The sequence below is a fragment of the Acinetobacter sp. WCHAc010052 genome, from assembly GCF_002165295.2.
GTDB lineage: Bacteria > Pseudomonadota > Gammaproteobacteria > Pseudomonadales > Moraxellaceae > Acinetobacter > Acinetobacter chinensis.
In genome coordinates, this window is the sequence record NZ_CP032143.1 from 519,042 (window position 1) to 576,712 (window position 57,671).

Genomic DNA, 57,671 nt, shown 5'->3' on the forward strand with positions numbered 1-57,671 from the left:
GTTGATATTAAACTGTAAGCCAAATTCAGGGATCACCTGATACTGAGCAAATGCATCATAGCGGATATGGTCTGGTAAATAATAGGTATTCACGTCATCGACAAAGCGTTTGCCGACATAAGTTGCACCACCACCGAATTTGAACTTGTCTGTTAAGGCATAGGTTGTCCACAGATTTGCACTATGATTGGCAATAAATTTCATTTGCTTGCCTTTCATATTTTCAGCTTTAGCGCCACTTTTATAGTCTAAAATTTCAGGGTCTAAATAGACATAGCCTGCGCTTAAGTTCCATGCAGGTGTAATCTGACCTGTTGAACTTAACTCTACGCCACGCACGCGGTTATCGCCATCATTTGAAAGTATGCCTTCAGCATCATAACTGCGGGCATCTGTTTTCTTTGTTTCAAAAATAGCGGCATTCAGCGCTAAATCGCCATCAAAGAGTTCCCATTTTGTTCCAATTTCAATGCTTTTTGATTTTTCAGGATCCAGATCATTCAGTGCTGCACCGCTTGCTGCTCCGTCTGCACCACCAGCCTGACCGAGGTTATCCCCGGTTGGATTCATCGAAGTTGCATAATTTGCATAAATACGACCATTTTCAGTCAGTTTATAAACAATGCCTGCCTGGTAGTTAAACATGTTTTCGGAAACTGAGTCAGAAGAACTTGCTGATTTATAATCGTCAAAACGTAGACCTAAATTAACATCCAGTTTTGGTAAAAGAGAAATGGTGTCAAAGACATAAATTCCTTTTGCTTCGATTTCCCCTTCGTTTGTCCATACGCCCCACGGTATGTGGAAGCCAGAGTAATTTTTCTGTGTCGGATTATAGAAATCAACTGTTTCAGATCCTGCACCAACAGCAGCGCCTGAACGTGTACCGATACGTTCCTTGCTGTAATCAATACCAGCAATCAGGTCATGGGCTATGGAACCTGTTTTAAACTGAGCCTGTAAATCAGCCTGAGCTGCATTGACATGGCTTGTACGGTACGACTGACGGTTTGCTCGGTTATATGTCAGACCAGGACCCTCTGTCTGGCATGCCGTTCCACTGCTTGCTACACAGCCAAAGCTTAGACGGGTAAAGAAATATTCCTGTATGGTCTGCAGATCCTGCGCTGCAATACGTAATTTCAGTGCATCGTTGAAATCATGTTCAAAATTCAGGCTGAAAATTTCGGAAGTGTAGTTGCGGTAATCAATGTCCGGGCGGCCAAAATTGGTTTCAAATGGCATGCTTTCAATCGGTGTTTTTCTGTCTGGATTTGATGCATTACTGAATGGAATGCCCATATCAGGTGTGTCATTGAATTCCAGTCGGCTATAACCGGCAGTCAGACGGGTAGGGCCATTCATACCAAACGTAATGGACGGTGCAACACCCCAGCGGTCAGTTTCAACATTATCACGACGGGCAACTTCACCCTGATCCAGCATGGCGTTCAGACGGACTGCAATATTGTCGTTAATGGCAACATTATTATCAGTGGTAAAGCGGTATTTCGCATGACCTTTGCCGGAGTTCTGATATTCTGAAGTTACTTCAGATTCTGTTTTGTTTTTTGGCTTTTTAGTAACTAAATTAATTGTTCCACCGGTTGAACCACGACCTGAATATACAGAACCGGGTCCTTTGCTCACTTCAACAGCTTCCAGGTTGAAACTTTCATGAGAACCACGTGCATAGTCACGCATACCATCAATCAGAATATCTGTACTGGCTTCATAACCACGGATGAAAGGGCGGTCGCCCATAGGTGTACCACCTTCGCCTGAGCCTAAAGTGATCCCTGGCGTTGTTCTGAGAATATCCTGTAAAGAAGTTGCCGCACGTTCATCTATTTCTTTTTTTGAAATGATATTGACTGTACGGGCGGTATCCAGCAGTGGTGCTGTCATTTTTGCATTCTGGGATTCTTTCACATAATAGCTTTCCTGTTGCTCGGCAACAAAGGTAATTTTATCTAGCTGTTCTACCTTTTGTACTTTTGTATCACCGTCTGCGAAGACCCAAGGTGATGATAGGCTTATGATTGAAGCAGCAGCCAGCTGAGTGCGCTTCTTATGATTTCTGATATATCCCATGTTTAAACGATTCCGCTAAATAAAAAAATAAAAAACAATAAGTTAGGTTTTTGCATGCTAATAATAATGAGAAACTTTATCATTTGCAATAGCGGGTTGGGAAATAATCAGATTTAATTGCAGTTTATTGATTTTACTTAGACTGTAAGTTCAGCGTTCAACATGAAATTTATAGTGTTATAATGCTATTTTGTATATTTTTAAATGTTGTCATATAATGTGGCACTTTCAAAAATGCCACTACTATTTCTAATATCGAGGAAGCCATGCAAGTAACTTCTGAAGCGGTTTCGGGCGTTGCCCGTCGTTTAAATGTATCTGTACCGACGAGCCGTGTGAACGAGCAGTTTGAAGCTCGTTTGAAACGTACTGCCAAAACTGTAAAGATTAACGGCTTCCGTCCAGGTAAAGTGCCTTTGGATGTTGTGCGTCGCGAATATGGCGCAGGCATTTATCAGGAAGTTGTAAACGACGTGATTCGTGACACAGTGTTTGAAGCGATCCAGCAGGAAAAAATCAATGCTGTAGGCATGCCTAACATTGAAAAAGTTGAAAACAAAGACGACGCACTTGTTTATGAAGCAACTGTTGAAGTTTATCCAGAAGTTGAAGTAAAAGCATTTGATGCGCTTGAAGTTGAACGTAAATCAACTGAAGTAAACGACAAAGACGTTGATCAGATGATTGAAAACCTTCAGAAACAGCGCGCTGAATGGGCTGAAACAAAAGGCATGGCTAAAAAAGACATGCAGGTAACTTTTGATTTTGAAGGTTCAATTGACGGCGAAAAATTTGAAGGCGGTTCTTCAGAAAACTTCAAGCTTGTTCTTGGTTCAGGTCGTATGATTCCTGGCTTTGAAGATGGCATTGTTGGCATGAAGAAAGGCGAAGAGAAAGTAATTGATGTTACTTTCCCAGAAGACTATCAGGCTGCTAACCTGGCAGGCAAAACTGCTCAGTTTAAAATCAATGTTAAACTGGTTGAAAAACAGAAGCTTCCTGAAATTGATGCTGAATTCCTGAAAATCTTTGGTTTGACTGAAGAAGAAGGCGTTGAAAAATTAAAAGCTGACGTTCGTAAAAACATGGAACGTGAAGTTAAAAACGGTTTACGTAACCAGGTGAAAGGCGCTGCTTTTGATGCACTTGTTGCAGCAAACGACATTGAAATCCCTGCTTCCATGATGGCTCAGGAAATTGACCGTCAGCGTCAGCAGATGATTCAGCAGTTCACACAGCAGTTTGGTGCTCAGGGCGCTAAAGCATTTGACAGCAGCATGCTGCCGGATGAGCTGTTCAAAGAACAGGCTGAAAAATCAGTGAAACTGGGCGTACTGGTAAGTAAAGTACTGGCTGATGCTAAACTTGAAGTGGACGCAGCTCGTGTTGAAGCTTATATCGAAGACATGGCTTCTTCTTATGAAGATCCATCTGAAGTGATCGAATACTTCAAAAATGATAAACAGCAGCGCTCACAGATCGAAGCAGTTGTTCTTGAAGATCAGGTTGTAGATTACATCCTTGCTTCTGCAAAAGTGACTGACAAAGCTGTAAGCTATGAAGAGCTTCTGAAAGAGCAACAGGCTCGTCAGCAAGGCTGATCACTGCTTGAGTGAAAAAAGGCGCGTAAAGCGCCTTTTTTTCTGCGTATCCATGAGCAGAGGATGTCCTGAATTCACAAAGTATATCCAAAAAAATTCTGTTATTTAATTGTGAATATTTTGCAATTTCAGCAATTATCCCTCATATTGTGGCTATGGGTTGTGTAACAAGAATTCAGGAATAAATAAACGTATGTATGTTCCATCTATTGAAAACGCTTTAGTGCCGGTTGTGGTCGAACAGTCATCCCGTGGTGAGCGTTCTTTTGATATTTTTTCACGTCTTTTACGTGAGCGAGTAATCTTTTTAACAGGTGAAGTTGAAGACAACATGGCAAATCTGATTGTTGCCCAGATGTTGTTTCTTGAAGCTGAAAATCCAGACAAGGATATTCACCTGTATATCAACTCTCCTGGTGGTTCAGTCACTGCCGGAATGGCGATTTATGACACCATGCAGTTCATTAAACCTGATGTGGTGACGTACTGTATGGGACAGGCAGCATCCATGGGTGCATTCCTGCTGAATGCAGGTGCCAAAGGCAAACGCTACTGTCTTGAAAATGCCCGCGTCATGATTCACCAGCCACTGGGTGGTTTCCGTGGTCAGGCATCTGACATTGAAATTCATGCCCGTGAAATTCTGTTCATTAAAGAACGTCTGAACAGACTGATGGCTGAACACAGTGGTCAGGACTTTGAAAAAGTGGCACGTGATACAGACCGTGATAATTTTATGACTGCACAGCAGGCTAAAGAATACGGTCTTGTGGACGAAGTGTTATCTAAACGTCCATAAGTAATAAAGATTTAATACTGGAGTGAATATGTCCGATAATCCTCAAGGACAAAAACATTGTTCATTTTGCGGTAAAACGCAGTCTGAAGTCGGGAAACTGATTGCAGGAGAGGACGCATACATCTGTAATGAATGTGTGGACGTATGCCTTGATCTTGTGCAGACCAGTCAGCAGGTTGAATCCGGTGACTGGGCGAGCCGACCTTTACCAAAACCACATGAAATCCGTGCTGCACTGGATCAGTATGTGATTGGTCAGGACGTTGCAAAGAAAACCCTTTCAGTTGCGGTATATAACCATTACAAACGTCTGAAAGTGACACAGTCAGGTCATAAAAATGACGATGCAGTGGAAATTGCGAAAAGTAATATTCTGCTGGTTGGACCGACAGGTTCAGGTAAAACCTTGCTTGCACAGACACTTGCCCGTTTGCTTGATGTTCCATTTGCCATGGCAGATGCAACAACACTGACAGAAGCAGGTTATGTGGGTGAAGATGTTGAAAACATTGTTCAGAAACTATTGCAGAAAGCTGACTACGATGTGGAAAAGGCACAGAAAGGGATCATCTATATCGATGAAATCGACAAGATTACCCGTAAGTCTGAAAACCCATCCATTACCCGTGATGTATCCGGTGAAGGTGTACAGCAGGCTTTACTGAAAATGATTGAAGGAACGGTTGCTTCCATTCCTCCTCAGGGTGGACGTAAACATCCACAACAGGAATTCATTCAGATAGATACATCCAATATCCTGTTTATCTGCGGTGGTGCTTTCTCAGGTCTTGAGAAAATTGTGCAGCAGCGTCAGGAAAAAGGTGGTATCGGTTTCACAGCAGATGTGAAGAAAAAAGATGAGACTCAGAAACTTTCTGATCTTTTCCGTAAGGTTGAAGCGACCGATATGGTTAAGTTTGGTCTGATTCCTGAATTCATCGGTCGTCTGCCTGTGATCGCAACACTGGACGAACTGGATGAAGATGCATTGATGCAGATTCTGACAGAGCCTAAAAATGCACTGACACGTCAGTATCAGTATCTGTTTGATATGGAAAATGTGGACCTTGTATTTGAAGAGTCTGCACTGCGTGCTGTTGCTAAAAAGGCGCTTGAACGCAATACGGGTGCCCGTGGTCTGCGTTCGATTCTGGAAAACAGTCTGCTTGAAGTCATGTATGATCTGCCTAGCCGGACAGATGTTGGTACGGTTGTGGTCAATGAAGCCGTGATTAATGGCGCTGAACAGCCAGAACTGCGTTCTGAACGTCAGCCAGCAGAACAGAAAGCTGCTGAGCCTAAAGTGGATCTGAAGGTTATAAACAGTAAATCTGCCTGATTTACAGTTGTTCGTCAGAAACGCGTGAAAATGTAGAATTTTCGCGCGTTTTTTATTTAAAAAAAGATAACTGGATGTTAATCTCTGCCTTAGGCGTGGATGCCTGAAACGCTGTTTGCGTGTTATACAAAAATCGAAAAATAATAAAAACGCAGTGAGGGATAATCATGCGTGGTTTATATGTTGTTATGTGCAGCAGTCTGGTTTTATTTGGCTGCCATGGTAAATCATCTGTTGAGCAGTCGCCTCAACTGACTTCTACACTGAAAAGTGTCGACACTGAGAAAAAACCCGGTTTTTTTGAGCAGTATCGTGTCGGTGGGTTTTCTGTCGGTGGATGGGTCAATCAGAAATTAGGTCAGAACTTCAAAGCAGTTAAGCCTCAGAATGATCAGGCTGCTGTTGTTTATCTTTATCGTCCCGATTCAAAATGGAACCGTCAGGAAATCGTGGCTTCGAGCCTGTTTATCAATGGTGACCGTATTCCAAGTCTGTTGAATAATCACTATTACTGGGTGGAATTACCAGCGGGTACGTATCGTTTATCAACCAGTCGCCCATTGGCAGTTCAGTATTTCCAGAAACCGAAATATCTGGATTTCAGTGTCGAGGCAGGGCAAAGCTATTTTATTAAATACGATGAAGAGAATCTGAGTACCCGTCGTGAAGTTTCAGGACCTCTGATTATTGTTCCTGAGCGTGTTGGGCTGAATGAAATTGCTTTTACACAGTTAAAGTCTGAAAGTTATAACTTTATTGCGGAAGATCAGCAGACAGGGAAAGTCCGCAGTAAAGCACAGAAGTTGAAAGCACCTAAATATGACCCATCTTCAGATGTGCAGTTGATAAAGCCATTTAAAATCTGGAATCCGGCAACCTGGTAATTTTTATTTCAGAATGAGTGGGTGGATGATTGCCATCATCTGCTCTCTGAATTTCTCCTGGCGGGCAGGATCATTCATGATTTCACCCGTCAGGCTGACCGTACCTTTGACAATATCATTCATCAGTCTGGAACTTTTGTTGTTAATGGACTGTCCCATTGGTGTACTGAGAAACTGAATATAAGCCTGTGCTTCTTCTTCTGTAAATGTACTGCGGTAACCTGATTTAATCAGATTCAAAAACTTCGGATCAGAGACTATTTCCTGGTTGGTGTTCTGCAGCAGCTGACTGATTTTTTCAGCTGCACGTTGCTGTTCTTTGTTCAGTGTCTGTAATCCGAGATTGGCTTTTAAAAGATCCTGTGCCTGGGCATCAAACAGCGGTTTCATATCATGACTGGACTGAATGATCAGCTGCGATGTGTTGCTGAGCTTAAGTAGTTTTTCAAGCGTTGTGTCCTGTACAGTCTGAGTAAAACCAGCCGTGCTGAAGGTCAGTATGCCGGCTGTTATAAGAATGGACTTGAGCTTTAATAGTGATGTCATAACTGCCCCAATGGATATAAAACACTTAAATTAATATAAATGTGAAACAGTTATCATAACAGTGTGTTGGTGTGCTGAAAAGTCCATCCATCAGCTGATATAAAAAAAGCACCCTAAGGGTGCTTTTTTTGAGTACGAAGGATTATTTCGCAGCAGCATCAACCACAGGAATTTTCCCGATTTTTGCTTGCCAGATTTTTGGTGCAGTTGCATGAACAGATGTACCGTTGACATCGACAGCAACAGATACAGGCATATCTTCAACAACAAATTTGTAGATTGCTTCCATACCTAAGTCAGCAAATGCGACAACTTCAGCCTGACGAACTGCTTTAGACACGAGGTAAGCAGCACCACCGACAGCCATCAGGTAAGTTGCTTTGTTGTCTTTGATCGCTTCGATAGCAGTTGGACCACGATCCGCTTTACCGATCATACCGAACAGACCTGTTGCTTCAAGCACCTGACGGGTGAATTTGTCCATACGTGTTGCGGTTGTCGGACCCGCAGGACCAACCACTTCATCGCCAACAGGATCAACAGGACCGACGTAGTAAATGAATTTACCTTTAAGATCGACAGGAAGTTCTTCACCATTGTCGAGCATTTCACACATACGTTTATGCGCAGCGTCACGACCTGTGTAGATCGTACCGTTTAACAGTAATGTGTCACCTGGTTGCCATGAGTTCATTTCTTCCTGTGTGATGTTGTCTAAGTCAACACGTTTGGAAGATGAAGAATCCCAGGTTACTTCAGGGTAATCAGAAAGTTTAGGTGCCTGAATATGCGCAACACTAGAACCATCCAGCTGGAAATGTGCATGACGGGTTGCAGCACAGTTTGGAATCATACCGACTGGTTTGCCTGCAGCGTGGCAAGGGTAGTCTTTGATTTTAATATCAAGCACGGTAGTCAGACCGCCAAGACCCTGTGCACCAATACCGAGTGCATTTACTTTTTCGAAGATTTCCATACGGAGTTCTTCGATTTTGTTTTCTGGTCCACGACGAAGTAACTCGTCCATGTTGATTTCTTCCATGAGTGATTCTTTTGCAAGCATCATGGCTTTTTCAGCTGTACCACCAATCCCGATACCGAGCATACCAGGAGGACACCAGCCTGCACCCATCGTTGGGACAGTTTTCAGTACCCAGTCCACGATTGAATCAGATGGATTCAGCATTGCCAGTTTGGATTTATTTTCTGAACCGCCACCTTTGGCAGCCACAGTGATGTCTACTTTATTACCCGGAACGAGTTTGTAGTGAATCACAGCAGGGGTGTTGTCTTTGGTATTTTTACGACCAAAAGCAGGATCTGCAAGTACAGATGCGCGAAGTACGTTTGAGTTTTCCAGGTAACCCTGGCGTACGCCTTCGTTGATTGCATCATCCAGGCTCATGGTTAAATCAAATTTAACATCTAAGCCCACATCAACAAATACGTTAACAATACCAGTATCCTGACAGATTGGACGATGACCTTCTGCACACATACGTGAGTTGATTAAGATCTGTGCAATTGCATCCTTGGCAGCTTTGTTCTCTTCGCGGTCATACGCACGGCTCATTGCCTGGATGAAATCCTGTGGATGGTAATACGAAATGAACTGAAGCGCGTCCTTGACCGATGTGATCAAGTCGTCTTGCTTGATAATAGTTGTCATATCAAAAATCTCTTGAGCGGGCTGATAGCTAGCGGGCTAAATTATACGTGATATTGCACTTTTTGTGGCGTGTTTGTATATTTTATCGGCTAAAGTTTAATGAAATATTTGCTGTCATATTTCACTGAGTAAGAGACATAAAATCTGTAATTATTTCATCTGTGAAAATAAAAACTGAATTTCATGAATGGTTTTTATATTTTAAGCATATGAAAATAAACAACTTTAATTTATTTCTGTTTTTTTATTTAAATATGACACTGTTGTCATAAAGTTGTCATAAAACTTTCACATAATGCCATCATCAAAACATGAGTGATGAAAGATGACAATTTCAAGCGTGTTGATGGTGATTGGATTCAGTATCTATATTGCTGCAACCTGGATGTATGGTCAGAAAGAAGATTAAGCCCGACGCTTTATCTTCTTTTTTTATGTCTGAATTTATGTCTTTTAATCAATTTTTATGCGGAAACCGTTTTAAATTTCTATACTGATCTGTCATGGAACTGAAGAGGAATAAGGATGATGGATCAGAATTGTCCTGCTGAAAATATTATCAGCCTCTATAAAAAACATGCCCGTGCCTGGACAGCACTTCGTGGAGGCTTGTTGTATGAAAAAGCCTGGCTGGATCATTTTCTGGCATTTATCCCTGAACATTCACAGATTATTGATTTTGGCTGCGGTTCTGGAAAACCCATTGCAGCGTATCTGATTGCTCAGGGGCATGCGGTGACAGGTGTGGACAGCTCAGATACCATGATTGAAATGGCTCGGCTGAATTTTCCAGATCAGCGATGGATTGTGCATGATATGCGCAACTTTAAAGCAGATCAGACATTTCAGGGCATTCTGGCATGGGACAGTTTCTTTCATCTGTCACCGGATGATCAGCGTGCGATGTTTCAGCAGTTTACAGACTGTGCTCAACAGGGTACGGCATTGATGTTCAGCAGTGGACCTTCAGCAGGAGAAACCATCGGTGAGCTGTTTGGTGATGCGCTTTATCATGCCAGTCTTTCTCAGGAAGAATACCGACAGTTACTTGCAGAGCATGGTTTTGAGGTGTTGAAAATGGTGACCGAAGATCCTGAATGCACAGGGCATACGGTATGGCTGGCAAAGAAAAAATAACTCATCAGGTTTAATAAAAGTAGAGCTCACAGTTTTTAACTGTCTCCATGTCATATTGAAATATCAGGATATGACCTGCGTCATACAGAATCAATTATTATAACAAGGGTGCCCTTGTACGCTATGGCGTACATGAATTGGAGGAATTGTCCAATATACAGCATCTGAATATTTTCTTATGATGGACGCATAGAGAGCAGGATGCTCCGAAAATAACAATAAAATACAGTACAAGGAATGTCAGGTAAGACAGGAGTCATGCCTAAGCATCAAATACGAAAAAAGCCCGACAGGATGTCGGGCTTTTTTTATGCCTGAATTGATGTGCGTACATGGCTGGTTCGGTCATGGTACGTTTTTAACATAAGCTGTCGGCTTTGCTGAAAATACAGATGTCTGTGAAAAACAGGTACCGATTACTTTTGCACATTCAGACGGTGATCAGGCTGAGTTCTGATCAGCTTAGTGAACGTCCTGCAGCTTGATCCAGAGCATGGAAGTTGTCTGGTTCTGTGGAGTGCTGCCTGTCATTTGCAGTTGTGTTTTTGCGTTGTTTAATTGCCCACTGATTTTATACTGGTAACCATTTTCAGGGTTTGTCCAGAGACCATTACTGAAACGGGTTTTACCTGTATCTGAAGTAAGCCCCTGCAATGCTTCCATACCGATAACAGATTGGTTTTTAAGGCTCCCTGTACATTTCTGACAGTTTTTTAAGTTTTTTGAAGCTCCATGCAGCTGAGTAATTACCGCGCTGTACTGTTGTGTTCTGGAGTTTTTACGAATCACAATGTCTGAAATATAAGAGTCAGTACGGTTATCAATGATTTTCCAGGTTCCAATAAGGGGATCAGAAGTATAGGAAAAAGCAGATGTACTGAACAATGCGAGTGTGAAAGCCGTAGATAAAGATTTAAAATTCATAAACAAAAACAATCAGATAAAAACGTGAATATTATACTTGTTGTGATTGTTATTATTATATTAAATATTTGATTTATTTAATCTTTACTGAGGTTTATATTAAAAAAACCACCCTGTTTTACAACAGGGTGGTTGAGTATCAACTCGAAAACGTGAAACTGTTATCCAGCCTGCTGTTCAGACTGAATCGCGGTTAAAGCGATCGTGAAGACAATGTCATCCACCAAAGCACCACGGGACAGATCATTTACAGGTTTGTTCAGACCTTGCAGCATTGGTCCAACACTGACTACATTGGCAGAGCGCTGAACCGCTTTATAGGTTGTGTTACCTGTATTCAGATCAGGGAAAATAAAGACATTGGCACGACCAGCAACTTTAGAATCAGGCGCTTTAGACTTACCAACGCTTTCAACCGATGCAGCATCGTACTGAAGTGGACCATCAATCAGTAAATCAGGACGGCGTTCTTTTGCAATACGGGTCGCTTCAGCAACTTTTTCAACTTCAGCACCTGCACCTGATGTTCCTGTTGAGTAGGAAATCATGGCAATGCGCGGGTCGATACCAAAAGCTTTTGCGGAGTCAGCAGACTGAATTGCAATCTCAGCCAGCTGTTCTGCATCTGGATCTGGGTTGATTGCACAGTCACCATACACATACACTTCATCCGGTAGCAGCATAAAGAACACAGACGAAACCAGTGAATAATCTGGAGCTGTCTTAATCAGCTGGAAAGCAGGGCGGACTGTATTTGCAGTGGTATGTACTGCACCAGAAACCAGACCATCGACCTGATTCAGAGCAAGCATCATTGTGCCCAGTACAACGGTATCCTGAAGCTGTTCACGTGCCTGAAGTTCATTGATTTTGCCTTTACGCAGTTCAACCATTTTTCCGACATAGTTTTCACGGATCAGGTCTGGATCAATCACTTCAAGATCATGTGGAAGTTCAATGCCACGAGCTTTTGCAACTTCAATTACAGCTTCTGGTTTAGCCAGAAGAATACATTGTGCAATACCGCGTGACTGACAGATTGCAGCAGCCTGTACGGTACGAGGCTCATCACCTTCAGGCAGTACAATGCGTTTTCTTGCAGCAATGGATTTCTGTACCAGTTCATGACGGAATGCAGAAGGAGAAAGACGGGTCTGATATGAACCATTCAGTAGTCTGGTCAGCCAGTCTTCATTGATATGACTGGAAACAAAACGGGTCACCTGTTCAGCACGTTCAGTGTCATCTACAGGAATTTCATTGCTCAGACTGGCAAGACTCTGTGCTGTTTCAAATGTGCTCAGCGGAGTATGCAGAATAGGCAGACCCTGTTTAATTGCTGTCTGACAGAATTCAATCACCTGTGCATTTGGGGCATGGTGTTCAGTCAGAACCAGACCTGCAAGAGGAATACCGTTGCTGCTTGCAAGACTGCTTGCGAGCAGAACGTCAATGCGGTCAGATGCGCTGATAATCAGTTCGCCTGCAACAAATTTATGCAGTTCATGTTCAATATTGGATGCAATCAGACTGCTGTGCAGGACACGACGCTGAGCTGCTTCACCAGTGTTGATCCATTCAGCCTGAATGTGGCTTGCAAGGTCAGACATACGTGGCACGCTCAGCGTGTTGCTGAATGGTACCAGACCAATCACAGGCAGTTTATCTGTTCCGATATGTGCATGGGTCTGCTGAATTGCGCTGACAAATTTGTTGGTATCGCTGATCAGGCGCAGAGCAGGGTCAATTGTAACCGGAATCTGTGCAGAATCTTCTGGCAGACCTCTGGTACGCATAAACAGAACACCTGAAACACGTGTACCTGTTGAACCACCAAAGTGACGCAGCTGGCTTTCAACTTTTTCAGCTGAACACAGTGGATTTCTGATGTCTGCATTGCTGACAATAATGACTTTGGCATCGAGTGCCTGAGCCAGTGCTGTATTGAGTTCAGATGCAAAAGAGTCGCGGTTGTTTGGCAGCAGACCTTCAACAATGATCAGGTCATGTTTTTTTGCAATCTGGCGGTGCAGGCGAACAGCTTCTTCAAGCAGTTCATCACTTTCATCATGGTTCAGCTGCTGAGTTACAGTTGCATAAGGAATCGGTTCAACAGTTTCACTTTGGGTCAGGTGACGGAACAGTGCAGAAGTACGGTCAGCCCCCAGTGTGAGTTCCTGAGAAAATGGTTTCAGGAAACCTGCTTTAACACCCTGACATTCAAGGGCATAAATTAAACCCAGGCATGCAGAAGTTAAGCCTACCCCTTCGCCTGTTGGCACTAAAAGAATTGTTTTCATAATAAAATCTGAAATAAAAATTAAAATTTAACTGGGTAGGGTAAAGAGCGACTGCTTAAGCAGTCGCGGTATCAGTTTCAGACTTTTTTGCAGTTGTCTGATTAACCTCATGAGCTACAACATTTTCAGTTTCTTTAGCAATACGGCCTTCTTCATCTGTTGGAATAACCCAGATCTGTGGTCCTGTACCTGCATCAATACGACCTTCTGAACCACGGTTCAGTGTGCTGTTCTTATCTTTACACAGGTTGAAACCAAAGTGAGGCAGGTAAGTCAGTGTTTTTTCACGGATGTAGGATGAGTTCTCACCAATACCACCTGTGAAGAACAGACCATCAATACGAGGTAAGCCACAGCTGAGAGCAGCCAGTGATTTTGCCAGGCGGTAGCAGAACACTTCAATAGCAAGCGCGGCATCTTCATTGCCTTGCTCAGATGCTTCAATCAGTGTACGCATGTCATTGGACAGATCAGAGAGACCCAGAAGACCAGACTGGCTGTTCAGCATTTTATCAATTTTATAGATGTCCCAACCCAGGTTGCTGGCAAGGAAGCTGTGCATACTTGGATCTACATCACCACTACGGGTACCCATAACAACACCTTCAAGTGGTGTTAGGCCCATAGAAGTATCGACGCTCTGACCATTCCAGATGGCACAGGTCGAGCTGCCGTTTCCAAGGTGAGCTGTCAGCCATCCACCCTGTTTAAAGCTGCCTGCCAGTTCAGAACCACGCTCTGAAACATAAGCATGGCTTGTACCGTGGAAGCCATAACGACGCACGTTATGTTCTGTATAAAGGAATTTTGGCACTGCGTAACGGAAAGCGTGAGCAGGCATGGTCTGGTGGAATGCTGTATCAAAAACAGCGACCTGAGGAAGTTCAGGGAACAGACGCATAGTTGCACCGATACCCACAAGGTGAGCTGGGTTATGTAATGGTGCAAGTGGTGTTGCTGAACGAATTTTTTCAATAATTTCAGGCGTCAGTAATTCTGCTTTTGTTAATGTGCCGCCGTGAACAACACGGTGACCAATTGCCTGAGGATTATAATGAGACAGGCGTTCAAGAATTGTTTCAAGTGCCTTTTCATGGTCTGCAAAAGGAATTGACAGTTCAAGCGGCTGGTTTCCAGCGGTAACGCCTTTAATACGAGCTTCTGCTGAACCTAAGTTTTCAGCAAGACCGAAAATGCGGTCTTCACGACGTTCAGACACAAGTGCATATTTGATGGAGGATGAACCGCAGTTAATTACCAATACTGATGTAGACACGTTTTAATACCCAAATTTTAATTGAAATGAATCGTCCATTGAGTGATCTTCATGCAGTACAAATCGGTGCAATCCAGATCAGTAATGACGTTTTAACACGGGTTTTTTCTCTGTTCTAGATAGACTTTAGGAGATTAGACTTAAGCACTATCGACCGAAAAATCATTAATAGTTAATATTTATCAGTTGATTGTTTAAATTTATGATTAGAAGAATAAGCCTTTATTTAACATAGCATGTTCCAGTGCTGTCAGGCGACTGTAAATGTTTAAAAATATTACTTCCACGACCTGATTCAGATCATCTGTCATCACATGTTCTCAGGCACATGTATCCAATACCTTCCCAAAACACCTGCATCATTCATATCAGCCTCAGTTGAGGTATATGTATTTAATCAGCGTAAAAATGCTGAAAGATTTTTTATTCTGCTTCTGTGACCATCTAGTGATAACTGTACTGGAAAAATGGTATAGCACTGGGTTTATGAAACATCAAAGCAGAAGATGTGAGGAGGGGATTAAGCAGGAGATCTATGAATATAAAAACAGGATGGGCTGTTCAATTGAACAGCAGACTTCCATGTGCAGGTTTTATGATGTTGCCTGATGCGACAAAAACATAAAGTCAGACAAAGAAGTCTGCCGGATATTAAAAACAGGTCGCTTAGTGACGGATCTGACCATCACCTAAAACAATCCATTTCTGTGAAGTCAGACCTTCCAGTCCAACAGGACCACGGGCATGAATTTTATCGGTAGAGATACCGATTTCAGCGCCTAAGCCGTATTCAAAACCATCTGCAAAACGGGTTGATGCGTTGACCATTACAGAGCTTGAGTCAACACGAGTCAGGAACTGACGTGCCAGACTGAAATTTTCAGTAATAATGGCATCGGTATGATGTGAGCCATACTTGTTGATGTGCTGAATTGCTTCTTCAATACCTGAAACAACTTTCACTGCAAGTACAGGACCCAGGTATTCTTCATACCAGTCTTCTTCTGTTGCTGTTTTTACCGTGCTGCCCAGAATCTGGCGGGTTGCAGCATCACCACGAAGTTCAACCTGTTTTTCAGCATACAGCTCTGCAACACGTGGCAGAAAATCTTCAGCAATTTTTTCATCCACCAGCAGGGTTTCCATGGCATTACAGACACCATAGCGATGTGTTTTTGCATTCAGTGCAATCGGCAAGGCTTTATGAAGATCTGCCTGAGCTTCCACATACACATGACAGTTCCCATCAAGATGCTTAATGACTGGAATTGTTGCTTCATTGGTAATACGTTCAATTAAGCCTTTACCACCACGCGGAACAATCACATCCACAAATTCAGACAGTGTAATCAGCTGTCCAACCGCAGCACGGTCAGTGGTATTGATCACCTGTACGCAGCTTTCTGGAAGTCCTGCAACCTTCAGTCCATGCTGAACAGCTTCAGCAATGGCTCTGTTGGATTCCATCGCTTCTGAACCGCCACGTAAAATAATGGCATTGCCTGACTTAAGTGCCAGTGAAGCAGCTTCAAGCGTCACGTTTGGACGGGATTCATAGATCATGCCGACCACGCCCAGCGGCACGCGCATTTTACCAATCTGAATACCGGTCGGGCGATAAGCCAGGTCTGTAATTTCTCCAATCGGATCAACCAGTGCAATCACATCCTTGAGACCTTGCAGCATGTCTTTAAAGCGTGTGGGCGTCAGTTCCAGACGATCCAGTAAGGCACTGTCCAGCTGATTGTTACGACCTTTGGTCATATCAGTCTGGTTAGCGGCCAGGATACTGGATTCACTGTTCTCCAACGCTGTATAAACAGCAGAAAGAGCATTGTTCTTTGTCTGGGTAGAAGCGCCAGCCAGGATACTCGATGCCTGACGTGCCTGTTGTCCTACCGTTTGCATGTATTGTTCAATAGAATCTTGCATAGCGGTTTGATCACATGGAAATTTCATCTTCGATAGTAACAGCCAGAGGCTGGACAATGAAGCACCAGAAAATTAAAAAAGCAGGAAAAGCGCTTAAACCTGTAAACATTTTGAAATTGTTTGCCTGAATAAAAGTAGATAAGCGGTTGCATAAGTGGTTGCTTGTAAATTGCTCCTCTGTATAGAATGAAATGCTAAGGACAATGAAGTCATACAAATAAATACAAAAGCAGGATGTTTATATGATGACGAGGGTTTTCTGAATGAATTCTTGCACAATAAAAACAAGGCAGGAAGATTGGAGGAAAGGAAGATGAATTCCATTATCCAGATGGACACGGACGTACATGAAGCCAGTACACACTTTGGTTTCTTTGATGTTTATGATAAACACAGCTTCAAACAGCCGGCACGGACAACGTGGATTGATGGCTGGAAAGTTGAATATATGGCAATTGGTCTTCCTGAGACTATGCACAACACGCCCATTGTGATTATCGGTGGTGCATTTCAGAATTTTAACTCCTACAAATACTGTGTGGAACAATTGTTTGATGCAGGTCCCGTGGTACTGATTGATCTGCCATCCATGGGTGCCAATCAGCAGATCTCCAATGTGGACACCGGACTTTCAGCAGGAACACTCGAACTGGAAGACCTGGCAGGTATGCTGGGTCACTGGATGGATATTGTCGGGCTGGAAAAAATCCGGGTCATGGGCATGTCATTAGGTTCAGTTGTTGCATCCTGTCTTGCGCATCAGCGTCCAGAACTGATTGATCGTATGATTCTGATGGGTGTTATGCAGAAGACCCGTAAAAGCTGGCGCATGCTGCTTGAAGAATCACTGCATCTCATGAAAGAACAGCGCATGGAGGAATTTGGTCAGGCGGTTATTCTTTACCTGGTCAATCATGCAAAACTTGATGTGACCCGTATGTCACCGACTGCGAAACGTCTGTTCTTCAAGCAAATGGCAGAATTTACGGCAACAGAGCAGGAACGTTATGACATTAACTGTAACCGTTTACTGCGTCTTGCAGGTGTTCCGATTCCACAGTGCCGTACCCTTGTTGCCTGTGGTCAGTATGACAGTTTTACTTTGCCGCATGAAAATGCAAACTTTGCGCTTCAGTGCCCGGATATGGAATTTGCCATGATTGCCAATGCAGATCATGTGCCTCAGCTGCAACGTCGTAAGGAAACTATGAATCTGTTTGCCACCTACTTAAAAGGCGAATCCATTCAGCAGGTTGAAGGCATTATTCCAATGACCCGTGCTCAGCTGCTGACGATGGAGCGCAGAGGTGAAGCGCGTGTGCGGGTACAGCAGCCAGAAACTGTCCTGACACATCGTCATTTACCTGTGACACTTCCTGTTCAGGTGGTTGATCTGAATTATTTTGGTGTGTTGCTGGATCTGGGCGACGACCTGATTGCTCAGGCAGAGCAGTATCCAAGAGATCTTGCTTTGCATCTGCATGATGAAGAAGGTGCTTTCAGCATCGAATGTCTTATTTTTGAGACTGAGCAGGGTAAAGCGAGAGCTTTATTCAAGCACGGCAGTTTTGATGTGGCAGATCGCTTGTTACGCTTTGTTCAGCGTCAGAAAGAAGCATTACAGTTGAAAAATGCGCAATGCTGAAATATTTATTCTAAATCTGAAAAAAGCCTGATCCATTGATCAGGCTTTTTTTATCCATGACAGAAAAATTTGATCCATGGAAAATATACAGTGTGGATTGTTGTTTAAGCTCAATGATGATTTTTTGTTGATGTGTAAAGCCAAAAAAAGAGTGCTGATAAGCACTCTTTTTTAATTTCACTGATTATTCAGTTACAAAAGTGACTGTGCCATCTTTCAGTGACTCAACACGAGCCAGTGATTCAACACGGTAACCTTTGTCCAGCAACAGCTGACGACCCGGCTGGAATGATTTTTCAATCACAATACCAATACCGACTACTTCTGCATCTGCCTGATGAATCAGGTCTGCCAGACCCAGTGCCGCCTGACCGTTTGCAAGGAAGTCATCAATCACAAGAACCTTGTCGCTTTCAGTGATATGCTTTTTAGAAATCGCGATGGTACTTTCAACCTGTTTGGTAAATGAAAATACTTTAGAGCGATATAAGTCATCTTTCAGCGTCAGAGACTGGTATTTACGGGCAAAGATGACTGGAACGCCCAGTTCAAGACCTGCCATAACAGCAGGAGCAATACCTGAAGCTTCAATGGTGATAATTTTTGTAATACCGGCATCTTTAAACAGACGGGCAAATTCCTGACCAACCTGTTGCATCATTACAGGGTCAATTTGATGGTTTAAGAAAGAGTCGACTTTCAGAACTTGATCAGATAGAACGATACCTTCAGCTAAGATTTTCTGTTCCAGAGCGTGCACGGGGAGATTCCTCTAAGGGCAGGTGCTTTTTAAAGCAAAGGCGTATTTTAAAAAGCACCGTAAAAAATGCAAGCGAAATTGATCAAATTGATTAATTTGATGGTCCATTATAACCAGTCAGCAGTAAACCATAAGAGGTTTTCTTGTCGATATGACTGACTTTGACCGGAAGGTAGTCCAGTTTTGGTGCCAGCCAGAAAATAGTTTCACGACCTGGTTTGTCATGTTTCATGACTACTTTGACTGTGTCGAATGTGCCATAAGAGGTTTTGACTTTTTCAGCACCCTGTTTGACAAATCTGCGTGATTCAACTTCTTTGGCATCTGCAATCGAATAACTGGACTTCAAGCCACCATTTTTAAGATCTTCACGTAACTGAAGTTCAGCATTCAACTCATCCAGTACACCGGATTTCCATGCAAAAGTACGGGGTTCATTGTCTTTTTTGGTAGTGATGGTTTTTGCAGATGGATTGAAATTAATGCTCATCGTGTTGTTGTGAACAAGAATTTTACTGGTCCGGCTGAAACTTGTCGATGAAATCTGGTCACCATTGAGCGTGAAACGACTGGTCTCAGTTGCAGAGGCAATTCCACCTGCTTTTGCAGCAAAGACATAATTCCAGCCATTGCCTGATTTACTCAGTGTACGGGTGGCAGAACCTAAGTTTTTACCGTTGTAATTAAACTGATAGCTTGCCTGAAATGGGCTCATGGCAAAAGTCTGGCTTGAGAAACCAGCTAGGAGCAGTGTAGCTGAGACACCTGTTGCCATCGCCATTGTTTTCAATACATGTTGAGCCATAAGTACATTTTCCTTTTTAAGGTCTGATATGCAAAAAAGTTTGCATGAGGATATTATGCATCTGAAATATGGAGATATATTCTGTAAATCTGTTCAGAGTGTATCTTTCCTGTTAGGTTTTTTTTGTTCAATGCTCAGGTTTTGATAATCAAAAACGATCAACTCTGTTTCTGTCTGACCGGCGTGACAGTGCTGTCGTCTGTTTCATCATCTTCTTCAGGATTATCATCCATTCTATCTTCAGAGAGTTTGCTGAACAGTGCTGCAAGATTGACATTGCCAATGACGACAAGTTCTGCATCACGAAGCACTGCATGATTGACGTGTACTTTGGTCAGCGTATCAATAATGGAGCGTTTTTTCCCAAGCCAGCGGTTCAGGTCAAGGTGTAACAGGTCATCTTTGACGGTAACGACATTCAGTTTTTCCAGAATCATTCCCAAAGGATCTTTGTTCAGAACTTTCTGATAAAAAAACAGTGCCAGATTAAAAGCCATTTTCTGAAAGATATTTTTAAAGCGGGCTTCAATGACCTGTGTATCACTGATCTGTTCAAAAACAATCAACTGCATATCTTTGTTCAGTTCCATCTGAATGAGTTTCAGGTCTACAGACAGTGTGGTGTAAAGCCCTTTGACATCCAGTGTGGCATACAGGCGTAACCAGTCATCATGCAGATCGGCATGCAGATCCTGAAGGACTTTGACATTGTCGGTGACGAAACGCTCAAATGTAGCATTCAGAAAAACCTGAGACATCGGAAATTCACGTTCATCTTCAATAAATCCTTCAGCTTTCTGGTATACCTGTCGTATACGTCTGGAGATGCTGGATATCAGTGATTGCATACAGAAAATTCCGTTGATTAGGTTTTGGGAAATTTTTTATCGAAAATGTATTAAAAATACAGACCTGAAACCTTGCAGTTTAACAAAATTAAATGCACCATTTTCATGAATTTATTTATGTGCAGCCCGCATGGTGACAGGCTTCTGCTTTTTGTCTAAAAGTGATGACTGCGTTTATTTTATACTGATTTTGTATTGTTGGGGAATCAGGCATTTTGTCGGTTTATTGTGATGCTCAGGAAAATTAACTTTTCTCCACTGGTGAATAACTGGTGGAAAGACCCTGTTTTTGCAACAGCAGTGATCATGGCTGCCGTTCTGCATCTGCTGGTGTTGTCTGTGCAGTTCACCATGTCCGAACCACAGGATGCAGCGGTCAGGGAAATTGCGGTCACCATGCGTCCCAGTGAAACGGAAGTTAAAAATGCCGATTTTCTAGCACAGGCAGATCAGCAGGGTTCGGGAACATTCCGTGAAGCACACCGTATGTCCAGTGATATGCCTGCTCCAATGATTGACCAGAGTGCAGGGGAGCAGAAGCAGGAAAGTCGGGAGCAGATGCAGCAGAAAAAAGAGCTGAGCTTCGAAGAAAAAGTACTGATGACCACGCTCAGCTGGCAGAAAGAAGCGGAGCAGAACCGTCGTAAAAAAGCGGCAGATGAAATGAACAGCCAGTATCAGGCAAAGGCAGCCATGATTGCCAGTCTGGAAGCACAGTATCTGCAGCGTCAGCAGAACTTCAGCCGTCAGCAGAAAATTAAAACTGTGGATGGTATTCAGGCTAAACAGGATATGACGGCTGCCTATATGGAAAAATTCAGGCAAAAAGTCGAGTTTTACGGTAACCGTTATTATCCAGATCTGGCAAAAGCACAGCAGCTTGCTGGGGAAGTGCGCCTGATGGTGATTCTGAATCAGAACGGCGGAATCCGTGCTATTCGCCTGATTGAAGGCTCAGGTCATTCCGTGCTTGATGAAGCAGCAAAAGCATCTGTCCGTAAAGCAGCTCCATTTGGGGCATTTGATGTGAAAATGAAAGATATTTCTGAACTTCGAATTGTCAGAACGTGGCGTTTTGATCCTGCAGATGCTGAGTTTGAGGTGAACTGACGCTGTTTTATTCGGCATCGCTATGAGGTTCAGCCCGGATATATGCACCTTGTTCGTGTCCACCTGACCAGACGGCTTTTAAAACTTTTTCCTCGATTTTCAGCTGAATGGGAAAAATTTCAAGAGATGCCTTGTATTCAGGTTCGGCTTTTAAGCCAATACAGCTTTCATTTTTCCACCATTTTCCTTCTGCGTACTGATCCAGTGCGCCAACTGTCAGGTACCATTTAAAAGTACCATCTGGTTTTAGCAGCAGTTCAGAACCCACTTCCATGACTCCCTGTAAATAATAATGCCCTGACCACGCTGTCGATGCTTTTTCGGATTTTGGCTGCTTGCAGACCGTTTCAATATCTGCATGGGAATGTGCTGTAAATAAGCATGATGTTGCCAATAGAGTGGAAGTCAGAAGTTTTTTCATTGGATTTATAACGGTCTGAAATTATTTTTATTTTTAACACAGATTAAAGTCGGTTTTCTGAAAATAATAATTCTGAACTGATGTCTGATTGTGATAGGAGTTTTTTCAGATGCTGGCAATGAATGTGGATGGCTGATGTGCTGTGTTATTGACTGGAATAGTTTTTCAGGATTTCGCAAATTTCAACACTGAAATACGCATACCATTTTTCTTTGCCCAGCTGCTGCGCCACCTGATGTTCAGCATCTTTGTGCCATGCCTGGATATCTTCCAGTGAATTCCAGTAGGAAAGTGCAATTTCAGTGTGATGTTCTGTCAGCGATTCAAATTTCTGACAGTTGAACTGTGTCAGTGCTTTTTCACGCAAAGTACAGGCAGTGTTGAAATACTCCTGATCCAGTGTTCTTGTTTCAGCTTTAAAGATCACAACGTATTTCATAGAGGCTCACTGTATTGGCTGAAATGTCTTTTCAGGATGAGACTGCTGCTGATTTTTATTGAATGGGGGAATGAAGCAGTCATCCTCTGCCTGAGAGGATGACTGCCTGGATGGTCAGTCTTCTTTGATGGTATAAGGATTGTCAAAGCCAAGCTTTTTCAGAATTTCAATTTCCAGTGTTTCCATTTCTTCAGCATCTTCATCTGACGTTTCATGGTCATAGCCCATCAGATGCAGTGTGCCGTGTACGAGCATATGGGTAAAATGCTCAGCAGGCGTCTTTTGCTGTTCATCCGCTTCCTGTAAAACTACGGGAATGCAGATCACGAGATCGCCAATTGGAAAGGTCTCTAAAATCTGTGCCATTTCATCAGGCAGATCACTTGGAAAAGACAGCACGTTGGTCGGTTTGTCCTTTCCTCGATATTCCAGATTCAGTTTGTGACTGTCATTGTTGTCAACGCAGGCTATACCGATTTCACAGTCGCTCTGGGTATCAATATAACGCAGTGTGGTTTCAATCACTTTTTTGATGCTGGCACGTTTGAGTACCAGCGCTGGAGACTGGAAATCCTGTTGTAAGGATAGGCTAAGTTTCAAGATGAATCCTTAATTTATTCAGCTCTGATGCTGTTCGTCCGCTTTGCTGTCATTTTCAGCGACCAGTGCTTCCTGGAGTGCTTTACGTTCGGCTCTGGCTGCTGCTGTCAGACGCTGCTGTTCACTGTCCCAGCCTTCGTAGGCTTCAACAATTTTCTGAACCAGCTGGTGACGGACAACATCACGGGAATGAAAACGGGTGATGTGAATTTCTTTCACATTTTCGATCACACGCAGCGCATGTGCAAGTCCTGATTGCTGCCCACGTGGCAGATCGACCTGAGTGACATCGCCTGTAATGACCGCACGGGAACCAAAACCCAGTCGGGTCAGGAACATTTTCATCTGCTCAGGTGTTGTATTCTGGGCTTCATCCAAAATCACGAATGAGTGATTCAGGGTACGACCACGCATATAAGCTAAAGGGGCAACTTCAATCACCTGGCGTTCAATCAGTTTGGCTACTTTTTCAAAACCCAGCATTTCATACAGGGCATCGTAAAGCGGGCGCAGATAAGGGTCAATTTTCTGGGTCAGGTCACCAGGCAGGAAGCCCAGTTTTTCACCGGCTTCCACCGCTGGACGAACCAGTAATATGCGCTGGATTTCATTGCGCTCCAGCATATCTACAGCTGCTGCAACAGCAAGATAGGTTTTACCCGTTCCGGCAGGACCGATACCAAAAGAAATATCACTCTGTAAAATGCGCTGTACATAACGCTTCTGATTGGCACCGCGAGGATTGATACGACCTTTGCGTGTCTGTAGCCAGACATCATCCAGGCCGGTATGTTCCTGATCAAACAGGTCAGCCTGAAGTTCGCGGTCAGTCTGGCTCCCCTGAATCATGAGATGCAGAGTATCTGCACTGATCTGAGGGGAGGTTTCTGCTTCTTCATGCAGGTGCTGCAGAAGCATTTCGGCTCTCTCAACTGCATCCATTTCACCATCAATGAAAAAAGCATCACCGCGATGGGAAAGCTGGACATTCAGTCGTTGTTCTATTTGTTTAAGATGTCCGTTATAAGCGCCAAGCATGCTCTTTAAACGTTCCATCGAAATCCCAGGAAAAGCTACTGTACGTCGAATCGCTGCAGTCAAGAGAAGTCCTTATAGTGTTGTCTTGATTATACCCTTACATTACGTCACGTCAGGCTCAAGATTCAAGAGTTCACCATAAACTAAATTTAAAGTTTTAATCTCTGTAACCTCAATCTCTGCAAAGCGTCCAACCCAGGACGGGTCACCAATAAATGTAACTAGACGTGTATTGTCAGCAGTACCGACCAGCAGGTCAGGATCTTTGGTGGAAACATTCTCGACCAGGACACGCTGAACCGTTCCCAGCATGGCATCTGTTTTACGGATACTGGACTGTTTGATCCACTGCTGCACTTTTGCCAGGCGTTCTTTTTTCACATCTTCAGGGGTGCTGTCTGGCAGTTCTGAAGCAGGTGTACCTGGACGTTTTGAATAAACAAAACTGTAGGAATGGTCAAAGTCCATGTCCTGGATAAACTGATAGGTTTCTTCAAAATGTTCATCAGTTTCACCCGGGAAGCCAATAATGAAATCTGAAGACAGGTGCATGTCTGGACGGACTTTACGCAGTCGTGCAATTTTGTCGATATAGACATCAATGGTGTGGTTACGTTTCATTGCCTGTAACACATCATTTGAACCGCTCTGAACCGGCAGATGCAGATGCGAAACCATCTGTGGCAGATCACGGTAACACTGGATCAGATCATCATTGAATTCCAGTGGGTGAGAAGTGGTATAGCGGATACGTCCAATACCAGGAATTTCTGCAACCAGACGAAGTAAATCTGCAAAAGTACAGATATTGCCTTCAAAGGTTTCACCACGGTAACCGTTTACATTCTGTCCCAGCAGGGAAACTTCACGGACACCTTTTTCAGCCAGTGTTGCAATTTCAGCCAGCACATCATCAAGCGGACGGGAAACTTCTTCACCACGGGTATAAGGCACCACGCAGAATGAGCAGTATTTTGAACAGCCTTCCATGATGGATACAAAAGCCTTAAAACCCTCAACTCGCGGTTCTGGTAAAAAATCGAATTTTTCAATATCAGGGAAAGAAATATCCACCAGTCTGATTTTTTCTTTTTTCGGTTTTTCAATCTGTTCAACATGCTGATCGAGCATCTGAGGCAGACGGTGCAGGGTCTGTGGACCAAAAACCATATCGACATAAGGCGCACGTTTCTGAATGTTGTCACCTTCCTGAGAAGCAACACAACCACCGACACCAATGACAAGTTCTGGATTTTTTTCTTTCAGTTTGCGCCAGCGACCCAGTTCAGAAAATACTTTTTCCTGCGCTTTTTCGCGGATGGAACAGGTGTTCATCAACAGAATATCAGCATCACCTGGATCGGTGGTCAGCACATAGCCGTGAGAATCACCCAAGAGGTCTGCCATACGGTGACTGTCATACTCATTCATCTGACACCCTTGCGTTTCGATGTACAGTTTTTTAACCGTACCGTCGGCTGGGGTGTGCTGTGGCTGGGTTACAGTGTTTTCTGAGGCAGCTTTGGCACCATTGGGAATGAAGGTTTGAACCGTCATGCAGGCTCCTGGTAAATAATAAGGGAAAATGTCTGACGGTCTCGGACAGAACAGAAAGCTGTAGAGAACAGGCTGGGCATTTTCATGGAGTTTTAATGAAAGGGGCGTATTTTAGCAGGAATTATACCTGAAGCTGTAGCTCTAAATCACGACTCAAAAATATTGATTTATGGAGTAAAAATGATTGAAAATTAATATTGTTTAATCATAAGGTTACACAACTCAACAGTAGAACGGCTGGAGAGTAATTAAACTAGGTAAAATTGTTCAGATGAATGAAGGCAATCCAAAGATGGCTCAGGGCAGGTCAATGTTTAGTTCGATCAAAAAGAAAAATGGTTACAGAGTACTTGCTTTAAGCGTTACAGCAATCGGATTTGCTACAGGTGTAAGTGCGGCAGATGAACAGTTTACGGCAGCTCTCAGCGCTGCAGGTGCCGCTAATGTTGCCTTGTTACAGCAGTATCAGTCTGAAATGCAGAATGACGCACTGGGGTATTATCCTGAATACTGGATACTGAACAACAATCTTGGCATGCAGCCAGCGGCAAATATTGTGAATTTTGCTCAGCGTTATCCGCAGTCTGCAATGGCAGAAAAACTTGCAGCTGATTATGTCGAAGAAAAAGTAAAACAGGCTGACTTTGCAACAGCGCAGCCCGTTCTGAAATATGTGACAAATGCAGACCAGGCAGAAAGCTGTGCAGTTGCACAGGTCAGAGCCAGAACAGGCGATCAGCTAGTTTTTGCAGAATATAAAGATGTATGGCTTGCCACCAACTCCCAACCTGATTCATGCACAGGACTTGGGCGCATGATGCTGTCCAGTCCACTGATGACAGCGCAGGATAAACAGCAGCGTTTGTGGGCGCAGTTACGCGCAGGACAGTCTGGTCAGGCAGTGGCAACAGCACAGACACTGGGGCTGACCCTAACCCTAGCTCAGCTGAATCAGATACAGGCAAATCCTTTGAATTATCTGTGGTCTGCACCTAAAGCAACCGGTGAAGATCAGGCTTATCTGATCTTTGCGATCGGTCGTCTTGCAGACAGTGACCTGAATTCGGCGATTGCATCTGTGCAGCGTGCAGCGCAGGGAACACCAGAAGCAGTTCAGAAAGCCATGTATCGGGCTGTGGGCTACATTGGTGGAACCACAGTCATGAAAAACAATTTCAACAAAGAAGTGTTGAATTATCTGGATGCCAGTTATGGACTGCCGTTCAGTGCTGAAGAAGCTGAAATTTATGCCCGTCAGGCGATCCGTTTTGGCGCATGGGAAAGTGTGATCCGTGCGGTGGATGCAATGAGTGTCACTCAGAAACAGGAAGACCGCTGGCAGTACTGGCTGGCTCGTGCTTCAGTACAGCGTGGAGATGCTGCTTCCAGAAAAACAGGACAGGAAATTCTGAACCGTCTTGCACAGGGCGATGACTACCATAATCTGCTGGCAAAAGACCTGGTGGGAAAGACATACAGCAGTACTCCATCCAGTTCAGAGCCGTCTTCATCTGATATGCAACGTCTGAATCAGGATATTCATTTCAGTCGTGCTTTTGCCCTGCGCCGTGTCAATGCACCTGAAAATTATGTGAACCGTGAATGGAACTGGGCAGTCCGACAGGCATATCTGAAACATGATGATGGTCTGATTCTGGCTGCGGCTAAACGCGCAACGGATATGGGATGGTATGACCGGGCTATTTATGCAGCGGATCGAACCACCAATAAACATAACTATGCTTACCGTTATGCGATGCCACATCAGGCATATGTGGTCAGTCACAGCCGTAATGCCGGTATTGATCCTGCATGGGCATATGGTCTGATGCGCCAGGAAAGCCGTTTTGTTTCGCATGCCCGTTCGCATGTGGGTGCAGGTGGTCTGATGCAGATCATGCCTGATACAGCAAAACTGGTTGCCCGTCAGATGGGTGAAACCTATAACCCTGCTGCATTGACCGATATGAACACTAATATCCGTTATGGAACTTTTTATCTGTCCATGATTCAGGGGCAGCTGAGCAGTAATCCTGTACTTGCAACGGCAGGCTATAATGCCGGTCCAAACCGTGCGCGCAGATGGCAGCCTGAGTTTCAGTCCATAGCGGCAGATCAGTACACAGAAAGTATTCCGCTGAATGAAACCCGTGACTATGTGAAAAATGTGATGACCAATGCGGCACATTATGGTGTGCTACTGGGGCAGGGAGCGCAGTCCATTGGAAAACGGATGCAGGTGATACCTTTCAGGAACACGCCTTAACTGTAAATTTTATGAAGTTGTAATATCCACTGGAATTGGGTAGCTGAAAATGACCAGGACTCGACCGTCTGTACCGCTGAAACTGTCATTGCTCAGTCTGGGCGGTGTATGGCTGTCTGTTGTCAGTCCGCAGCTCCGTGCAGAGACGGTACAGGGCTACGTGATGGAAGTACAGTTAACTCCAGCGGCATGTTTAATGGACAGTCTGCGGTCAAAAAAACGGAAATGTCTTGAGGGTTACTCTTTAAATATTCAGGGGTTGTTTCCTGAAACTTCAAAGCGTGACTGTCATACCACATCATCAGCAGCATTGTCGCCACTCCAGGCAAAGGTGGTTGCACGGGTCATGCCTGATGAAGGTGCCAGAGTACAGTTGTGGAAGTCTGTGGGTGGATGCGTTCCTGGAAATGCCAGCCAGTATTTCCGGACCATTATCAATTTTGCGGAACGCTTGAAAGTACCTGCGGAGCTGACTTCACCTGAAACACGCCAGATGCAGCTGAACACAGTCAGACTGAAATTTTTGCAGCTTAATCCAGGACTGACATCGGCAGGTATTCATTTTACCTGTCAGAATCATCAGGGGAATCCGCTGTTGACCGGTGTTCAGTTGTGTTATCGGACCAATGGGCAGTACAGACAGTGCTCAGGCACAGTGACAGGGAATTGTCCTGCGACAGTTCTGATTAAAGGTTCCTACTGATTTTATTGAAACATCTTATTTATATTTTCTATCATACTTTTGTTGAAATACGACCTCTTTTATATGCATATCCGAAAAGATTGGAGTACAATCTTGGGCGTTTATGATAATTCGATTAAATGGAAAAGCCCATTTTAATCACATTAACGATCCTCAATTGGAGATAATTACATGAAGCAAGCAGTTCGTGTTGCCGTTACAGGCGCAGCAGGTCAAATCGGTTACAGCCTATTATTCCGTATCGCCAGTGGCGAAATGCTTGGTAAAGACCAACCAGTTATTCTTCAATTATTAGAAGTTCCATTTGAGAAAGCTCAAGCTGCGCTTAAAGGCGTAATGATGGAACTTGACGACTGTGCATTCCCATTGCTTGAAGGCATGATCGGTACTGATGATCCTAAAGTTGCATTCAAAGATGCTGACTACGCACTTTTAGTTGGTTCACGTCCACGTGGTCCTGGTATGGAGCGTGCTGAATTACTTAAAGTAAACGGTGAAATCTTCATCGGTCAGGGTCAGGCTCTGAACGAAGTTGCGAGCCGTGATGTTAAAGTTCTTGTTGTAGGTAACCCTGCGAACACTAACGCTTACATCGCAATGAAATCTGCTCCAGATCTTCCAGCGAAAAACTTCACAGCAATGTTACGTCTTGACCACAACCGTGCGTTAACTCAACTTGCTCAAAAAGCTGGTGTTGCAGTTTCTGATATCAAAACAATGACTGTCTGGGGTAACCACTCTCCAACAATGTATGCTGACTACCGTTTTGCAACAGTAAACGGCGAAAGCTTAAAAGACAAAATCAACGATGCTGAATGGAACAAAGACGTGTTCCTTCCAACTGTTGGTAAACGTGGTGCTGCGATCATCGAAGCACGTGGTTTGTCTTCTGCTGCGTCTGCTGCTAACGCTGCAATCGACCATATGCGCGACTGGGCTCTTGGCACAAACGGCGAATGGGTAACTATGGGTATTCCTTCTGACGGTTCTTATGGTATTCCTGAAGGCGTAATGTTCGGTTTCCCTGTAACTTGTGAAAATGGCGAATACAAAATCGTTCAAGGTCTTGAAATCGATGAATTCAGCCGTGAACGTATCAACTTCACTCTTGATGAGTTAGAAGGCGAACGTGCAGCAGTTGCTGACATGGTTAAATAATTGAATTTTTAAGATCACTGATCTTTTAAATTGAATTGAAGAAGCACTCCATTCTGGGGTGCTTTTTTTATGGATGAGAAACGGCTTCTACAAAAAATAACAGGATGAATGCCTGATGTAGCAGTATTTAAACCCGTTTCGGGGTAGATTTGTGGTGTAAAAATAAAGACTTGAATGGAAAATAAAAATGTTTGATGAACAACCGACACTCAAATTATTGTTTGATCAGCTGGGACTGGACTCTGAGCCAGCCTCAATCGATTCATTTGTTGAAACACACCAGCTGCCAGAAGGTGTCATGATGCATGAAGCTGATTTCTGGACGGATTCACAGCGTGATTTTCTAGTGAGTCACTGGCAGAAAGATGATAACTGGTCTTTGGTCATTGATGAGCTGAGTGAATTGCTGAGTACTGATGCACAGAAGTAAGGTGAATTGTGCGTAAAACCTGATAGTTTAATTATTGAACACAAATTGAAACAACATCGCCAGCAGATTCAGCTGGCTTTTCTTTGCTTTATCTTATAAGTTAATTGCATAACTAATGACAATTATGCTGATAAGTAAGGAGGGCGCTCATGCTCAGGACGAACAAACCATCCCTCGAAATGCTTTTTTCTCAGTTAGGACTGGCAAACAGCCCCGCTGCAATAGAGCTGTATGTCCGCACTCACCAGTTAACCGCCAGCCAGAACTTACATGATGCACCGTTCTGGAATAAATCACAGCGTGATTTCCTGATCAGCCATCTGGTTCAGGATGATGACTGGTCAATGTGGATTGATGAACTGAATCAACAACTGCATATGGATGCCTATAAATTACAGACTGCATAAGCTGAAGCAATCTCCACAATAAAAAAGATGGCAAAAGCCATCTTTTTTATTGGTGTCTATTAATCCAGATGCTATCAGTGCAACCTGTCCTGAATCATCTGGCTAAACCATGCTTCATTCTGTACAGGTTTAAAAGCAGGGTGCTGTTTTAACAAAACCAGATCAAAATCAGCCGTAGCCATATATTTTTTAAGCCAGTGTCGTGTCAGTGACAGTTCATTTTTGCTCACAGAAGCGTAAGCCAGCATAAAATAAATATCAGCACTTTCATGTTGAGTCATCGGTTTTAAAATCTGCTGTGTAATCAGCGCATATCTGGTTTCTTTGCTTAGTTCGAAATAAACCATATAGGCTTTTGCTAGATGCAAAGATAAATTTACATACAGAGGCATCGGCATTTCTTCATATTCAACACGTGCGGTTTCAAACAGCACGATTGCTTCCTGGAGAAAATGAACCTGTTCCTGTCTGGAGTTACTTCGTTCGACCAACTGTAAACGCAAGTCCCCACGTTCAAGTGCAAGTTCAGGGGTGTTGTTTTTCAGATATAACTGATCTGTCTCACCAATACGCTCGATAAGTTGTTTTGTATTTTCAAACATGATCAGTTCCTCTTGAATAATGTTCAGTATTATGTGGGCATCTTCAGGAATTTAAAGCCCTTGAACATTATACGCAGTGTTGCAGATTTGAAATTCTGCATCGGGCGCTGCTTAAATGATATCTGAATCGCTGCGAAGCCAGGCAGTAATGGACAGACGCTGATGTTTTGCTTTCAGGACTTCATGTAATAAATCACTCTGAAACAGTGCAATACGGTTCGGCTTCGGCTGAAGAATATGCCACTGATCATTTTTGTCCTGCAGGTGCAGTTCACCACCCCAGTCACTTTGCCATTGTTCATGCAGATAATAGACTGCGGAAAAGACCCTGCCATTTTTGTTGTGAGGATTGTCCCGATGCAGGGCATAGAACTCACCTGAATTGTAACAGGCAAAATGAGCTTCCACATTTCGGATGCCCGAATAGAAGGCTCGGTTCAGCTGCTTTGCCAGTTCTTCCAGTTGATGCACATGCTGACTGGCTGTTTCGAGCTGTTCATTGATCCATAAAATATGATCACTGCGTATTTTGCTGACAACGCCATTCTGAATAGCGGCATCTCTGAATTTATTCAGGTTTGAGGTGCATTCTTCAACCAGTCTGTGCATATATGCGGGAGGGTAGGCTTCATCAATAACAGTAAAACCCTGTTGATCCAGATCGTGAATAATCTGATCAACATTCCATGACTTTGGGAGAAGAACTGCATCCATATAAAATTCCATTGAAAATGAATAACTGAAAGAACGTTATTTTAGTGTAAGACAGCAGTCGGAACGAAACATTTTTTCATGCTAAAATAACAGTTGATATCAGGAATTAATGAAACATGAATTACCGTCACCATTTCCATGCAGGCAACTTTGCCGACGTGATGAAGCACGTATTGCTGCTTCAGTTATTAAGTCGACTGAATGCAAAAGACAAACCTTATCGCTATGTAGATACACATGGTGGTGCAGGTAAGTACGACTTGTCGACTTCAGAAGCACAGAAATCAGGTGAGTTTTTAAACGGTATTCATCGTCTGGTGAAACTGGATGATTCAATTAAGCGTAATGCACCTGAAGGCGTGAAACAGTATCTGAAAATTGTGGAAGATATGCGTGCAGGTTCAGGTAAAGGTGCATACCCGGGTTCGCCGTGGTTTGCGCTTGAAGGTATGCGTGATATTGATAAAGCCACTATTTTTGAAATGCAGCGTGATGTGTTTCAGCAGCTGTATTACAACATTCGTGACAAACGTGCAGGTCTGCATGAACGTGATGCGTATGAAGGTCTGCTCGGTGTGATTCCACCTAAAGAAAAGCGTGGACTGGTCATGATTGACCCACCTTATGAGCTGGAGCGTAAAGATTTTCCTCAGTTGGTGGAACTGCTTGTTGCTGCTTATAAAAAATGGCCGACAGGTGTTTTTGCCGTATGGTATCCGATTAAAGACCGTGCCATGATTGAGCGTTTTGAAAAGAAAATGATGAAAACAGGTATCCGCCGTCAGCTGGTCTGCGAAGTGTGTGTATGGCCAGATGATACTCCAGTCGGACTGAATGGCTGTGGTCTGCTGGTGATCAACCCACCATGGAAATTCTCTCAGGATGCAGACGAAGCATTGCAATGGTTATTCCCTCATTTACGTATGAGTGAAAATGGTGGTCATGCAGCTGTTCGCTGGTTGGTTGGCGAATAAATTCAGAACACAGAGTGCGAAAAAACAGGTCACAGATTAGGACTTCAGAATGACAAATATAAATAAACCTGAAAGTGAACATTCTTCACAGGACGAGCAGCGTAGTTTCGACGGAATTACGTTTGAAGTTGAAGAGGAAGAACATACACATGAAGGGCAGAAAGTGAAGCGTCGGGGTATCTACCTGTGGCCAAACCTGATCACAACGGCAGCGTTGCTTTCAGGTTTTTACTCGATTATTGCCAGTATGAACGGTGATTTTACTCAGGCAATCTATGCAATTTTTATTGCCGCGCTGTTTGATGGTCTGGATGGTCGTGTAGCCCGTGCCATTGGTGCGCAGAGTGCCTTTGGTGAGCAGTTCGATTCATTATCGGATCTGCTGGCTTTTGGTGTGGCACCTGCCATCCTGATGTACAGCTGGAGTCTGAATGACCTTGGACGCATCGGTCTGGCTGCATGTTTTGTTTATACCGCATGTGCTGCATTCCGTTTAGCGCGGTTTAACGTGCAGATCGGTGTAGTGGACAAACGCTACTTTATTGGTGTGGCAAGCCCACTTGCAGCTATCATGATTATTTCACTGGTCTGGGTTGGGCGTGACTTTCCTGAGATCTTTGATCTTAAAGATGCTGCAGTTCAGGGGATTAATGCTGTGATCATTATTGCAGTCGGTCTGCTGATGATTTCCAATATTAAATATTATTCCTTTAAAACCGTGGACCGTAAACGTGTCCCATTTTTCGTGTTACCAATTGCAGTATTTATACTTGCAGCAATGACTTATAATATTCCTGTTGGAATACTTGTAATTTCGATCATCTATGCGTTGTCAGGATTTGTGACAACTTTTATGGCTGGTCGCAAAGGTTAAAAAAAATAATGAAATAAAAATCGGAGTCTGATATGCAGCTGCTTATGAATTTAGTCGATGAATCAAGGCAGCTCAATCAGGCTCGGTTTCCACTCGATCTTGCCTACCATCCGCAAAAAGGATGGTTCAGGATCATCCATCAGGGCATCATGATTCCTGATCTGCCTGCACCGCTGCACTACTTTAATTTCCTGACCATTATTGGGCAACCTAACGTTCCCATGTTGCGTAATCCATCGGCAATCAGAACCACGGTTGGTGATACGGCTGCTGTAATCTGCAGTGTCAGTCCACAGATGGCAGGGCATTTTCATTCTTATTCTGTCGAAAATGACTGTTATTTACGACAAAACCATTACCAGTTTGCCGACAGGGAAATACTGAGCGGGGCGTTACCTGAGTTCAGATTACAGCGGCAGGATGATGAACTCAGTGTCGATCTGAAAATTACAACAAAACCTGTTATTTCACATTTTACAAAACTGAAACTTGGACTGTTTGAACACTGGTCTCTGTTATGCCGCTGTCAGGGGCAGATCACTTATAAAGAGCAGAAATTTGAGATTGATCAGATGGGGGCGTTTGAATATGCCCGCGCTGTAAACATTCCATATTTACCTTTATGTTTTTTTACATATCAGATTATTAATTTAAAAGATCAGCGGCAACTGTTGCTGGCTCAGTTAAGAAATAACTTTAACCAGGTAGTTCAGTCCAGAATTTACTTACGCGATTTTCATCGGGCTACAGCTGTTATGTATGATGAAAATGTGATTTTCAGCGTACATCGTGTTTATCCGAAAGTAAAAACACCCAATCAGCAGGAAATGTATCTGCCGCGTGAATTTGAATGGCATTATCAGGACGCTGAAACTGAAATTCATATTCAGGCACAAAGTCGGGGGGATTTTAAATTTGGGCTTGCAGCAGGTTATGTCGGAAGTTATTGCTATCAGTTAACCATAAATGATTATAAAGAAGCAGGAACAGCAGGCTATTGCGAGTACATTGACTGTCGCCCCCTGAAGTGGCAGGAGAAAAAAGATGAACATCCAATGGTTGAAAAAATGATGTCTACAGCACCAATTACAGTAAAAATAAGAAAAAACACTTAAAATAGATTAATAAATAAACGCTCAGTAAGAAAAACAAAAAAAAGATGTCTGAGGGGGTTGTGTCTGCTCTGAAATGCTGTAGAATGCACATCCATCGGCGGTGATGAAGATTAAAACTTCTGATAAAACAGTGGCTTAGCATAGAATGGTTAAGCTGGGTTTTAGAAAGAAAGTTTAAAATAATTTACATTACATGTTGACTTTGAAGAGATTCAGAGTAATATAGCCGACCTAGCTTGATGCTGACGAAGCATCGAGAAGATCATTAAGAGAATATGAAGAACAACTTGTGTGGATTTTTACTGATTGATCGATCGAAATTATTTTCATTGATTGATGGTTTAAATTACTCGAAGTTTATTTGAGAGAATTTGTCAGAAAATTGATGAGCCAAGATTGGCACCCTTTAAGGTGCTAGCAAGTATTAAACTGAAGAGTTTGATCATGGCTCAGATTGAACGCTGGCGGCAGGCTTAACACATGCAAGTCGAGCGGAGAGATGTAGCTTGCTACTGATCTTAGCGGCGGACGGGTGAGTAATGCTTAGGAATCTGCCTATTAGTGGGGGACAACATTCCGAAAGGAATGCTAATACCGCATACGCCCTACGGGGGAAAGCAGGGGATCATTAGACCTTGCGCTAATAGATGAGCCTAAGTCGGATTAGCTAGTTGGTGGGGTAAAGGCCTACCAAGGCGACGATCTGTAGCGGGTCTGAGAGGATGATCCGCCACACTGGGACTGAGACACGGCCCAGACTCCTACGGGAGGCAGCAGTGGGGAATATTGGACAATGGGGGGAACCCTGATCCAGCCATGCCGCGTGTGTGAAGAAGGCCTTTTGGTTGTAAAGCACTTTAAGCGAGGAGGAGGCTACTCTGGTTAATACCCAGGGATAGTGGACGTTACTCGCAGAATAAGCACCGGCTAACTCTGTGCCAGCAGCCGCGGTAATACAGAGGGTGCGAGCGTTAATCGGATTTACTGGGCGTAAAGCGTACGTAGGCGGCTTTTTAAGTCGGATGTGAAATCCCTGAGCTTAACTTAGGAATTGCATTCGATACTGGGAAGCTAGAGTATGGGAGAGGATGGTAGAATTCCAGGTGTAGCGGTGAAATGCGTAGAGATCTGGAGGAATACCGATGGCGAAGGCAGCCATCTGGCCTAATACTGACGCTGAGGTACGAAAGCATGGGGAGCAAACAGGATTAGATACCCTGGTAGTCCATGCCGTAAACGATGTCTACTAGCCGTTGGGGCCTTTGAGGCTTTAGTGGCGCAGCTAACGCGATAAGTAGACCGCCTGGGGAGTACGGTCGCAAGACTAAAACTCAAATGAATTGACGGGGGCCCGCACAAGCGGTGGAGCATGTGGTTTAATTCGATGCAACGCGAAGAACCTTACCTGGTCTTGACATAGTAAGAACTTTCCAGAGATGGATTGGTGCCTTCGGGAACTTACATACAGGTGCTGCATGGCTGTCGTCAGCTCGTGTCGTGAGATGTTGGGTTAAGTCCCGCAACGAGCGCAACCCTTTTCCTTATTTGCCAGCACTTCGGGTGGGAACTTTAAGGATACTGCCAGTGACAAACTGGAGGAAGGCGGGGACGACGTCAAGTCATCATGGCCCTTACGACCAGGGCTACACACGTGCTACAATGGTCGGTACAAAGGGTTGCTACCTAGCGATAGGATGCTAATCTCAAAAAGCCGATCGTAGTCCGGATTGGAGTCTGCAACTCGACTCCATGAAGTCGGAATCGCTAGTAATCGCGGATCAGAATGCCGCGGTGAATACGTTCCCGGGCCTTGTACACACCGCCCGTCACACCATGGGAGTTTGTTGCACCAGAAGTAGGTAGTCTAACCGTAAGGAGGACGCTTACCACGGTGTGGCCGACGACTGGGGTGAAGTCGTAACAAGGTAGCCGTAGGGGAACCTGCGGCTGGATCACCTCCTTAACGAAAGATTGACGATTGGTAAGAATCCACAACAAGTTGTTCTTCATTGATGTATCTGAGGGTCTGTAGCTCAGTTGGTTAGAGCACACGCTTGATAAGCGTGGGGTCACAAGTTCAAGTCTTGTCAGACCCACCATTCTGACGAATCAGCACAGAAACAGATATATCGGGATCTTAACTGGGGACTTAGCTTAGTTGGTAGAGCGCCTGCTTTGCACGCAGGAGGTCAGGAGTTCGACTCTCCTAGTCTCCACCATCACATTAAGTGAAGTTCTGAATTATAGAATTTAGTGAATATGACATCATCTGATTTCAGTTTATTAAGTTCTGTGATTTATCACAGTTTGCTACCTGCTGACGAGGCGGTAGTTAATCATTAACAGCATATATTTGAGTTGAAATAAATTGTTCATACTCGTTTCAAGTAGGCAACTACAAGAAATGAGAAACTAGCGATTAAACTGAATCAAGCGTTTTGGTATATGAATCTAATTGAAGCTGTACAGTGATTAATTTCACAGACGCCAACTGTATGAGAGTGATGAGAAATCGTCGCGATCTGTTGCTCATCCTACTTGTAGGGATGAACGACTGTTTGGGGTTGTATAGTCAAGTAATTAAGTGCATGTGGTGGATGCCTTGGCAGTCAGAGGCGATGAAAGACGTAATAGCCTGCGATAAGCTCCGGGGAGGCGGCAAATATCCTTTGATCCGGAGATTTCTGAATGGGGAAACCCACCTGCTATAAGGCAGGTATCGTAACATGAATACATAGTGTTGCGAGGCGAACGAGGGGAAGTGAAACATCTCAGTACCCTTAGGAAAAGAAATCAATTGAGATTCCCTCAGTAGCGGCGAGCGAACGGGGAACAGCCCATTAAGTCATATAAGCTTTAGTGGAATGCTCTGGGAAGTGCAACCATAGTAGGTGATAGTCCTGTACGCGAAAGGGCTTATATGATGATGTCGAGTAGGGCGAGGCACGTGAAACCTTGTCTGAATATGGGGGGACCATCCTCCAAGGCTAAATACTCCTGACTGACCGATAGTGAACCAGTACCGTGAGGGAAAGGCGAAAAGAACCCCTGTGAGGGGAGTGAAACAGATCCTGAAACCGCATGCATACAAGCAGTGGGAGCCGACTTGTTCGGTGACTGCGTACCTTTTGTATAATGGGTCAGCGACTTACATTCAGTAGCAAGGTTAACCGTATAGGGGAGCCGTAGGGAAACCGAGTCTTAATAGGGCGTTCAGTTGCTGGGTGTAGACCCGAAACCGGGTGATCTATCCATGAGCAGGTTGAAGGTTGGGTAACACTAACTGGAGGACCGAACCCACTGTCGTTGAAAAGCCAGGGGATGACTTGTGGATAGGGGTGAAAGGCTAATCAAACTCGGTGATAGCTGGTTCTCCCCGAAAGCTATTTAGGTAGCGCCTCGGACGAATACCATTGGGGGTAGAGCACTGTTTCGGCTAGGGGGTCATCCCGACTTACCAAACCGATGCAAACTCCGAATACCAATGAGTACTATCCGGGAGACAGACTGCGGGTGCTAACGTCCGTAGTCAAGAGGAAAACAATCCAGACCGCCAGCTAAGGCCCCAAAATTATAGTTAAGTGGGAAACGATGTGGGAAGGCATAGACAGCTAGGAGGTTGGCTTAGAAGCAGCCACCCTTTAAAGAAAGCGTAATAGCTCACTAGTCGAGTCGGCCTGCGCGGAAGATGTAACGGGGCTAAAACTATATGCCGAAGCTGCGGATTTGCAATTTATTGCAAGTGGTAGGGGAGCGTTCTGTAAGCCGATGAAGGTGGATTGAGAAGTCTGCTGGAGGTATCAGAAGTGCGAATGCTGACGTGAGTAACGACAAAACGGGTGAAAAACCCGTTCGCTGAAAGACCAAGGGTTCCAGTCCAACGTTAATCGGGGCTGGGTGAGTCGACCCCTAAGGCGAGGCCGAGAGGCGTAGTCGATGGGAAACTGGTTAATATTCCAGTACTTGTGTGTAATGCGATGAGAGGACGGAGAAGGTTAAGTCAGCCTGGCGTTGGTTGTCCAGGTGGAAGGATGTAGGCATGTATCTTAGGCAAATCCGGGGTACTCTATGCTGAGATCTGATAGCAAGCTGTACTTGTACAGTGAAGTGGCTGATACCATACTTCCAGGAAAAGTCTCTAAGCTTCAGTTACACAGGAATCGTACCCGAAACCGACACAGGTGGTCAGGTCGAGTAGACCAAAGCGCTTGAGAGAACTCTGCTGAAGGAACTAGGCAAAATGGTACCGTAACTTCGGGAGAAGGTACGCTGCCGGCGGTGATGGGATTTACTCCCTGAGCGGCCAGCAGCCACAGAAACCAGGCCCCTGCAACTGTTTATTAAAAACATAGCACTCTGCAAACACGAAAGTGGACGTATAGGGTGTGATGCCTGCCCGGTGCTGGAAGGTTAATTGATGGGGTTAGCGTAAGCGAAGCTCTTGATCGAAGCCCCAGTAAACGGCGGCCGTAACTATAACGGTCCTAAGGTAGCGAAATTCCTTGTCGGGTAAGTTCCGACCTGCACGAATGGCATAATGATGGGGGCGCTGTCTCCAGCAGAGGCTCAGTGAAATCGAATTCGCCGTGAAGATGCGGTGTACCCGCGGCTAGACGGAAAGACCCCGTGAACCTTTACTGCAGCTTGACATTGAACTTTGATCTTACCTGTGTAGGATAGGTGGGAGGCTTTGAAGTAGTGACGCCAGTTGCTATGGAGCCATCCTTGAAATACCACCCTGGTAATATTGAGGTTCTAACTCTGTCCCGTTATCCGGGACGAGGACCATGTCTGGTGGGTAGTTTGACTGGGGCGGTCTCCTCCTAAAGAGTAACGGAGGAGTACGAAGGTGCGCTCAGCGTGGTCGGAAATCACGCGTAGAGTATAAAGGCAAAAGCGCGCTTAACTGCGAGACCCACAAGTCGAGCAGGTACGAAAGTAGGTCTTAGTGATCCGGTGGTTCTGTATGGAAGGGCCATCGCTCAACGGATAAAAGGTACTCTGGGGATAACAGGCTGATACCGCCCAAGAGTTCATATCGACGGCGGTGTTTGGCACCTCGATGTCGGCTCATCTCATCCTGGGGCTGAAGCAGGTCCCAAGGGTATGGCTGTTCGCCATTTAAAGAGGTACGCGAGCTGGGTTTAGAACGTCGTGAGACAGTTCGGTCCCTATCTACCGTGGGCGCTGGAAATTTGAGAGGATCTGCTCCTAGTACGAGAGGACCAGAGTGGACGAACCTCTGGTGTACCGGTTGTGACGCCAGTCGCATCGCCGGGTAGCTATGTTCGGAAGGGATAACCGCTGAAAGCATCTAAGCGGGAAGCCTACCTCAAGATAAGATTTCCCTAGGACTTTATGTCCTCTAAAGAGCCGTTGAAGACTACGACGTTGATAGGCTGGATGTGGAAGCACGGTGACGTGTGAAGCTGACCAGTACTAATTGCTCGTGAGGCTTGACTATACAACACCCAAACAGTTGTTGTATGAAGCTCAGTTGATTCGATATTCATCAGAATGACTTGATTCAGAATCGCAACAGTATGACAATGTTCCAACTCAGATAGAGCTGTTAATAACTCATTTGGAAAAAGCATTGGCATCTAAATAAGACCAAAGCAAGTATCCATAAACAGTTGTGCTGGCGACAATAGCAAGAGTGAACCACCTGATCCCTTCCCGAACTCAGAAGTGAAACCTCTTTGCGCTGATGGTAGTGTGGGGTTACCCATGTGAGAGTAAGTCATCGCCAGCTCATTATTCCTAAACACCCTCAATCATTTGATTGAGGGTGTTTTTTATTGTCCACAGAAAAGAAAAGTCAAAGCTATTTCAGTCGTGTCATGCTTAAACCTGCTGCTTTACTGTAGCTGATTTCAAAGATCTGATTGTCCGGGTGCTGAGCTATACAGAGTTCCCCGTACATTACGGTTTTATAGCCTAAGCCCTGCTGTACAAAATTCATCAGTGCAGTCCGTTTAGGAATCAGTTCCTTCATGTAGTCTCCCCATACTTCAAAGAACAGCGGGGGAAAACCACAGTTTTTTAAAGTACTGACACTGCCTTCGAGTACTTCTAGCTCTAGACCTTCAACATCTATTTTTAATAGATCAATTTTAGTGAAATTAAAGCTGTCTATAGGCTGCAATGAAACACTATCAAACTGACTGATGGTACTGGTGATCAGATTCTGCTGACGTCTGATATTTTCATCTAAGGATAATGCCCCGATATTGCCTTCATGTGCTAAATCAAGGACAGGAACTTGGATGGAACCCGAGATATTGCCAATAGCAATATTATAAGCAGTACATGTATCAATAAGCTGATTACTGAAAATATTGCCACATAGCTGATAATAGACGCCACGTTGTGCTTCAAAACTGATCACTTGCCCTTGTTTGTTCTGTACATAGAGACCAACAGGAATCGTGATTGCTCCAAGATTTGCACCGATATCCAGAACCACGGGTTTTTCAATGTTGGTTAAAAAATGTTTGATGATTTCAATCAGGGGGGAGTCCCATAATTGACCACTTCTTAACTGTCGGCTGATCATGTCTTTTCCATTAAAAAGCAGAAACTGTATATTTTCAACAGGGTAAAGTTTTACTTCAGCTTTTGGAGGAGTTGCCTGAGCGACTGGTCTGGAAGGGGGCTTTTTTAACTGATTCAGAGACATCGGTGCTGTTTTATTCATCATTTTTCCTTTTATTATTATTGAGGCACCTTCCTGATTGAAGTCAGGAAGATGTAATTGTGTATTGATCAGGCATTCAGTTGCCGTCTTGCATGTTTTAACGCAGTACGTAGACCTTCCTCAAGTGTAGGATGATAAAAAGGTTTTTCAAGTATGCTGTCAATGCTTAAATTTTCGGAAATCATCCAGCTGAGCAAATGGGCTAAATGCTCTGCAGACTCGGTAAAGAGTTCTGCACCGAGTAGCTTTCTGGTTTTTTGCTCAACATAAATTTCAATGGCACCTTTATTTTTCCCAAGGACAATTGCCCGACCTTGCCGTTCGTAAGATACAAAGCCTGTAACAAAACTGATATTTTCCTGAATAAGTTGTTTATGGCTTTTACCGGCAATTGCCATTTCAGGTTCACTGAAAACAATTCCAAGCCCTGTCAGAACCGGAAGTTTCTGAACATCAGGATAATTCAGACAATTCCTGATAATCTGACGTCCATCATGAGCCGCTTCGTGCTGGAGAGGTTTTGCTGTATGGGCATCACCAATAACAAAAACAGGGAAACCTCCAAGCTGTTTCGTGAAAGGATCTACAGGAAGTTGTTTGAGGTCTGTGAATGATTCTGAGATATGATCCAGATGTAAGGAGCTTAAATTGCTGATTCTACCTGTGGCTGACAGTACGTAGTCGGTATAAATTTTTTGCTGAATGCCATTTTCAGTATAGCTGATTTCTACAGTATCATTTTTCAGACAGACGGACTCAGGCAAAATTTCAAATTTAATATCCATTTCTTTGGATAATTCAGTCTGTGCCAGTTCCTGCAAAAATGGACTAGTCAAAATACCGACCTTGCGGCTACGGGCAAATATGGTTGTTTTTACGCCCAATCGCTGCATAGCCTGAGCAAGTTCAAGAGCAATAACGCCGCTGCCAATGACTGCCATTGAGTCAGGTAACTGATCAAGTTCAAACACCTGATCGGAACTGATCAGGCGGTCTTCCAGCTCATTTTTCCAATCCGTATTGAGAGCCGGTGTTGATCCCACAGCGAGGATAAAACTCTTTGCCTGATAGTGTTGATCATTCACAGAAACGGTATCTGGGCTGACAAATACAGATTTTCCTGAAATTTTATGTTCTGGCTTCCAGCTGTTGACGTCTTTGAGGGTTGCTGCAGTGAAACGGTCTCTTAACTTTCGGACATGAGGCATAACGTCACGGGTATTGATCTGAGAGGTGACCTTTAAGGCAACTTCATCTGCATGTTCGATATCATGCATGCGGTTTGCAGTAGAAATCAGTACCTTGCTGGGCATACAGCCGACACGGGCACAGGTGGTATCCCAGGGGCCATCATTGATGATCAGAATATTTTGTGTATGTTTGATTGCTTCTTTATAGGCAGCGATACCTGCCGTTCCCGCACCAATAATAATAATGTCGTACATAAATGAAATCTGGAAAGTTAGGCTCTTTCCCACTATATAAAAAAACCCTCATGACTGAGGGTTTTCTTGCAATTATTTACACTTAATTAATAAGTCACACCGCTAGGCTGAGTCAGTGTGGTTTTAATGGTTCCATTATTGTTTACGGACTGACCTTCAAAAGTGATGTCATTGAATTTGTGTTTAAATTTCAGAATACTGCCATTCGCAGATTGTCTGAACTGGAAGATATTGTTGCCTTCCATATAGATACTGCCGGTGAAGCTTTGAGTATTTGTAGAAGGATCTTCATTTTCAACACGGGTACCATCAATAGCAGTAATATTCGGTAAACTGAGTACCTCAGTACCATCGGCCTTTAAACGATAGTATGCAGAGTCACTACTGCCTGGCGTGGATGCGAGATTGAATGAAATTGGTTCAGCAAACGGAACATTGGCGTTATCATTGATCAGTACATTGAATCCAGAACCAGCTTGAATATTATATAAACTGCCATCCGTAGATGTTAAATCTTTATAGATACTTACAGCCCCGGTCGTGATTTCTTTTTCAACAGGTAGACCTGTGACAGGGTCATTAACAAGGATGGTTGTTGTGATCTTATAATCACTGGTGCTTCCATTAATCAAAACAAAACGCTTTTGTCTAGTTTGAGTCAGCCCCCATGATTGTTGAAATGGATAGGCAAATGCACCGGTAATGGTTACATCCTGGAAGTTTTTATCACCATTTTCATTTTCAAAAATATAAATTCTTGTATTTGATTGATATTCATCAAGATTTGGTGTGATATTGTCATGCTGAAGTTTGATGTTTTTAAGATCGTCAGCAGTAATGTCGAAGTCCCAGTCGCCATAACCAGGAATTAATGTTTTAATTTCTTCGCCAATAAATACATAACAGGCTCTATAATCATTTGTACTTTCAGCAAAGCATTTCTTTCTATAATGAGTCAATTTATAGCCATCTAAATTAACATTACGTATAGCGAGTGTTAACTCTAAAGGGCCTTGTGCAAAAGTATCAATCGCGTGGTCAATGTAGCCTTTCGCGGTTGTTGCATCTGTTGGGTCATAATTACCAAACAGGAACTGACCTTCTTTTTTCAGAGAGTTAAGAATAGCTTGTGCAGAATCTGGATTTGTCGGGTTTTCTGGATCGGTTGGCGTTGTTGGTCCACCATTGTTGTTGCCCCCTGAACTACCAGCATTATTATAATAGCCATCGCTTCCACCACCGCCACAGGCAGCAAGTAATCCAGTCAAAGCTAAAGCAAGCGTCCCTTTAATGAACTTCATGAAATACCCCAAATAAAATTTTATGTACAGAATTTAGTTATATTGCGTAAAGATACCATACATAAAAAAAGGCGCATATAGCGCCTGGGATTTATTTGTTATTTAACCGATGTTCCGATGCTGACCCCAGCGGTAGGGCGTATGTTCATTGAGCTGCAACCAGAAATGGTGATTGCGCACAGTATCACAATAATCAGTTTATTCATTGATTAATCCTGCGGTTTTAGCCTGATGAAACAGCTGACTTGATCTGGAACCGCTGTTACATATCATCAGAATAGGTTTAGGTAATTCATGATAATAACGTGCAAACTCTGTGACGTCTGTCGGAGAAATTTTACCGCTCTGGACAGGCTGGTAAATTACACTGACCTGTTTCTTTTCTGCAATATTGCGCAGCGCATAAACGGTTACGGTATTACCGGGTTCCTGATCAGGACGGTTTACAATCACGGATCTGAAACCCTGGCTCAGCAAGACTCTGAATTTATCTTCAGTCATTTTTCCTGAAACACTGACATTCTGAGTCAGTGCTGTGCTGAGTGCTGCGGATTCCGCCAGAACTGGCGTCATGGAACTGCAAATAAAAAGACTGAAACAGCAGGCCTGTAAAAACGGCTTAATCATCCAGCAGATCCATCTGTTTTGCCAGCTGGTAGAGATTGTTTGAACGGTTGCCTGTACGACAGAACATCAGTACTGGCTTTGGCAGCTCATTGAAATGATTGGCAAATGTACGGACATCAACTTCAGTGATCTGTCCTGCAACAACCGGTTGATAGACATAATCGAGTCCTGCAGTACGGGATGCTTCTTCAATCTGTGCACTGGTTGGCTGCTCTGAACCACCTTCCATATCTGGACGGTTATTGATAATGGATTTAAAGCCTTTTTCGACAACCTGTTCTACATGTTCAGGACCAATTTGACCTGCAAAGCCAACATTTTCGCTCATTTTGTCACTCCATTATGGAAAGAATAGAATTATGCTTATGATAGCATTAAGCTGAATTCAGAGCTGAATGTATTGAAATTTTATCGCGATTATAAACATAAAATAACGCAATGGAGCGCGTATGCATTCTTATACAGTTGAACCATTGTATGTGAAGTCTGAACAGGAAGTGATCGCAGCCGATTTTTATCGTCCAGTTGCTGTAAAAAAGCCTGCTGTCATTATTATGGCGCATGGTCTTGCTGCATTGCGTCAGTTCAGACTGGTTCAGTATGCAAAGCGTTTTGCCCAGGCAGGTTATGCAGTGGTGCTGTTTGATTACCGTTACTGGGGGGGGAGTACCGGACGACCACGTGAACTGGTGTCCTTAAAAGCACAGCTCGAAGACTGGCGGACCATGATTGCTCATGTGGCTGAAAGAAAGTCCATTGATAACAGGCGCATTGTGCTGTGGGGAACATCCTTAAGTGGTGGGTATGTACTGGATCTGGCTTCTGAATTAAAGAATGTTCAGGCGGTGATCGCGCAGATTCCATTTGTGGATGGTGCTGAAAGTGCAAAGCTGTATCCGATTCAGCAGTTGCCTAGAGCTTTAAAAGTTTCAAGTCAGGATTATATGGGCGCCAAAGTCGGTATGTCCCCCAGAAAACTCCCGGTTGTTGCCCGGAATGAGCTGTGTTTTATACCGACTCAGGACAGTTATCAGGGGTATATGTCCATTGTCCATCCTGATTTTTACTGGAGCGGGGAAATTCCTGCCCGGGTTTTCTTTCATTTAATCCGTTACCGACCGATTCAGGATGTCCGTAAAATCAGTATTCCTGTGCTGTTTATTGCCGCTCGTCAGGACAGCCTGATTTCCATTGAGTCCAGTCGTGAAACGGCAACCAATATTGCACCCTTTGTGCAGTATCATGAATGGGATATGAAGCATTTTGAAATTTATCATGGACAATGGTTGGAAAAAGCAATTTCGACCCAATTAGATTTCTTACATGAACATATTGGAGTGGGTGAATGATTATTGTCTGTCCTGCCTGCGGTGCAAAAAACAGAGTACCGGAAGATAAAATTGAATCAGGTCCTGCCTGCGGTCAGTGTCATCAGCCCCTGATTCCGCTGGCACCGATTGAACTGAATGAACAGAATTTCAGTAATTTTATCAGTAACAGTGATTTACCTGTGCTGATTGATTTATGGGCAGAATGGTGTGGTCCATGCAAAATGATGGCACCCCATTTTGCTGAAGTGGCAAAGCATAATCCACATGTGATTTTTGCCAAAATTGATACAGAAGCCAATCCACGCCTGAGCAGCGCATTCAATGTCAGAAGTATTCCTACCCTGGTCTTAATGAATAAAACCACGGAAGTTGCTAGAATAAGCGGTGCGCTTAGATCCCCACAGCTACAGCAATGGCTGGATCAGCAGCTGAATGTCTCAAAATAATGTGAAAGACTGGAGTGAATGTGTCAGAAGCTCATGTAAAACCTGAAGGAACCTTATCCCTTCAAACGATTGCAATGCCTGCGGATACCAACTGGAGTGGTGATGTATTTGGTGGATGGATTGTGTCACAGATGGACCTTGCAGGAGCGATTCACGCAGAACGCTTCAGTAAAGGACGCTGTGCAACAATTTCAATCAATCAGATGACTTTCCTGGTTCCAGTTAAAGTTGGCGATGTGATCAGCTGCTACACAAAAATTCTGAAAGTGGGAAATACTTCAATTCAGATGCAGATTGAGGTCTGGGACAGTCATGACAGTTCACGGGAAGCTAAGCGTGTGACTGCGGGTGTATTCACCTTTGTTGCAGTGGATGTTGCAGGTAACAAACGTCAGATTCCTGAAGAAGTAAAACTGAAATATGCTGAATCACAGAATGCATAAGATCAGTTGATCTGAAAAATCCCAGCCTTGACTGGGATTTTTTATTGTGAATTTAAAATAAAATATAGGCTTCTTACCAAGTCAAAAAATGTTCAACTTTTAGATTAAAAACATATCCAAAAGAATATTGGGAGTTCCTTCTCTTGCACCATATATGGCTCATGGATGAGGAGGTAACTCCGCAAGAGGATGAGGGATTTTAAATAGAAAACCTCCCCCTCTTGCGAAACGATGTTTCTCATCCTGAAAGGAGAGGGAACATTCAATATTGATTCAGATTTTACCGAAACCAGCTTTCGTAAGAGGTTTGATGATTAAAACATGGTATTACTGTTGGCAGGCTGTGCTGGAACTGCCTGCTGTACATCCCAGTGTTCTATAATTTTTCCATTTTCAACTCTGAAAATATCGACAATGGCAACGCCTGCATCCTGAGTATACTGTGTGGAATGTACATGCAGTACAACCAGATCTCCTTCAGCAATGGCACGTTTGATGATGCTTTTTGCTTCAGGGTTTTCCTTGAAATGTCCGACAAAATAGTCCACAAAAGGTTTTTTACCATCGGGAACATGCGGATTATGCTGAATATACTGACTTCCAATATAGCGGTCTGCATATTCTTTGACCTGATGTTTGATAAAAACACCTTCATAAAAATCGATGACAGCTTTTTTATTCTGTTCTGCTTTCTGTATCGCAGACTGAGTCTGATCAGTGGAATGGCTCTGTGTTTCAGCCGTGCGGGTGGGTAGCTGATGACATGCACTCAGCAGAAGTGGGGCTGCAAAAAATGCAGCCAGTAAAACTTTTTTGTTCATTATAAACTGACCTGAAGGAAGATGGCTCTATTCTGCAATGGAGTAAAGCATCTGATCTGTAAGGAAAGGTCAGTCTTGTGTATGGAATCGTTATATTGAGGGCTGTTTACTTTTTCAGGCGGCTTTTAGATACCCATGCCCAGAGCATTTCAGCCTGTACAGGTTCCTGACCTGATTCATCTGTCAATACAACAGAAACCAGTGTTTCGCCTTTATCTGTGCTTTGCATTTCCTGAATCTGTGCATCAGTCAGTGTTGCTACAGCACGCATATCACCTTTGGATGGGCGCTTGTAATCAATTTTCATGCTTTTAATCAGTACAATGGATGTGTCAGGGACATTCATGCCTGTTACAAAACCTGTTGCTGTTTCTGCAAGTAAAGCCATGGCGACGGCATGCAGCTGATTGATATGGTTCTGCATTCCACGATGGTTTTTCAGCTCAACAATCACGGTGTTGCGGCTGACTTCAATATATTTAATACCGGCTGTACCGACCATAGGCACGACCCGACCAAAGGCTTTACTCCATAATGTACTGCGTACACCTTTGGGAAATCTGGATGTTGCTTTTACCAGTTTTGCTAAACGATTGGTCTGAGTCATGTGGTTACCTATGTGTTCATCAGGAACTTAGTCTTTAAAATTATTGAACTGTAAAGGCACACCAAACTGCTGTTCTTTCAGAAATGCCATTACCTGCTGCAAAGTATCGCGTTTTTTATCTGTAACACGAATTTTGTCACCCTGAATGGAAGATTGCACTTTGATGCCACTTTCTTTAATGGCTTTATTAATTTTTTTCGCGGTATCTGAGTCAAGACCATCTTTGAGTTTAATGACCTGAACAACATTTTTACCAGATGCTGTCATTTTCTGTGGATCAAGAGCCTGGATATCCACTTTACGTTTAAAGAAGTGACTTTCAAGCATGGAGTAAACCTGCTCACACTGGAAATCACTTTCAGTACTGATTTTAATTTCCTTGGATTTTTCATTCAGTTCAATGGAAACATCCTGTCCACGGAAATCAAAACGGGTTGCAATTTCTTTTTGGGTGTTTTGAACTGCATGATTTACTTCAAAAACTTCCAATTCGGAGACAATATCAAAAGAAGGCATGGTTTAGACCTTTACAAAGGGAAAGAATATCTGAGATGCTAGGGATGTTTTCTTCATTTGCCAAGTGTTGTTTACATCAAAGGAGTGCGCAATGATCCGTAAAATCGAAATTACAACATTTGAGTTCCCAGAAAATGCAGTCATCTGGGATGTCCGTGACAATAAAGCGTTTGCTGAAAGCCATTTAAAAGGAGCTGTGAACCAGCCGATTGATGGTTTAACTGCGGATAGCTTAACTCAAGTGAATTCGGATCAGCCTATTTACATTTTATGTGGCGGCGGTAGTAAAGCTCCACGTGCAGCTGAAAAACTTGAGGGTTTTGACAGTTCACGTGATTATATTGTTCTGATGGGAGGCACACGTGCAGCACGTGATGCAGGCTTATCACTGGAATCAGATCACTGAAAAAAAGCGCCGAAAGGCGCTTTTTTATGGACAGCATTTCAGTGACAACATGAAGAAAATCAGTTTTCGCCAGTGGCATGGTGCTTTTTAGGGGCTTTACGGCTGCTGCGGAAGCGTAAAGGATTTAACTGCTTCAACAGCTTATCAGGAACAGGGCAGGCTTCTTTTAATATCAGTGCTGCCATAATTTCACCGCATAAAGGTGAATATAAAAAACCTTTTGAACCCAGACCTGCATAAGTATAAATTTCTGAGTTTTCATCCAGTCTGCCTAAGACAGGGAAAAAGTCAGGTGTCTGCGCACGGATACTTGCACGACCTTGCCATTCGGATACAGGTGCTAGTGATTCTGCATATTCAGGAAAGACATTGTGGATAAGTTCAAGGTTATGCACATGATCATCTTCCAGTACATCAGTATCTTCACGACCTGGTAAAAATGATGCACCCAGGATCAGTTGCTGATCATTTAACTGCATACAGTACCCACCGTAACTGTAAGCCTGTGCTTTATTCAGTGCAGAACCTGTATTGTCCAACCAGCTGACCTGCCCCCGTATGGGTCTGAGTACAGGATAAAGCTCAAAAAAAGCTGAACTCTGTTTGGCTGCGCAGATGACAGCATGATCAAAAACCACTGTTTCAGCAGACTCAGCCATTTTCAACTGTACTTTTTCATCTATAAATTCGACGGACTGAATATCTGCCTGGTGAAAATCAATCAGTGGATGTTGCAGTATTTCTTCACAGAGTAAATGCGGGGATACCGCACCTGCCTGAGTCAGCAGAAGCGATGGATATTCTGTTTTCAGATCACAGGGCTGTTTCTGGAGCAGGTTCTCAGGATAATCATCTGCGAGTGCGAGGCTTTCTTCTGCTTTTTTCAGCGCAATCTGATGGACTGCAAGTGGGCGGAATGCACTGAACTGACGGTAATGTCTCAGTGCATACTGCCAAGTGACGGTCATGAGATGATAGTCACTCATGGCAATACTTCCCAGTTTGGGATTCAGCAGAGCCAGTGGATTACCAGATGCGCCTGTAAGAGGCGCAGTTCTGTCGTAGAGGCTCACCTGATGTCCACGCTGTGCGAGTGACCATGCACAGCTTAAACCGGCTATTCCTGCGCCTATAATGGCAATTTGACGAGGTCTGGATAGCGAGTGCCCGTCAGCCGCCGTTTTTTTTTGAGCGGTATTACCAGAATGCTCTGCTGGAGTCGTCATATCAGCTTCTGTTTCGGCTTCCAGCCAGACGGCTTTAAGCATCTCCCGCTTATGACCAAAACCACGGGGACGGGTCACTTTAATGCCGTGACTGCGTAAGCCTCGTTTTAACACACCCGCCACACTGAAAGATGAAAAAGTCGTACCTGTGTCAGACAGGCGGACAATATGATTCAGGACATTTTCTTCCCACATGTCCGGATTGCATGACGGTGCAAAACCATCAAGGAACCAGGCATTGACAGTGGAGGTCTTTGGCATCTGTGGAAATACATCATGTGCATCGCCCAGCCAGAGATCCAGTGAAAAGCGGTGCTCAGGAAAATTCAGGCGATGACAGCCAGCCACAGGAAGCGGGTACTGCTCAATTAGGAGTTCTGCTAAAGGTTTCAGTTCCGGCCATGCATTCAGCGCACGGATCAGATCGGATTTTGACAGAGGAAATTTTTCAACAGATACAGCATGAAGATGACTGTGATTGTCAGGTTTGCATTCCTGCCACAACTGCCATAAAGCCAGAATATTCAGCCCTGTACCAAAGCCAGTTTCACCGACACAGAAATACTGATGGCTCTGTAATGCAGACAGACGCTCAGTCAGATCATTTCCATTGAGAAAGACATGTCGGGTTTCAAGCAGACCATTGTCTTTGGAAAAATAAACATCACCAAACTGGCGGGAAACAGGAATTTCAATTCCATCAACACACTGCCAGTCCAGGCTGGCAGTTTGAATGGCTTCAGACAAGACAGTAACCTTATTTAAGAGAGAGAATCAGAGATTATTACCACTGACGGCGTCGTTTGGTATAGACATAACTTGCGATCAGGAATCCAAGAAATACACCGACAGCAATCGTTGCAGCACCATACAGGAACATCTGTGCACTGCGTTCACTCTGTAAAACCTGAACCTGAACACCCAGGTTGTCATTTTTCAGCTGAAGTTCCTGATTCTGCGCCAGGGCATCCAGATTGGCTTTTTCCAGCTGTTGCAGGCGGGTGGCCTGGTCTTTGACCAGTGCTTTGACGCTTGCTTCCTGGAGTACTTTATTTTTTGCAATCTGTTCAGCCGTCAGTGCTTTGCTTTCAGGTGTCTGTCCCTGAGCAGATGCAGATGCTGCAGTTGACGAAGCAGCCGCTGACAGAATGCCTGGTTTACTGGCAGCATTCTGAACAGCTGCAGTTGCGGTCGTTGCCGGAGCTGCAGCAGGCGCTGGTGCTGTTTCTACAGCCCATGCAGTGGAACATACGAGTGACAGACCCAGTAGACCAGTAACAACGACACGCATTTTTTTATCCTTTAGGGAAGGCTTTGTTGAACGGTTTTACGTCAATATGACCATAAACACCTTCTTTCAGAAAGGGTTCTTCCTGTAACCATGAATCCAGTGCTTCACGGCTTTCAAAGTCAACAATCATGGTACTGCCATAGAAACCTGCCTGAGGATTCCCAGGTTCTTTAGGCATGGCACCTGCAACAATCAGACGACCTTCATTGTCCAGCTGCTGTAGACGTTCAATATGCTGTGGACGTGTTTCCAGGCGTTTTTCCACTGTACCTTCAATATCAGTACAGGTTAATACGAATAATGGCATAATTTTTTCCGGAAATTCAAATACTGAATTTTACTCTTCAGATGATTTAAAGTGTTTACGCAATACAATAAACTGGATAATGATAAAGGAAATCATCACAATCATGTCGCCGAATGCGGTAAATTCGCCCCAGTATTTGCCGCCCATGAAAAAGAATGCAAAAAAAGCATGCAACAGTGACATCACAATAAACATCGCAGCCCATGCAAAATTCAGATTCATCCAGCCTTTAGGGGTGAAATTAAATACAGGATCAAACAGACGCTGAATGAGTGGCTTTTTATCTGTCCCAAAATATGGAGAAAGCAGAAATACCCCTGAGAATGCCAGATTCAGCAGAACTGCTTTTAATTTAATGTAGGTCGCATCCCGCAGAGCCAGCGTGACACCGCCCAGCACAATCGTGATTACAAGAATGATCAGCTGCTGTTTTTCCAGTCTGAATTTCTGATAAATGAACAGACCGCCGTAGATCACCATCATGGACAGAATCAGTCCAAGAGTTGCCACCAGAATTTCATTATTATTGATGCCGCCTGTGTAGCCGATTAACTCAAGTAATGGATGATGGCTGTCTTTAGGATCTACTGTTTTTAATAAGTAATAGAAAATAAGAATTGGCACAAAGTCTAAAAGTGCTTTCATGTTAGAGTATCTGAATCTGCTCGGCTAAACGACATAGTATAAGTGATGGAAGGACTGGATTTACATACACACAGCAATATTTCTGATGGAACTTTGTCACCGGCACAGCTGGTGCAGGCTGCCCATGAGCGTGGTGTGCATACGCTTGCACTGACGGATCATGACACAATGGATGGGCTGGATGCAGCGGGAGCCGCGGCTCAGACTGTAGGCATGACCATTGTTTCAGGTGTGGAAATTTCCAGTCAGTGGTCCAGACCCTCCACGAAAAAAAGTTATGGCGTACATATTGTTGCATTAAACATGCAGAATCCTGAACCTTTACAGCGTGTACTTGAGCAGCAGAAACAGATCAGGGCAAGCCGTGCACGTCAGATCTGTGATCTGTTGGTTCCGCTGATCGGGCAGGATATTTATGAAGATGTGCTGAGCAAAGTAGACCATGTTCCAGATCGTGTCACGCGGACGCATATTGCAAAAACACTGGTGGAAAAAGGCATAGTCAGTAGAGTACAGCAGGCTTTTGACAAATATATCAAGGAAGGCAAAAAAGCCTACGTCAGATTTGATGGACTGGGACTGGAAGAAACTGTTCAGGTGATTCATGAAAGTGGTGGATTTGCTGTGCTGGCACATCCGACCAAATATGATTTATCTGCAACCAATATCCGTTATCTGATTGAAATATTTGCAGGATATGGTGGCGATGCTGTTGAACTTCCACCGAATATTGAACCAGCTTCGACCCGACAGATGGTTGACCGGATGATTGCGCAGTTCAGTCTGAAAGTATCGGTTGGCAGTGACTATCATGGCGATCACATGCCCTGGATTAAACTTGGAAATATTCCACGGGTAAAAGAAGGGCAGGTCGGTATCTGGGAATCTTTTAAATAATTGATTCAGGTTTCAATCCAGACCTTCATCGCCGTGAAGATCTGTGAAAATGAATTACAGCAGATTATGATCCTGCGCCTGAATGGGTGGCGGTGTCGGTTTACCTAAAGTTCCCAGCAGTTCAATTTCAATGGTTCTGACCATGGAATCAAGCGGTAAATCATTGCTCTGAGTTCCAAAAGGTTCTTCAATTTCAGAGCTTAAAGCATCCAGCCCAAGAAAAGTATAAGCCAGGATACCCACCAGCAGAGGTGTTGCAAGCCCAAGTGTGGACCCCAGACTGAATGGCAGCATAAAGCAGAAGAAATAAACAGTACGGTTCAGCAGGACAGAGTAGGCAAAAGGTAAAGGCGTGGTTGCTATGCGGTCACAACCGGTCTGTACCAGGCTCAGTTCCGTCACATGATCATTCATCTGTGTGTAAATAATATCGGAAATTTCACCTTCTTTCATCGCCTGCATCAGCTCCCACTGAATCAGGCTGAGCGTATATTGCGGTGCATTTGCATGCTGGTACAGCTGAGTGACAGCCTGCTGACTCATACCGCTAGTTTCCACCAGGGCAGTGGGATTGGCAGTCTGGTGTCTTAATCGGTCACGCAGGACGTTGGCAAACGCAATCACATGCTGAATGACCCGCTCACGTCGCCCCTGACTCAGCATACGGCAGTCACGGTCGAAATGGCGTGCATTGGCAATGAGCATGCCCCACAGTTTGCGGGCTTCCCACCAGCGGTCATAACAGGCAGTATTTTTAAAACCGAGGAAAATGGACAGTACAACACCGATCAGGGTGAAGCCGACCAGGGGCATTTCTGTAAAATGAAAGTAGTCAATATAAGATAAACCACCAATGATGGTGGAGAGCAGCATAACAACCCCTAATGGTGGCAATACCTTAGGCAGGATCGTTCCACGCCATGAGAAAAGCAGCCTGAAAACACTGGGTTGGTCACGCACTATCATGATTTTTTATGTCTATCGGTTTTGTGTTGATCTTCATGGCTTGCCTTGCTTTTGTCAAGGGTTCGCAACCCGAATCATACCAGTTTCATGCAGTCGTTTTCTGCAAATGAAAAGAAACCGTCCTGAGTGATAATACAGTGATCGAGTAACTGAATTTCAGCCAGGTTCAGTGCCTGCTGAATTTGCAGGGTCAGCGTCATATCTGCCTGTGAAGGCTGTGCTTTACCAAAGGGATGATTATGAGCAATGACAATGGAGCTGGCATGCTGCTGAATGGTGTGTCTGAGTAACTGATTGATGGAAATTTCACAGGAATTCAGTGAGCCGTAAAAGAGCTTTTTAAAACTGATTTTACGCAGTTCAGCATCAAGGCACAGTACAGCAAATACCTCCTGTGTTTCCCCGAGCAGTTCAAAACGTAGAAAGTCTTTGAGTACAGTGGAACTGGTAATTTCAATTTTTTGCTGAAATAAATGCTGGGCTGTATAGCGTCGTCCAAGTTCACGGACGGCAATCAACTGAGAATATTTGGACAGCCCCATGCCATGAAATCTGCACAGATCTTCCTGTGAGGCATTCAGTACAAGGCTCAGACTGCCAAAATGCTGAAGCAGCATACGGGCAAGTTCAACCGCTGAATGCTGTCTTGAGCCTGAACGAAGAAAAATTGCCAACAGTTCTGCATCAGACAGACTGTCTGCCCCTTGCTGAATCAGACGTTCACGTGGACGTTCCTGTTCAGGCCAGTGTTTTATTGAAAAATTCATTGTTTTTAGACTTTTTTATTATGAAATAGGTATGAATTACCCGAGTATGTGACTTGGGAATGGGTATATTTAATGATATTGTGAGCGCCACTGCAACAGAAAGGTAGCCTGATCGTGAGTTTCGATCTCAGTGTATTTGCAAATAAAAATATTATTCTTGCGGTTACAGGTGGTATTGCCGCCTATAAAAGTGCCATTTTAGTCCGCCGTTTAAAGGATTACGGCTTTAATGTCCGTGTGGTCATGACCAAAGGCGCACAGGCTTTTATTACTCCACTGACTTTTCAGGCTCTTTCAGGCAATCCTGTACATACCGAATTACTCGACACTGAAGCAGAAGCGGGCATGGGACATATTGAGCTTGCACGCTGGGCAGACCTGATTCTGGTGGCACCTGCCAGCTGTGACAGCCTTGCTAAATTTGCTGCCGGTCTGGCAGATGATCTGCTGAGTACTTTATATTTGGCAACCAAAGCACTTGTCTGGGTTGCACCTGCCATGAATCAGCAGATGTGGGCAGCCAAAGCTACACAGCGTAATTTAAATACCCTGGTGGAAGATGGCGTACATGTCATCATGCCTGCGGCAGGAGCTCAGGCATGTGGTGATGTTGGACTGGGACGTATGCCGGAACCTGAGGAAATTGCAGAACAGGTCAAAGATTATTTCCACAAGGCACAGCGTGCCCTGGCAGAAAAGTTTGGTCTGCTGGCAGGGAAAAAAGTCACGATTACGGCAGGTCCTACCCGTGAAGCGATTGACCCTGTGCGTTATATTTCCAATCACAGTACCGGAAAAATGGGCTTTGCAATTGCCGCTGCCTGTTATGCTGCTGGGGCAAAAGTGACTTTGCTGGCAGGTCCTGTCAGTCTGGATACACCAAACGGTGTCCGCCGTATCAACGTTTCATCGGCAATGAAAATGCTTGATGAAAGTCTGCATCAGCTGGAAGAAGGCTGCGACATCTTTATTGCAACTGCCGCCGTGGCAGACTATCGGGTTGCTGAAGTTGCAGAGCATAAAATTAAAAAAGCAGGTGATGAACTGAATGTCGCACTGGTGAAAAATCCGGATATTGTGGCAACCATTGCTCAGCAGAGCAAACGTCCATTTATGGTGGGCTTTGCCGCAGAAACCCGTAATGTAGAAGAATATGCAGCGGGGAAACTGGTGGCCAAGAAGCTCGATATGATTGCCTGCAATGATGTTTCACGTAAGGACATCGGCTTTGCTTCTGATGAAAATGCCATGACAGTATTTTTTGCAGAACAGTATCAGATGGAAAAACGTGATCTGGAAAAAGCATCCAAGCAGGAAATTGCTCAGCAGTTGGTGGAGGCTGTTCATGATGCCTTGCACAATGAAATAGATCCCGTTTAAATTTTTTTTCATTCAGAAAACAAAAAATGCAACGAATCCGTTGCATTTTTTATGTGTCATCCACTAAGTTGATCTTTGACTGGAATGTCATCATAAAATACAGTTCAGGGATACACAGGATCACCTGCATCATGCTTTTCACAATAACGCAGCCACAGTTTTACAGAACAATCAAAGGAATTGCTCATGATTAAAAAAACTTTAGCCACACTCCTGTTTTCATCTGCCTTGCTGGTCAGCAGTCTGAGTTTTGCAGAAACACTTGAGCATAATATGGAGACACTGGCTAAAAACTATAAGGCATTTAATAAAGCTGAAAATACCAAAGATGCACAGAAAGCACTGGACAGTATGAAAACGGCTGCTCTGGATGCAAAAAAGGTCAAATTAAAAACAGCAGACCGTAAAGCACCAACTTCAGACGCTCTGTATGATCAGCTGATTGGACAGATTGATAAGACCAGTGCATTGCTGAAAGCCGGTCAGCTGGCACAGGCAAAAGTAGAAGGTCAGAAACTGAAGACCATACGTGATGCGGGACACTCAGTGTATCACCATCACTGAAGCTGGAGTCTGAAATCT

Annotated in this window: 53 protein-coding genes, 2 tRNA genes and 3 rRNA genes (1 of these 58 only partly in view); 27 read left to right on the forward strand and 31 right to left on the reverse strand. The window is 44.0% G+C overall.

Annotation, left to right across the window (positions count from 1 at the left end):
* Positions 1-1,932 carry the 5' portion of a TonB-dependent receptor gene (locus CDG61_RS02905; RefSeq protein WP_228199605.1) on the reverse strand. It extends 102 nt beyond the left edge of the window, so only the first 1,932 of its 2,034 coding nucleotides appear in the window; its start codon is at positions 1,930-1,932; its stop codon lies beyond the left edge, outside the window.
* 428 nt (positions 1,933-2,360) lie between these two features.
* Here CDG61_RS02905 and tig point away from each other — a divergent pair, with 428 nt between their 5' ends.
* The 4 genes from tig to CDG61_RS02925 all read left to right on the forward strand — a co-directional run bounded on the left by tig (position 2,361) and on the right by CDG61_RS02925 (position 6,717).
* Positions 2,361-3,695, forward strand: a complete 1,335-nt coding sequence (gene tig / locus CDG61_RS02910) for a trigger factor (RefSeq protein ID WP_087549980.1) — start codon at positions 2,361-2,363, stop codon at positions 3,693-3,695.
* Positions 3,696-3,888: 193 nt separating this feature from the next.
* On the forward strand, positions 3,889-4,494 hold the full coding sequence (clpP, locus tag CDG61_RS02915) for an ATP-dependent Clp endopeptidase proteolytic subunit ClpP (RefSeq protein ID WP_087512759.1): 606 nt from the start codon (positions 3,889-3,891) through the stop codon (positions 4,492-4,494).
* 28 nt (positions 4,495-4,522) lie between these two features.
* Positions 4,523-5,833 (forward strand): ATP-dependent protease ATP-binding subunit ClpX, encoded by a 1,311-nt coding sequence (gene clpX, locus CDG61_RS02920; RefSeq protein WP_087512758.1) that lies wholly within the window; start codon positions 4,523-4,525, stop codon positions 5,831-5,833.
* A 167-nt stretch (positions 5,834-6,000) separates the two neighbouring features.
* Positions 6,001-6,717 carry a DUF2846 domain-containing protein gene (locus CDG61_RS02925; RefSeq protein ID WP_087549981.1) on the forward strand — a complete coding sequence of 239 codons (717 nt, stop codon included), beginning with the start codon at positions 6,001-6,003 and terminating at the stop codon, positions 6,715-6,717.
* A 3-nt stretch (positions 6,718-6,720) separates the two neighbouring features.
* On the opposite strand, the gene CDG61_RS02930 is transcribed toward CDG61_RS02925, so the two are convergent.
* Together CDG61_RS02930 and CDG61_RS02935 are read right to left on the reverse strand one after the other, a co-directional pair.
* Positions 6,721-7,263, reverse strand: a complete 543-nt coding sequence (locus CDG61_RS02930; protein ID WP_087549982.1) for a DUF2059 domain-containing protein — start codon at positions 7,261-7,263, stop codon at positions 6,721-6,723.
* Between the two features lie 142 nt (positions 7,264-7,405).
* Positions 7,406-8,932, reverse strand: coding sequence for a fumarate hydratase (locus CDG61_RS02935; RefSeq protein WP_087549983.1), 1,527 nt, complete (start codon positions 8,930-8,932; stop codon positions 7,406-7,408).
* Positions 8,933-9,457: 525 nt separating this feature from the next.
* Here CDG61_RS02935 and CDG61_RS02940 point away from each other — a divergent pair.
* Positions 9,458-10,069, forward strand: a complete 612-nt coding sequence (locus tag CDG61_RS02940) for a class I SAM-dependent DNA methyltransferase (protein ID WP_087549984.1) — start codon at positions 9,458-9,460, stop codon at positions 10,067-10,069.
* Positions 10,070-10,531: 462 nt separating this feature from the next.
* Here CDG61_RS02940 and CDG61_RS02945 read toward each other — a convergent pair whose 3' ends face one another.
* The 4 genes from CDG61_RS02945 to CDG61_RS02965 all read right to left on the reverse strand — a co-directional run bounded on the left by CDG61_RS02945 (position 10,532) and on the right by CDG61_RS02965 (position 16,501).
* On the reverse strand, positions 10,532-10,993 hold the full coding sequence (locus tag CDG61_RS02945) for a DUF2147 domain-containing protein (protein ID WP_087549985.1): 462 nt from the start codon (positions 10,991-10,993) through the stop codon (positions 10,532-10,534).
* A 161-nt stretch (positions 10,994-11,154) separates the two neighbouring features.
* The gene (pta, locus tag CDG61_RS02950; protein ID WP_087549986.1) at positions 11,155-13,293 is read right to left on the reverse strand and encodes a phosphate acetyltransferase; all 2,139 of its coding nucleotides are present in this window, start codon (positions 13,291-13,293) and stop codon (positions 11,155-11,157) included.
* A gap of 55 nt (positions 13,294-13,348) precedes the next feature.
* Positions 13,349-14,569, reverse strand: coding sequence for an acetate/propionate family kinase (locus CDG61_RS02955; RefSeq protein ID WP_087549987.1), 1,221 nt, complete (start codon positions 14,567-14,569; stop codon positions 13,349-13,351).
* A 666-nt stretch (positions 14,570-15,235) separates the two neighbouring features.
* The gene (locus CDG61_RS02965) at positions 15,236-16,501 is read right to left on the reverse strand and encodes a glutamate-5-semialdehyde dehydrogenase (RefSeq protein ID WP_087512885.1); all 1,266 of its coding nucleotides are present in this window, start codon (positions 16,499-16,501) and stop codon (positions 15,236-15,238) included.
* 313 nt (positions 16,502-16,814) lie between these two features.
* Between CDG61_RS02965 and CDG61_RS02970 the strand changes: the two genes are divergently transcribed.
* Positions 16,815-18,146 (forward strand): alpha/beta fold hydrolase, encoded by a 1,332-nt coding sequence (locus CDG61_RS02970; protein ID WP_087549989.1) that lies wholly within the window; start codon positions 16,815-16,817, stop codon positions 18,144-18,146.
* A 184-nt stretch (positions 18,147-18,330) separates the two neighbouring features.
* On the opposite strand, the gene CDG61_RS02975 is transcribed toward CDG61_RS02970, so the two are convergent.
* The 3 genes from CDG61_RS02975 to CDG61_RS02985 form a co-directional block, all read right to left on the reverse strand.
* Positions 18,331-18,906: a xanthine phosphoribosyltransferase gene (locus CDG61_RS02975; protein ID WP_087512749.1), complete on the reverse strand. Its 576-nt coding sequence runs from the start codon at positions 18,904-18,906 to the stop codon at positions 18,331-18,333.
* 91 nt (positions 18,907-18,997) lie between these two features.
* Positions 18,998-19,711 (reverse strand): DUF3108 domain-containing protein, encoded by a 714-nt coding sequence (locus CDG61_RS02980; protein ID WP_087549990.1) that lies wholly within the window; start codon positions 19,709-19,711, stop codon positions 18,998-19,000.
* 158 nt (positions 19,712-19,869) lie between these two features.
* Positions 19,870-20,559, reverse strand: a complete 690-nt coding sequence (locus CDG61_RS02985) for a hypothetical protein (protein ID WP_087549991.1) — start codon at positions 20,557-20,559, stop codon at positions 19,870-19,872.
* A 231-nt stretch (positions 20,560-20,790) separates the two neighbouring features.
* Between CDG61_RS02985 and CDG61_RS02990 the strand changes: the two genes are divergently transcribed.
* Entirely contained in the window at positions 20,791-21,669 is an 879-nt protein-coding gene (locus tag CDG61_RS02990; protein WP_087512746.1) for an energy transducer TonB, read from the forward strand.
* A gap of 7 nt (positions 21,670-21,676) precedes the next feature.
* Here CDG61_RS02990 and CDG61_RS02995 read toward each other — a convergent pair whose 3' ends face one another.
* From CDG61_RS02995 to miaB, 5 genes are all read right to left on the reverse strand, one after another.
* Positions 21,677-22,090 carry a hypothetical protein gene (locus CDG61_RS02995; protein ID WP_087549992.1) on the reverse strand — a complete coding sequence of 138 codons (414 nt, stop codon included), beginning with the start codon at positions 22,088-22,090 and terminating at the stop codon, positions 21,677-21,679.
* 145 nt (positions 22,091-22,235) lie between these two features.
* Positions 22,236-22,529, reverse strand: coding sequence for an antibiotic biosynthesis monooxygenase family protein (locus CDG61_RS03000; protein ID WP_087549993.1), 294 nt, complete (start codon positions 22,527-22,529; stop codon positions 22,236-22,238).
* 114 nt (positions 22,530-22,643) lie between these two features.
* Positions 22,644-23,129, reverse strand: a complete 486-nt coding sequence (ybeY, locus tag CDG61_RS03005) for an rRNA maturation RNase YbeY (RefSeq protein ID WP_087549994.1) — start codon at positions 23,127-23,129, stop codon at positions 22,644-22,646.
* An 18-nt stretch (positions 23,130-23,147) separates the two neighbouring features.
* Positions 23,148-24,230 carry a PhoH family protein gene (locus tag CDG61_RS03010; protein WP_087549995.1) on the reverse strand — a complete coding sequence of 361 codons (1,083 nt, stop codon included), beginning with the start codon at positions 24,228-24,230 and terminating at the stop codon, positions 23,148-23,150.
* A gap of 39 nt (positions 24,231-24,269) precedes the next feature.
* The gene (miaB, locus tag CDG61_RS03015; protein ID WP_087549996.1) at positions 24,270-25,724 is read right to left on the reverse strand and encodes a tRNA (N6-isopentenyl adenosine(37)-C2)-methylthiotransferase MiaB; all 1,455 of its coding nucleotides are present in this window, start codon (positions 25,722-25,724) and stop codon (positions 24,270-24,272) included.
* Between the two features lie 310 nt (positions 25,725-26,034).
* On the opposite strand from miaB, the gene CDG61_RS03020 reads away from it, so the two are divergent.
* The 5 genes from CDG61_RS03020 (at position 26,035) to CDG61_RS03040 (ending at position 30,688) form a co-directional block, all read left to right on the forward strand.
* Entirely contained in the window at positions 26,035-27,990 is a 1,956-nt protein-coding gene (locus CDG61_RS03020; protein ID WP_416240697.1) for a transglycosylase SLT domain-containing protein, read from the forward strand.
* 49 nt (positions 27,991-28,039) lie between these two features.
* Positions 28,040-28,693 (forward strand): ribonuclease I, encoded by a 654-nt coding sequence (locus CDG61_RS03025; protein WP_087549997.1) that lies wholly within the window; start codon positions 28,040-28,042, stop codon positions 28,691-28,693.
* A 171-nt stretch (positions 28,694-28,864) separates the two neighbouring features.
* Positions 28,865-29,851 (forward strand): malate dehydrogenase, encoded by a 987-nt coding sequence (locus CDG61_RS03030; protein WP_087512739.1) that lies wholly within the window; start codon positions 28,865-28,867, stop codon positions 29,849-29,851.
* Positions 29,852-30,038: 187 nt separating this feature from the next.
* A complete protein-coding gene (locus CDG61_RS03035; protein ID WP_087549998.1) occupies positions 30,039-30,281 on the forward strand; it encodes a DUF2789 family protein in 243 nt (80 codons plus the stop codon).
* A 149-nt stretch (positions 30,282-30,430) separates the two neighbouring features.
* Positions 30,431-30,688: a DUF2789 family protein gene (locus CDG61_RS03040; RefSeq protein WP_087512737.1), complete on the forward strand. Its 258-nt coding sequence runs from the start codon at positions 30,431-30,433 to the stop codon at positions 30,686-30,688.
* A 74-nt stretch (positions 30,689-30,762) separates the two neighbouring features.
* On the opposite strand, the gene CDG61_RS03045 is transcribed toward CDG61_RS03040, so the two are convergent.
* Positions 30,763-31,290, reverse strand: a complete 528-nt coding sequence (locus tag CDG61_RS03045) for a hypothetical protein (RefSeq protein WP_087549999.1) — start codon at positions 31,288-31,290, stop codon at positions 30,763-30,765.
* 111 nt (positions 31,291-31,401) lie between these two features.
* Positions 31,402-32,004, reverse strand: coding sequence for a 2OG-Fe(II) oxygenase (locus CDG61_RS03050; RefSeq protein ID WP_087550000.1), 603 nt, complete (start codon positions 32,002-32,004; stop codon positions 31,402-31,404).
* A 116-nt stretch (positions 32,005-32,120) separates the two neighbouring features.
* Between CDG61_RS03050 and CDG61_RS03055 the strand changes: the two genes are divergently transcribed.
* The 8 genes from CDG61_RS03055 to rrf all read left to right on the forward strand — a co-directional run bounded on the left by CDG61_RS03055 (position 32,121) and on the right by rrf (position 40,722).
* On the forward strand, positions 32,121-32,978 hold the full coding sequence (locus tag CDG61_RS03055) for a 23S rRNA (adenine(2030)-N(6))-methyltransferase RlmJ (protein ID WP_087512734.1): 858 nt from the start codon (positions 32,121-32,123) through the stop codon (positions 32,976-32,978).
* Between the two features lie 49 nt (positions 32,979-33,027).
* On the forward strand, positions 33,028-33,852 hold the full coding sequence (pssA, locus tag CDG61_RS03060) for a CDP-diacylglycerol--serine O-phosphatidyltransferase (RefSeq protein WP_087512733.1): 825 nt from the start codon (positions 33,028-33,030) through the stop codon (positions 33,850-33,852).
* A gap of 32 nt (positions 33,853-33,884) precedes the next feature.
* Complete coding sequence (locus CDG61_RS03065; RefSeq protein WP_087550001.1) at positions 33,885-34,967, forward strand: DUF6670 family protein; 1,083 nt, start codon at positions 33,885-33,887, stop codon at positions 34,965-34,967.
* A 426-nt stretch (positions 34,968-35,393) separates the two neighbouring features.
* A 16S ribosomal RNA gene (locus tag CDG61_RS03075) occupies positions 35,394-36,930 on the forward strand.
* A gap of 59 nt (positions 36,931-36,989) precedes the next feature.
* Positions 36,990-37,066 (forward strand) — tRNA-Ile (locus CDG61_RS03080).
* 44 nt (positions 37,067-37,110) lie between these two features.
* Positions 37,111-37,186 (forward strand) — tRNA-Ala (locus CDG61_RS03085).
* Between the two features lie 351 nt (positions 37,187-37,537).
* A 23S ribosomal RNA gene (locus tag CDG61_RS03090) occupies positions 37,538-40,431 on the forward strand.
* Positions 40,432-40,607: 176 nt separating this feature from the next.
* A 5S ribosomal RNA gene (gene rrf / locus CDG61_RS03095) occupies positions 40,608-40,722 on the forward strand.
* Together the 16S, 23S and 5S rRNA genes with 2 tRNA genes alongside form the textbook arrangement of a ribosomal RNA operon.
* A 72-nt stretch (positions 40,723-40,794) precedes the next feature.
* On the opposite strand, the gene CDG61_RS03100 is transcribed toward rrf, so the two are convergent.
* The 5 genes from CDG61_RS03100 to CDG61_RS03120 form a co-directional block, all read right to left on the reverse strand.
* Entirely contained in the window at positions 40,795-41,670 is an 876-nt protein-coding gene (locus CDG61_RS03100) for an FkbM family methyltransferase (protein ID WP_228199606.1), read from the reverse strand.
* A gap of 65 nt (positions 41,671-41,735) precedes the next feature.
* On the reverse strand, positions 41,736-43,112 hold the full coding sequence (locus tag CDG61_RS03105; protein WP_087551375.1) for a dihydrolipoyl dehydrogenase: 1,377 nt from the start codon (positions 43,110-43,112) through the stop codon (positions 41,736-41,738).
* A gap of 86 nt (positions 43,113-43,198) precedes the next feature.
* Positions 43,199-44,413 (reverse strand): hypothetical protein, encoded by a 1,215-nt coding sequence (locus tag CDG61_RS03110; RefSeq protein ID WP_087513112.1) that lies wholly within the window; start codon positions 44,411-44,413, stop codon positions 43,199-43,201.
* Between the two features lie 198 nt (positions 44,414-44,611).
* Entirely contained in the window at positions 44,612-45,040 is a 429-nt protein-coding gene (locus tag CDG61_RS03115) for a beta-lactamase hydrolase domain-containing protein (RefSeq protein ID WP_087513111.1), read from the reverse strand.
* Entirely contained in the window at positions 45,033-45,368 is a 336-nt protein-coding gene (locus CDG61_RS03120; protein WP_087513110.1) for a TIGR01244 family sulfur transferase, read from the reverse strand. The genes CDG61_RS03115 and CDG61_RS03120 overlap by 8 nt, the downstream gene beginning before the upstream one ends.
* A 121-nt stretch (positions 45,369-45,489) precedes the next feature.
* On the opposite strand from CDG61_RS03120, the gene CDG61_RS03125 reads away from it, so the two are divergent.
* From CDG61_RS03125 to CDG61_RS03135, 3 genes are read left to right on the forward strand one after another with little or no spacing between them, the layout of a single operon-like run.
* Entirely contained in the window at positions 45,490-46,389 is a 900-nt protein-coding gene (locus tag CDG61_RS03125) for an alpha/beta hydrolase (protein WP_087513109.1), read from the forward strand.
* The gene (trxC, locus tag CDG61_RS03130) at positions 46,386-46,817 is read left to right on the forward strand and encodes a thioredoxin TrxC (protein WP_087513108.1); all 432 of its coding nucleotides are present in this window, start codon (positions 46,386-46,388) and stop codon (positions 46,815-46,817) included. Before CDG61_RS03125 ends, trxC begins: the two co-directional genes overlap by 4 nt.
* Before the next feature lie 20 nt (positions 46,818-46,837).
* Positions 46,838-47,260 (forward strand): acyl-CoA thioesterase, encoded by a 423-nt coding sequence (locus CDG61_RS03135; protein WP_087513107.1) that lies wholly within the window; start codon positions 46,838-46,840, stop codon positions 47,258-47,260.
* Between the two features lie 314 nt (positions 47,261-47,574).
* On the opposite strand, the gene CDG61_RS03140 is transcribed toward CDG61_RS03135, so the two are convergent.
* From CDG61_RS03140 to CDG61_RS03150, 3 genes are all read right to left on the reverse strand, one after another.
* Positions 47,575-48,081, reverse strand: coding sequence for an ester cyclase (locus tag CDG61_RS03140; protein ID WP_087551374.1), 507 nt, complete (start codon positions 48,079-48,081; stop codon positions 47,575-47,577).
* Between the two features lie 106 nt (positions 48,082-48,187).
* Positions 48,188-48,688: a DUF4442 domain-containing protein gene (locus CDG61_RS03145; RefSeq protein WP_087551373.1), complete on the reverse strand. Its 501-nt coding sequence runs from the start codon at positions 48,686-48,688 to the stop codon at positions 48,188-48,190.
* A 27-nt stretch (positions 48,689-48,715) separates the two neighbouring features.
* A complete protein-coding gene (locus CDG61_RS03150) occupies positions 48,716-49,204 on the reverse strand; it encodes a YajQ family cyclic di-GMP-binding protein (protein WP_087513105.1) in 489 nt (162 codons plus the stop codon).
* Between the two features lie 91 nt (positions 49,205-49,295).
* Here CDG61_RS03150 and CDG61_RS03155 point away from each other — a divergent pair, with 91 nt between their 5' ends.
* Complete coding sequence (locus CDG61_RS03155; RefSeq protein ID WP_087513104.1) at positions 49,296-49,610, forward strand: rhodanese-like domain-containing protein; 315 nt, start codon at positions 49,296-49,298, stop codon at positions 49,608-49,610.
* A gap of 59 nt (positions 49,611-49,669) precedes the next feature.
* On the opposite strand, the gene mnmC is transcribed toward CDG61_RS03155, so the two are convergent.
* The 4 genes from mnmC to CDG61_RS03175 are packed head-to-tail and all read right to left on the reverse strand — an operon-like array spanning position 49,670 to position 53,079.
* On the reverse strand, positions 49,670-51,583 hold the full coding sequence (gene mnmC / locus CDG61_RS03160) for an FAD-dependent 5-carboxymethylaminomethyl-2-thiouridine(34) oxidoreductase MnmC (RefSeq protein WP_087551372.1): 1,914 nt from the start codon (positions 51,581-51,583) through the stop codon (positions 49,670-49,672).
* A gap of 37 nt (positions 51,584-51,620) precedes the next feature.
* Complete coding sequence (locus tag CDG61_RS03165; protein WP_087513102.1) at positions 51,621-52,127, reverse strand: hypothetical protein; 507 nt, start codon at positions 52,125-52,127, stop codon at positions 51,621-51,623.
* Positions 52,128-52,131: 4 nt separating this feature from the next.
* Positions 52,132-52,434: a YciI family protein gene (locus tag CDG61_RS03170; RefSeq protein WP_087551371.1), complete on the reverse strand. Its 303-nt coding sequence runs from the start codon at positions 52,432-52,434 to the stop codon at positions 52,132-52,134.
* 30 nt (positions 52,435-52,464) lie between these two features.
* Positions 52,465-53,079 (reverse strand): septation protein IspZ, encoded by a 615-nt coding sequence (locus tag CDG61_RS03175; protein ID WP_087513100.1) that lies wholly within the window; start codon positions 53,077-53,079, stop codon positions 52,465-52,467.
* A 45-nt stretch (positions 53,080-53,124) separates the two neighbouring features.
* Between CDG61_RS03175 and CDG61_RS03180 the strand changes: the two genes are divergently transcribed.
* Positions 53,125-53,976, forward strand: coding sequence for a PHP domain-containing protein (locus CDG61_RS03180; protein WP_087551370.1), 852 nt, complete (start codon positions 53,125-53,127; stop codon positions 53,974-53,976).
* A 54-nt stretch (positions 53,977-54,030) separates the two neighbouring features.
* Here CDG61_RS03180 and CDG61_RS03185 read toward each other — a convergent pair whose 3' ends face one another.
* On the reverse strand, positions 54,031-54,942 hold the full coding sequence (locus tag CDG61_RS03185) for a bestrophin family protein (protein WP_087513098.1): 912 nt from the start codon (positions 54,940-54,942) through the stop codon (positions 54,031-54,033).
* A 74-nt stretch (positions 54,943-55,016) separates the two neighbouring features.
* Positions 55,017-55,709 carry a RadC family protein gene (radC, locus tag CDG61_RS03190; RefSeq protein ID WP_087551369.1) on the reverse strand — a complete coding sequence of 231 codons (693 nt, stop codon included), beginning with the start codon at positions 55,707-55,709 and terminating at the stop codon, positions 55,017-55,019.
* A 114-nt stretch (positions 55,710-55,823) separates the two neighbouring features.
* On the opposite strand from radC, the gene coaBC reads away from it, so the two are divergent.
* Positions 55,824-57,089, forward strand: coding sequence for a bifunctional phosphopantothenoylcysteine decarboxylase/phosphopantothenate--cysteine ligase CoaBC (gene coaBC / locus CDG61_RS03195; protein ID WP_087551368.1), 1,266 nt, complete (start codon positions 55,824-55,826; stop codon positions 57,087-57,089).
* Between the two features lie 186 nt (positions 57,090-57,275).
* On the forward strand, positions 57,276-57,653 hold the full coding sequence (locus CDG61_RS03200; protein ID WP_087551367.1) for a cytochrome b562: 378 nt from the start codon (positions 57,276-57,278) through the stop codon (positions 57,651-57,653).
* The last annotated feature ends 18 nt before the right edge of the window (positions 57,654-57,671 follow it).

Excerpts from the sequence above, each read along its gene's own strand:
- tig (WP_087549980.1), top strand. The coding sequence starts at position 2,361 with ATGCAAGTAACTTCTGAAGCGGTTTCGGGCGTTGCCCGTCGTTTAAAT.
- clpP (WP_087512759.1), top strand. The coding sequence starts at position 3,889 with ATGTATGTTCCATCTATTGAAAACGCTTTAGTGCCGGTTGTGGTCGAA.
- clpX (WP_087512758.1), top strand. The coding sequence starts at position 4,523 with ATGTCCGATAATCCTCAAGGACAAAAACATTGTTCATTTTGCGGTAAA.
- CDG61_RS02925 (WP_087549981.1), top strand. The coding sequence starts at position 6,001 with ATGCGTGGTTTATATGTTGTTATGTGCAGCAGTCTGGTTTTATTTGGC.
- CDG61_RS02930 (WP_087549982.1), bottom strand. The coding sequence starts at position 7,263 with ATGACATCACTATTAAAGCTCAAGTCCATTCTTATAACAGCCGGCATA.
- CDG61_RS02935 (WP_087549983.1), bottom strand. The coding sequence starts at position 8,932 with ATGACAACTATTATCAAGCAAGACGACTTGATCACATCGGTCAAGGAC.
- CDG61_RS02940 (WP_087549984.1), top strand. The coding sequence starts at position 9,458 with ATGATGGATCAGAATTGTCCTGCTGAAAATATTATCAGCCTCTATAAA.
- CDG61_RS02945 (WP_087549985.1), bottom strand. The coding sequence starts at position 10,993 with ATGAATTTTAAATCTTTATCTACGGCTTTCACACTCGCATTGTTCAGT.
- pta (WP_087549986.1), bottom strand. The coding sequence starts at position 13,293 with ATGAAAACAATTCTTTTAGTGCCAACAGGCGAAGGGGTAGGCTTAACT.
- CDG61_RS02965 (WP_087512885.1), bottom strand. The coding sequence starts at position 16,501 with ATGCAAGATTCTATTGAACAATACATGCAAACGGTAGGACAACAGGCA.
- CDG61_RS02970 (WP_087549989.1), top strand. The coding sequence starts at position 16,815 with ATGAATTCCATTATCCAGATGGACACGGACGTACATGAAGCCAGTACA.
- CDG61_RS02980 (WP_087549990.1), bottom strand. The coding sequence starts at position 19,711 with ATGGCTCAACATGTATTGAAAACAATGGCGATGGCAACAGGTGTCTCA.
- CDG61_RS02985 (WP_087549991.1), bottom strand. The coding sequence starts at position 20,559 with ATGCAATCACTGATATCCAGCATCTCCAGACGTATACGACAGGTATAC.
- CDG61_RS02990 (WP_087512746.1), top strand. The coding sequence starts at position 20,791 with ATGCTCAGGAAAATTAACTTTTCTCCACTGGTGAATAACTGGTGGAAA.
- CDG61_RS02995 (WP_087549992.1), bottom strand. The coding sequence starts at position 22,090 with ATGAAAAAACTTCTGACTTCCACTCTATTGGCAACATCATGCTTATTT.
- CDG61_RS03000 (WP_087549993.1), bottom strand. The coding sequence starts at position 22,529 with ATGAAATACGTTGTGATCTTTAAAGCTGAAACAAGAACACTGGATCAG.
- miaB (WP_087549996.1), bottom strand. The coding sequence starts at position 25,724 with ATGACGGTTCAAACCTTCATTCCCAATGGTGCCAAAGCTGCCTCAGAA.
- CDG61_RS03020 (WP_416240697.1), top strand. The coding sequence starts at position 26,035 with ATGTTTAGTTCGATCAAAAAGAAAAATGGTTACAGAGTACTTGCTTTA.
- CDG61_RS03025 (WP_087549997.1), top strand. The coding sequence starts at position 28,040 with ATGACCAGGACTCGACCGTCTGTACCGCTGAAACTGTCATTGCTCAGT.
- CDG61_RS03030 (WP_087512739.1), top strand. The coding sequence starts at position 28,865 with ATGAAGCAAGCAGTTCGTGTTGCCGTTACAGGCGCAGCAGGTCAAATC.
- CDG61_RS03035 (WP_087549998.1), top strand. The coding sequence starts at position 30,039 with ATGTTTGATGAACAACCGACACTCAAATTATTGTTTGATCAGCTGGGA.
- CDG61_RS03040 (WP_087512737.1), top strand. The coding sequence starts at position 30,431 with ATGCTCAGGACGAACAAACCATCCCTCGAAATGCTTTTTTCTCAGTTA.
- CDG61_RS03045 (WP_087549999.1), bottom strand. The coding sequence starts at position 31,290 with ATGTTTGAAAATACAAAACAACTTATCGAGCGTATTGGTGAGACAGAT.
- CDG61_RS03050 (WP_087550000.1), bottom strand. The coding sequence starts at position 32,004 with ATGGATGCAGTTCTTCTCCCAAAGTCATGGAATGTTGATCAGATTATT.
- CDG61_RS03055 (WP_087512734.1), top strand. The coding sequence starts at position 32,121 with ATGAATTACCGTCACCATTTCCATGCAGGCAACTTTGCCGACGTGATG.
- pssA (WP_087512733.1), top strand. The coding sequence starts at position 33,028 with ATGACAAATATAAATAAACCTGAAAGTGAACATTCTTCACAGGACGAG.
- CDG61_RS03065 (WP_087550001.1), top strand. The coding sequence starts at position 33,885 with ATGCAGCTGCTTATGAATTTAGTCGATGAATCAAGGCAGCTCAATCAG.
- CDG61_RS03100 (WP_228199606.1), bottom strand. The coding sequence starts at position 41,670 with ATGATGAATAAAACAGCACCGATGTCTCTGAATCAGTTAAAAAAGCCC.
- CDG61_RS03105 (WP_087551375.1), bottom strand. The coding sequence starts at position 43,112 with ATGTACGACATTATTATTATTGGTGCGGGAACGGCAGGTATCGCTGCC.
- CDG61_RS03110 (WP_087513112.1), bottom strand. The coding sequence starts at position 44,413 with ATGAAGTTCATTAAAGGGACGCTTGCTTTAGCTTTGACTGGATTACTT.
- CDG61_RS03115 (WP_087513111.1), bottom strand. The coding sequence starts at position 45,040 with ATGATTAAGCCGTTTTTACAGGCCTGCTGTTTCAGTCTTTTTATTTGC.
- CDG61_RS03120 (WP_087513110.1), bottom strand. The coding sequence starts at position 45,368 with ATGAGCGAAAATGTTGGCTTTGCAGGTCAAATTGGTCCTGAACATGTA.
- CDG61_RS03125 (WP_087513109.1), top strand. The coding sequence starts at position 45,490 with ATGCATTCTTATACAGTTGAACCATTGTATGTGAAGTCTGAACAGGAA.
- trxC (WP_087513108.1), top strand. The coding sequence starts at position 46,386 with ATGATTATTGTCTGTCCTGCCTGCGGTGCAAAAAACAGAGTACCGGAA.
- CDG61_RS03140 (WP_087551374.1), bottom strand. The coding sequence starts at position 48,081 with ATGAACAAAAAAGTTTTACTGGCTGCATTTTTTGCAGCCCCACTTCTG.
- CDG61_RS03145 (WP_087551373.1), bottom strand. The coding sequence starts at position 48,688 with ATGACTCAGACCAATCGTTTAGCAAAACTGGTAAAAGCAACATCCAGA.
- CDG61_RS03150 (WP_087513105.1), bottom strand. The coding sequence starts at position 49,204 with ATGCCTTCTTTTGATATTGTCTCCGAATTGGAAGTTTTTGAAGTAAAT.
- CDG61_RS03155 (WP_087513104.1), top strand. The coding sequence starts at position 49,296 with ATGATCCGTAAAATCGAAATTACAACATTTGAGTTCCCAGAAAATGCA.
- CDG61_RS03165 (WP_087513102.1), bottom strand. The coding sequence starts at position 52,127 with ATGCGTGTCGTTGTTACTGGTCTACTGGGTCTGTCACTCGTATGTTCC.
- CDG61_RS03170 (WP_087551371.1), bottom strand. The coding sequence starts at position 52,434 with ATGCCATTATTCGTATTAACCTGTACTGATATTGAAGGTACAGTGGAA.
- CDG61_RS03175 (WP_087513100.1), bottom strand. The coding sequence starts at position 53,079 with ATGAAAGCACTTTTAGACTTTGTGCCAATTCTTATTTTCTATTACTTA.
- CDG61_RS03180 (WP_087551370.1), top strand. The coding sequence starts at position 53,125 with ATGGAAGGACTGGATTTACATACACACAGCAATATTTCTGATGGAACT.
- CDG61_RS03185 (WP_087513098.1), bottom strand. The coding sequence starts at position 54,942 with ATGATAGTGCGTGACCAACCCAGTGTTTTCAGGCTGCTTTTCTCATGG.
- radC (WP_087551369.1), bottom strand. The coding sequence starts at position 55,709 with ATGAATTTTTCAATAAAACACTGGCCTGAACAGGAACGTCCACGTGAA.
- CDG61_RS03200 (WP_087551367.1), top strand. The coding sequence starts at position 57,276 with ATGATTAAAAAAACTTTAGCCACACTCCTGTTTTCATCTGCCTTGCTG.